The following is a 57,671-nucleotide window of genomic DNA, read 5'->3' on the forward strand; positions in this document are numbered from 1 at the left end:
GAGATGATCAGGTTGATAGGTCAGAGGTGGAAGCGTGGTGACACGTGGAGCTGACTGATACTAATCGGTCGAGGACTTAACTAACAAGTTTGATAATGACATTATCTAGTTTTGAGGGTGCAAAAAATCATTCAATCGTTAAAAAATATTAGCAAAAAGTTATTGACTTTAGTTGGTATTTTGATATAATGATTATTGTCCCAAGAAATTGAATCAAGTGATGATAGCGAAGAGGTCACACCCGTTCCCATACCGAACACGGCAGTTAAGCTCTTCAGCGTCGATGGTAGTTGGGGGTTTCCCCCTGTGAGAGTAGAACGTCGCTTGGTTTGATGGAGGATTAGCTCAGCTGGGAGAGCACCTGCCTTACAAGCAGGGGGTCGGCGGTTCGAGCCCGTCATCCTCCACCATATGCCGACTTAGCTCAATTGGTAGAGCAACTGACTTGTAATCAGTAGGTTGGGGGTTCAAGTCCTCTAGTCGGCACTCTTTTGAGCCATTAGCTCAGTAGGTAGAGCATCTGACTTTTAATCAGAGGGTCGAAGGTTCGAATCCTTCATGGCTCACCATTTTATAGTAAAATATGCGGGTGTGGCGGAATTGGCAGACGCACCAGACTTAGGATCTGGCGCCTATGGCGTGGGGGTTCGAGTCCCTTCACCCGCACCATTTACACTTGTTAAACAGTATATATGCGGAAGTAGTTCAGTGGTAGAATACAACCTTGCCAAGGTTGGGGTCGCGGGTTCGAGCCCCGTCTTCCGCTCCACATATGCTGCCGGGGTGGTGGAATGGCAGACACACAGGACTTAAAATCCTGCGGGGGTTGACCCCGTGCCGGTTCGAGTCCGGCCCTCGGTACCATTTTTAATATGCGCCCGTAGCTCAATTGGATAGAGCGTTTGACTACGGATCAAAAGGTTATGGGTTCGAGTCCTTTCGGGCGCGCCATATTATTTAAAAAGCAATAGATTACCTGTATTCTAAACGGGAAGTGGCTCAGCTTGGTAGAGCACCTGGTTTGGGACCAGGGGGTCGCAGGTTCAAATCCTGTCTTCCCGACCATTTAATTATGGGGCCTTAGCTCAGCTGGGAGAGCGCCTGCCTTGCACGCAGGAGGTCAGCGGTTCGATCCCGCTAGGCTCCACTTAAAAAGTTAAAATTATGGCGGTGTAGCTCAGCTGGCTAGAGCGTACGGTTCATACCCGTGAGGTCGTGGGTTCGACTCCCTCCGCCGCTACTTTTAAGGACCTTTAGCTCAGCTGGTTAGAGCAGACGGCTCATAACCGTCCGGTCGTAGGTTCGAGTCCTACAAGGTCCACCACTAAATATGGAGTAATACCCAAGTCTGGCTGAAGGGATCGGTCTTGAAAACCGACAGGGGTGTAACAGCCCGCGGGGGTTCGAATCCCTCTTACTCCTCCATCTATTTTATTAATTTAATATTCATGGATCTAAATTAATTAGTATCCACATTATCGCGGGGTGGAGCACGAACGAATATGCTTCGAAGGAATAACTTCAGCATACCAATCGAGCTGCTACTTGCAAAAACATCCTGAGATTGGGATGGTCTTAACACGTTAATATTCATGGAACTAAATTAATTAGTATCCACATTATCGCGGGGTGGAGCAGTCTGGTAGCTCGTCGGGCTCATAACCCGAAGGTCGCAGGTTCAAATCCTGTCCCCGCAACCAAATGGTCCCGTGGTGTAGCGGTTAACATGCCTGCCTGTCACGCAGGAGATCGCCGGTTCGATCCCGGTCGGGACCGCCATTTAAATTGGCTCGGTAGCTCAGTCGGTAGAGCAGAGGACTGAAAATCCTCGTGTCGGCGGTTCGATTCCGTCCCGAGCCACCATTTTAAATTTTATATTTAATAATGTAATGCCGACTTAGCTCAATTGGTAGAGCAACTGACTTGTAATCAGTAGGTTGGGGGTTCAAGTCCTCTAGTCGGCACCATTATGGCGATCGTGGCGAAGTGGTTAACGCACCGGATTGTGGTTCCGGCATTCGTGGGTTCGATTCCCATCGGTCGCCCCATTACGCGGGTGTAGTTTAATGGTAAAATAGAAGCCTTCCAAGCTTCGGTCGTGGGTTCGATTCCCATCACCCGCTTTTTTATATAATATTTATGGGCCTATAGCTCAGCTGGTTAGAGCGCACGCCTGATAAGCGTGAGGTCGATGGTTCGAGTCCATTTAGGCCCACCATATATATTATATTATATTATTTATTGTTCCGCAGTAGCTCAGTGGTAGAGCACTCGGCTGTTAACCGAGTGGTCGTAGGTTCGAATCCTACCTGCGGAGCCATTATAGAGAAGTACCCAAGTGGCTCAAGGGGCGCCCCTGCTAAGGGTGTAGATCGCTAACGCGGTGCGAGGGTTCGAATCCCTTCTTCTCTGCCATTTTAACGGCCCGTTGGTCAAGCGGTTAAGACACCGCCCTTTCACGGCGGTAACACGGGTTCGAATCCCGTACGGGTCATATCTAAAGCTCAGTTATTTGTGATAACACAGGTAACTGAGCTTTTTTATTTGTCTAAGAATATTTGTAATATATTTTATTTCTAATATGACAAGTAGAATATGAAATCAAATTTAAAGTTTCAATAAAAAAGTATGTTATAAGATATGAGTCCAAATCAAAATTACAAAGCAAGATATTGAAAGCAGAGTGTATTTTATAATGCTAAAATGTGATTAGGTTGAGTGAGGTGAGGATATGGTGTTACCAAGTGATCAAGATATGTGGGATGCAATTATTCAATGTAATGAAAAGTATGATGGATTGTTTATTTATGCTGTCAAGTCTACTGGTATTTGTTGTAAGCCTTCCTGTAAATCAAGAGCACCTTTAAGAGATAATATTTCATTTTATGCAACTACCACATTAGCAATAGAAGATGGATTCCGTCCTTGTAAAAGATGCCGTCCTGATTTAATCCAAACAAATGAAGAGGAGATTATATATTCTTCCAAACAATATATAGAAGAGCAATATCGCCATTCAATCACATTGGATCGACTTGCTCAACATGTCGGTGTAAGCAAATATCATCTTCAGCGTTTATTTAAAAGAAATACAGGATTGTCACCATTAGAATATGCAACACAATTAAGAATGTCTGACGCAATTGAACACCTGCTTCACACAGAAGTTCCTGTAACAGAATTAGCATTTCATCTTGGATTCAAGAGTACTTCCCATTTTTCGAATTTGTTTCGTCAGCATACAGGATACAGTCCGACGGAATATAGAAAGGAAGGAAAATGATGTCATTTAAAGAGTTAATCGCCTTAATTGGACTGGCTGCTCTGTGGGGAGCATCTTTCTTATTCATTCGAATTGCTGCACCGATATTTGGACCTATTCTTACAATAGAAGGAAGAGTCTCTATTGCTGCGCTGGCTTTGGTATTATATTTAGTAATTACGAGGAAGTCTTTAGGTTTTAGAAAGAGATGGAAACAATATATAATAATTGGTGCATTAAACGCAGCGATTCCCTTTACATTAATTGCAACATCAGCACTCTATTTAACGGCTTCAATGTCATCTATCCTTAATTCATTAACGCCGCTATTCACCGCTATCATTGTATGGGGATGGTTGAATGAAAGCCTTAGTATTAGAAAATGGTTTGGCATATTAGTAGGAGTGATAGGAGTAGTTCTGTTAGTTGGATGGAGTACAATTCCATTCACAAAAGAAATAATTATTGCAATCGGACTAGCGGTATTATCGACAATTTCATATGGGTTTGCAGGCGTATACGCTAAAAAGACTTTTGTAGATGTAGCACCAATATCACTTGCAGCAGGTCAGCAAATTGCCGCATCAATTCTTTTAATTCCGTTTACAATTTTTAATCTTCCTAATACAACAAGTAACTTTTCACTTATACCAATACTAGCTGTCCTAGCATTGGCTTTGTTTTGTACAGCCATTGCTTATCTTTTATATTTTTACTTAATAGAAAATGTAGGACCAACAAAAACACTAAGTGTTACTTTCTTAATTCCAGTTTTCGGAATGATCTGGGGTGTTCTAATACTTAATGAGAAGATTACAATGGGGATGCTAGTAGGGTTTATTGTCATTCTAGTGAGTGTATTTCTTATTTTAGATATTAAATTACCTACTAAATCAAAAGTTTTACAGCACAATGAATTGTAACATTTTTAGCCTACTTACAGTGCTCATAAGCGTGTATGGTAATTAAGATCCTCTTCAGGCTTCATGTCTCGAAAAACATACATTTTATAATAGTCTCTGAAAAACTAATTTTATATAAATTGTAGACCCCAAAAAAGATCTTCTTTATGAAGATCTTTTTTTTATGAGTACTAATTTTGTGGTTTATATTCCAAAAATAGATCATAAATATTTTCTTCCTTATAATCCGACAATCTTCAACATGATTTATTAAATTCATTATTTTCCTGTTTTAAATATGATAAATATGTATGAAATTTTATAGTAAATAACAATTTATCGAATTTTTTTAAGGTTTAACAGATTTATTATGAATATTTATTCCGTATTATTCATTCGACAAAAATTACATAAATACGACAAAGTCAATTATGACAACGTTTTCATGAACAATCATTCATTTTCCAATATTTGTTTATGAATTTTTTTTGCATAATTACAAGGGAAATATATATGTTTGTAGAATATTAAGAACAAGAAGAATATAGAAGATTGTAATGAGGTGAGGATGTTGCTTTTGACACGACCAACTGAATTTGATGTGCATTTATTCCATGAAGGAAATCTATTCAAAAGCTATGAATGCTTTGGCGCACATATAGGGAAGAAGGGGAATAAAAAAGGAACACATTTTACAGTATGGGCACCACATGCAAAGTGTGTTTCAGTTGTCGGAAATTTTAATGACTGGAATGGTTCGGATCATAAAATGGAGAAATTAAACAATGAAGGAATATGGACAATTTTTATTCCTGAAATTGGGCACGGAACAATTTATAAATATGAGATTGTTTCAAATAATGGAGAAGTTCTACTAAAAAGTGATCCATTTGCATTTTATAGTGAGCTTCGCCCTTACACAGCCTCAGTCGTATACGATCTTTCCGGATATAAGTGGAAGGATTCAAAATACCGTAAACAGAAATCAAAAAAAGTAGTTTATGAAGAAGCAGTTTTAATTTATGAAGTACATTTAGGTACTTGGAAAAAGAAAAGTAATGGGGATTTTTATACATATGCTGAATTAGCTAACGAGCTAGTACCTTATGTAAAAGAACATGGCTTTACTCATATAGAATTACTACCTGTTATTGAGCATCCATACGATCGTTCTTGGGGGTACCAAGGAGTCGGATATTACTCAGCGACAAGTCGCTATGGTAATCCACATGAATTAATGAACTTTATTGATGAATGTCATGGGCATGGTATAGGTGTCATTTTAGATTGGGTGCCTGGTCATTTTTGTAAGGATTCACATGGTTTATACATGTTTGATGGGGAACCCACATATGAATATGAAAGTTATGATGTAAGAGAGAACGAAGTTTGGGGTACAGCGAATTTTGACTTATCAAAACCAGAAGTAAGGTCTTTTTTATTGTCAAATGCATTATTTTGGCTAGAAAACTTCCATGTCGATGGTTTCCGAGTCGACGCTGTAGCTAATATTTTGTATTGGAAAGAAGGACATAAAAAAGAAGAGAATCCTTTTGCAGTGTCATTTTTAAGAAAACTAAATGAAGTAGTCTTTGAGTATGATCAGCAAGTTTTAATGATTGCAGAGGATTCCACAGATTGGCCTTTAGTAACAGCTCCTACATATGAAGGTGGCTTAGGATTTAATTTTAAATGGAATATGGGTTGGATGAATGATGTTTTAACCTATATGGAAACAGAACCGTCTGAGAGAAAACATCATCATAACAGAATGACCTTTTCATTCTTATATGCCTTCTCAGAAAATTTTGTTTTGCCATTTTCACATGATGAAGTAGTACATGGTAAGAAATCTTTACTAAATAAAATGCCAGGAAAATATGAGGATAAGTTTGCTCAACTAAGAGTTTTATTAGGTTATTACTTAGCTCATCCTGGAAAGAAGCTTTTGTTTATGGGAAGTGAATTTGGTCAATTCGATGAATGGAAGGATCTGGAGCAATTAGATTGGATGATTTCAGAGTACGAATACCATTCAAAAATGAACGATTATGTTAAGGAATTACTAGCAATCTATAAGAAAAATAAATCATTATACGAAGTTGATAACCATTGGGATGGATTTTCATGGATAGATGCAAATAACGCAGAACAAAGTGTTTTCTCGTTTATTCGAAAAGGTAAAAACAAGGATGATTATGTTATTATCATTTGCAATTTCAGAGAGATTTCTTATGAAACCTATCGAATCGGCGTACCATTTAAGCATCGTTACAAAGAAATTTTATCTAGTGATTATGTAAGATTTGGTGGAGAAAGCAAAATAAATCGTTCGGTTATTGAGACCGATTCAACTCCATTCCATGGTCAACCATATAGCATTGAAATCGCACTACCTGCTTTTAGTTTTACAATCATTCGTCCAGTTAAAATGCGAAAGGGGATTAGCAGCAATGGTTCAGAAAAAATGCGTAGCAATGTTACTAGCAGGAGGGAAGGGAAGTAGACTTAGTTCCCTTACTAAAGAATTAGCAAAACCAGCAGTAGCCTTTGGAGGAAAATACCGAATAATTGATTTTACATTGAGTAACTGTACAAATTCTGGAATTGATACTGTTGGTGTTTTAACGCAATATCAACCACTTGTACTGAATTCATATATTGGTATAGGTAGTGCATGGGACTTGGATCGTTTGAATGGGGGAGTTACTGTATTACCACCATATTCAGAAGCATCTGGTGTCAAATGGTATACAGGAACAGCAAGTGCCATATATCAAAACTTAAACTATATTAAGCAATATCAGCCTGAATACGTGTTAATTCTTTCAGGTGATCATATTTATAAAATGGATTACAGCAAAATGTTAGATTATCACATTGAAAAAGATGCTGATGTATCAATCTCAGTGATCGAAGTTCCAATTGAAGAAGCAAGTCGATTTGGAATTATGAATACGAATGAAGACTTGGACATTATTGAATTTGAAGAAAAGCCGCAATTTCCTAAAAGCAATTTAGCTTCAATGGGAATCTATATTTTCAAATGGAATGTATTAAAGGAATTTTTAGAAATGGATGATCGCAACCCAGAATCAAGCAATGATTTTGGTAAAGATGTCATTCCACTTTTATTAGAAGAAAAGAAGAAAATTGTTGCTTATCCATTCCAAGGATATTGGAAGGATGTAGGAACAGTAAAAAGCTTATGGGAAGCAAATATGGATTTATTAAATGAAGAGAGTGAACTGAATATTTATGACCGTGATTGGCGTATTTATTCTGTGAATCCAAATCAACCTCCACAATATATTGCACCTACTGCAATTGTTGAAGATTCGCTTATTAACGAAGGTTGTGTTGTAGAAGGCTATATTTCACATTCTGTACTATTCCAAGGAGTGACAATTGGTGAAGGCAGTTTTATAAAAGATTCAGTTGTCATGCCTGGGTGTGTAATAGGTAAAGATGTAAAAATAGAAAATGCGGTTGTCGCTCCGGGTATGGTAGTAGCTGATGGCTCAGTATTACGTCCAGAAAAAGAATATGAAGAAGTCATATTAGTGACAAACGAAGTATAAGAGGTGGCTCATTCCTCATAAAGAATAATAGATTGAGAGGGGTATTCGATGAAACAAACTATGCTGGGTATAATTGAGGCTTCTACACATTTTGAATCTTTAAAACCATTAACAAAGCATCGACCACTTGCAACGCTTCCTTACGCTGGTCGTTATCGCTTAATTGATTTTATGTTAAGTAATATGGTGAACTCTGGAATTACAAGTGTAGCTGTATTTCCTGATCAGCCTTATCGTTCAATTATTGATCATTTAGGTTCGGGTAAGCACTGGGATTTGAATAGAAAGCATGATGGCTTATTCATATTTACACCTGAACCAACTGATGGAGCATTTGGCACGTTTGATTTTATCGAAAAACATATTCAATTTTTACAGCGTTCTACGCAGAAGTATGTAGTTGTAGCAAATACATATACAATTTGTTCTGTTGATTTTAGACCAATTTTAAAACGACATATTGATACAGATGCAGCAATTACAGAGCTGACGCAATTTGGTAAATCTTTAAATATTTACTTCCTTGAAAAAGATCTATTGTTGAAACTATTTGAGAACTTCCATGAAAAAGGATACGAAACAATCATGGACGTTGTTCGTGATAAAAATAATGGAGTAATGTTAAGTGGATACGAAATTCCACAGCAAGTAGCAATCATTCAGACGATTGAGGACTATTTCGAGAACAGTATGAAATTATTAAATCCAGAAGTTTGGAATCAATTATTCTTAAAATCATATCCAGTCTTTACGAAAGTAAAAGATGAACCACCTACGAAATATTCAAAAGAAGCAGTCGTAAAAAATTCAATTGTTGCTAATGGATGTGTAATTGAAGGTACTGTAGAAAATAGTATTATCTCTCGAGCTGTGAAAATTGGAAAAAATACAATTATTCGTAATTGTGTTGTTATGCAAAAATCAATCATTGGAGATAACTGTATATTAGATGGAGTTATTTTAGATAAAGATGTACGGATCGAAGAAGGTGTCGAAATGAAAGGGAGTTTAAATGAGCCAATTGTTCTTCAGAAAGGCTCAGTTCAAGGAGCGTTGATTCAGTGGTAAATGTATTATATATTGTTTCGGAATGTGTACCATTTGTTAAATCAGGAGGGCTTGCAGATGTTGCAGGTGCCCTCCCTAAATATTTAAATAAACTAAATTTGAATGTACGTGTAATGCTTCCATTTTATTCTCAAATCCCCGCTAAATATCGCGAAGAAGCGAAATTAGTGAAAGAACTTGAGGTAAAACTAGGCTGGAGAAATCAATATTGTGGTCTATATGAATTACAGGTTGAAGGATTGACTTATTATTTTATTGATAATGAGTACTATTTTAATCGTGATAAATTATATGGACAATACGATGATGGAGAGCGCTTTGCGTTCTTTTCTATTGCAGCTATTGAATGTATTCGCGAGCTAGATTTTATACCTGATGTTGTTCATTGCCATGATTGGCATACAGCTATGATTCCATTTTTTATAAAGGAATATGGTGCACTAAAAGATTTAAATCCGGATTTAAAGTCAGTTTTTACGATTCACAATTTGCAATTCCAAGGTGTTTTCCCAAAAATGGTAATGGATGATATTTTGGGCATTGATGAAGTATATTTCAACAATGATTATTTGAAATTTTATGATTGTATCAACTTTATGAAGGCTGGCATTATTGCTAGTGATATAGTCACAACTGTAAGTCCAACTTATAAAGAAGAAATTAAACATGAGTTTTTTGGAGAGCAATTAGATGGTCTTCTAAGGTCTCAAGACCATAAATTATTTGGAATTGTAAATGGGATTGATGAAACGATTTATAATCCAGCAACAGATTCAAAAATTCATACGAATTATGATGAGTTTACAATTGAAAAGAAAGCTGAAAATAAAACGAAATTACAGGAATCATTAGCATTGCAAGTGGATGAAAATATTCCAATAATAGCTATGGTCTCTCGTTTAACGAGTCAAAAAGGAATTGACTTGATTCAGCATGTATTTCCACAACTAATGGATCACAATGTGCAAGTCATTATTTTGGGTACTGGTGAAGAGGAATTTGAACATTTCTTTAAAGCGATGGAACATAATTATTATGATAAAGTAAGGTCTTATATCGGTTTTGACGAAAATTTTGCTCATCAGATTTATGCAGGTGCTGATTTATTCCTTATGCCATCTTTATTTGAACCATGTGGATTAGGACAGTTGATCGCGATGAAATACGGCTGTGTGCCAATCGTTAGAGAAACTGGGGGCCTAAACGATACGGTCCAATCATATAATGAAAAGACGAAGAGCGGTAATGGTTTTTCTTTCAGTAACTATAATGCACACGATATGCTTTTTACAATCGAACGTGCGCTTACTATTTATAACCAAAAACAACATCGAAAAGCGGTTCTTAAAAATGCTATGAATCGAGACTCAAGCTGGTTGCAGTCTGCAAAAGAGTATACAAAACTATATTTGCAATCTACAAAGTAAATCATTTAAGGCGAGGTGGTTCCATGTTTTCTAGTGTGGAGGAGTTTGAATGGAATTATAAAGAAAAACTAGAAAGTATGCATGGAAAAAGTATTTCTGAAAGTTCTATTCAAGAACAATATGAAACGCTTGGAACAATGATTCGAGAATATATAAGCGAAGATTGGTTGGCTACAAGTGAACAGTATCGTTTGGAACGAAAAAAACAAGTGTACTACTTATCTATTGAGTTCCTTTTAGGAAAACTTTTGAAGAGTAATTTAATTCATCTAGGACTAAGAGAATTATGTGAATCTGGTCTGAATAAGCTTGGAATATCGCTAGCTACATTAGAGGAATTTGAAAGCGATGCAGGACTTGGAAATGGAGGACTAGGAAGATTAGCTGCCTGTTTCCTAGATTCATTAGCTTCTCAGAATTTACCAGGTCATGGATGTGGCATTCGCTACAAACATGGCCTATTCGACCAAAAAATAGTTGATGGGTATCAAGTTGAACTTCCTGAGCAGTGGCTGAAGTATGGGAATGTCTGGGAAGTTAGAAGAGATGATCAATCAATTGATGTGTTATTTGGAGGAGAAGTTGAAGCATATAAGAGTAAAGATCGTTTAGAGTTTCGTGTACATGGAGCTGAGGCAATAAAGGCTGTTCCTTATGACTTACCAATCATCGGCTATCATACAAATACTGTAAATACTTTAAGACTTTGGAGTGCTGAAGCTTCTTCTCATTCTTCTAATAAATCTTTGATGAAATATAAGCGGGAAGCAGAAGCAGTTTCGGAATTCTTATATCCTGATGATACGCATGACGAAGGGAAAATTTTACGATTAAAGCAGCAGTACTTTTTAGTTTCTGCAAGTATACAAAGAATAGTAGATTCATATAAAGAACAATATGGTGATATTCGTAAGTTTCATCATGAAATTGCTATTCATGTGAACGATACTCATCCTGTATTGGCTATTCCTGAGTTAATGAGAATTTTAATAGATATTGAAAAGCTCTCTTGGGAAGAAGCATGGGAGATTACTACACAAACAATCTCATACACGAACCATACCACATTATCAGAAGCACTTGAGAAGTGGAGAATTGATTTATTTCAGCCATTGCTTCCAAGAATTTATATGATTGTTGAAGAAATTAATGAGAGATATTGCAAAGAGTTGTGGAAGAAATATCCTGGTGATTGGCGTCGTATAGAAAATATGGCCATAATTGCTCATGGAGTTGTCAAAATGGCCCATTTAGCAATTGTGGGAAGTAAAAGTGTTAATGGCGTAGCCGAAATTCATACAGAAATTTTAAAGCAAAGAGAAATGAAGTTATTTTACGAATATGAACCAGCTAAATTTAATAATAAAACCAATGGAATCACTCATAGGCGATGGTTACTCCAATGTAACCCAGAGTTAAGTGGTCTAATTAGGGACTCGATTGGTGATGACTGGATCTATGAACCAACGCAATTAGATAATCTATTAAAATATGAAAATGATGAATCTTTTTTAAATGAATTGATGCTAGTTAAGAAAAAAAGAAAAGAAGTATTAGAAAACTATGTTCATTACACTAATGGAATTGCTTTAGATACGGATTCAATTTTTGATATTCAAGTGAAGCGAATGCATGCATATAAGCGTCAGTTATTGAATGTTTTTCACATAATGTATTTATATAATAGATTAAAAGAGGATTCGCATTTTAAAATGCATCCGAGGACATTCATATTTGGTGCAAAAGCGTCCCCAGGGTATTATTACGCGAAAAAAATAATAAAACTTATCCATTCTGTTGCTAATATTGTCAATAATGATCGTTATATTAATCAATTCATTAAAGTCATATTTGTTGAAAATTATCGAGTTTCATTAGGCGAAATGATTTTTCCAGCAGCAGATGTTAGTGAACAAATTTCAACTGCAAGTAAGGAAGCCTCAGGAACTGGCAATATGAAATTTATGATGAATGGCGCATTAACAATTGGAACATTAGATGGTGCGAATATTGAAATTTTAAGAGAAGTTGGTGAGAATAATATATTTACGTTTGGACTGACGGCTGATGAGGTGTTAAATTATTATCAGCATGGTGGGTACAAAAGTAGTGACTATTATCACCACGATTCTCGTATTAAAAAAGTTCTTGATCAGTTACTTTATGGACTATTTCCATTACCAAGAGTTGAATTTGAAGAAATATTTGATTCACTTATGTCATATAATGATGAATATTTCTTACTAAGAGATTTTTCATCATATGTAAAAGCGCATGATAAAATAAATCATTCTTACCAGAATAAACGAGAGTGGGCTACAAAAAGCCTATATAATGTAGCGAAATCAGGTTTCTTTACAAGTGATCGTACAATTCGTGAGTATGCATCTGATATTTGGAATATACAGCAAAGAAGTTTTCATCATTCCTAACCTCCTTTTTGTTTTAAGGAGGTTTTTCACATAATAGTGAAACAGAAAGGGGAGTTAAGTTGAAATTCCTTTCAGTTGATTACGATCTTGCTTTAGAATTAGTACAGTGTTGTATACAGACTTATAAACAGTGGGAAAATGATGGGAAATTTATGGTACCAGCAAATTACTCACTAGTTTGTGGATTTAAAGCTTGTGCAATTATTGAGATGGAGTGGTTTGGATATGTTATTGAAAATGAAAACTCACTCATTATTGCCTTTAGAGGAACAAAATCTGACTTAGATTGGCTAGCGGATTTAAAGGTTGAACAAGAATTATTTCCTTATGCAATGAACAGTGGTAGTGTACATTCTGGATTTCTATCTATTTATAAATCTTGTAGAGAAGTATTGTTAGAAATTGTAAAAGAAAGAGCAACCAATAAAAAAGTATATATAACAGGTCATAGCTTAGGTGGCTCTCTCGCTACTTTATTTGGGTTTGAGTTAGCAATGACCAACTTATGTACTCCGAATGTGTATAGTTTTGGAGCACCAAAGGTTGGAAATAAACAATTCAAAGAGAAATATGATGAATTTGTTCGACAAAGTATAAGATTCGTTAATATTTATGATGTTGTCCCACTCAGTCCACCATTTAAAGTTGAAATCAAGCCACTAAATCTATATTTAGAATATTTACACGTTCAGCAGGCTATAACATTCGCGATCAATAAGGGTTCGATTACAAAAAGTCACAATATCATGACATATGTAGATGGTGTTAATAAGATGAAGCTTAAATATGACTATACACCAACCTTTACGTTTAAATTCCGTGATGAAGAAGAACTATTGATAGAGCAAACAAAATGAACACAATCATATCTATTTTTAACTGAAAAAAAGAAGATCCACTTATAGTGGATCTTCTTTTTTATATTTAAAATTAATCATTACCGTCTAATAAGTTTCCAATTCCTCCAAGGATGCTTCCTTCACCGCTTGATGAAGAAGGTAAATACTGACCAATTCTTGATGCTAATCTTGCTAATGTTAATGATTGAACCCAAATCGTTCCAGGTCCTTGTAATGTAGCGAAGAATAATCCTTCACCGCCAAATAGTGCAGTTTTTACATTTCCAACATACTCGATTTCATAGTTTACATCACCAGTAAAGGCAACAATACAACCAGTATCAATTTTTACTTTTTCGCCAGGTTGAAGCGTTTTTTGATAAATTGAACCGCCTGCATGCAAGAAAGCAAGGCCATCACCTTCAACCTTTTGCATAATAAAACCTTCTCCACCAAAAAGACCTGTACTTAATTTTTTACGGAACTCAATACCAACTGAAACGCCTTTTGCAGCAGCTAAAAACGAGTCCTTCTGACAAATCACTTTATTTCCATACTCCTGTAAGTCTAATGGTATGATAGACCCTGGGTAGGGGGCAGAAAAGCTAACTGTTTTAAGACTATTAGCGTTATTTGTAAAGCTCGTCATGAACAAGCTTTCACCTGTTACTAAGCGTTTACCAGCACCTACTAATTTCCCAAAAAGACCACCTGATTGTGGAGATCCATCCCCAAAAATTGTTTCAAGATCGATGCCGTCATCCATCATCATCATTGCGCCAGCTTCAGCAACAACACTTTCTTTTGGATCTAGTTCAACTTGAACAAACTGCATATCATGTCCGTGGATTTTGTATGTAACTTCATGTGCTTTTCTCATTTTTACATTCCTCCTAAAGAATAAATATACAACTTTTTTAATACTAATTTCTAGGTTTTTATTAAAAAAATAACCAAAATTTTACATAGTTCTATGTTCTATTATGACTTAATATAACAGAAAAAAATCATAATAAAACCTTACAATATCTATCTATATTTTAAATGATAAATTGTATGAATTATATAAAAATTTTACCAGAAAATGAGATTTAGTATCATTGACGCTTATTTTTATATATGATATATTTAAATTACTATTAACTGCATATTCATTTGAAGGTAAGAAATTAACGATCCATTTGCACTACAAAATTTTTAGTACTGCTCATATTTTTCTTTGTCTTGGAAAGAAGTAATGACCACTTTCAATGTTGTAGCAATCTTAACTTGATTGACAATGACGTTCTTTTTCTTAATCCCTCTTTATGCACGTTTTAATAGTGTATAAATGTATTTCTAGGAGGTATTATCGATGGAATTCGGTAAAGTTAAATGGTTTAACAGCGAAAAAGGATTTGGATTCATCCAAACTGAAGGTGGAAACGACGTATTCGTACACTTCTCTGCTATTCAAGGCGAAGGTTTCAAAACTTTAGAAGAAGGTCAAGAAGTTAGCTTCGAAATCATCGAAGGTAACCGTGGACCACAAGCTGCTAACGTAAACAAAAAATAATTTTTGTTATGTCTAAGGCATCCTCTTGTAGGGTGCCTTTTTATTTATGAAACTAGTAATCTATTCATTTCCTCCAATCCACGAAAAGTGTAAAGATGACGTTTTCTAAATAAAAACACGCATTTTAAAAATGCGTGTTTTATGTGAATATTAATATTTGTCTATGTCCTTTGCATCGATGCTATCCAATTCTCCATTTAGTGCTTGTTCTTCATAATCATCTAGTTCTCTTTCATATTGTTCATGTTTTTTTGTTGGATAGACTGTTCGATTATTTCCATATATATCTGTTCCGATAAAATTCTCAAACTCTTCCACATAACCGACGTTTTCATAACTTTCAGTGTATGTGTCATCATATTCCTGAATATTGTTAAATTCAAAATCTGATGGCGTTTGAGAGCTTCCATATCGTTCTACAGCTTGTAATGAATCTTCAGCGTCGAACATCATTGATCGATCTTTTTTATCCCTAGCAAATGGTGGAGTTAGAACTTCTTCTTCAATTGGACGATCGTACTCTCTATTGGAACTAGAAATATGTTGATCATGAGCATGTTCAATCATTGTTTTAGCTGTTGGGAGTGCTTCTAGTCGGTCAAATGGAATTTCTTCACCACTTACTTCACAAATCCCATATGTCCCATTTTCAATTTTTTGTAAAGCAGCATCAACATCAACTAATTCATTTCTTAGGTGTTCGTGAAGTGCAATATCTTTTTCACGTTCAAATAATTCTGTACCTAAATCACCTGGGTGATTATCTGCAAGAGAAAGCTCATCAACAGAGTCTCTTAATGAGTAAGGTGTAAACGCAGGGTCTTCAAGTCTCTCTTGTATATGTTTTTTCTGCTCTAAAAGATTGGATTTTAATGTTTGAAGCTGTGTTTGTGAAAGCATCATGCTCCCCCTTTTCAATAAATGGATATGGCTATCCATATTTTGTTCAAAAAGGAGGAAAACATGAGTTAAGTTTTTTGAGGAATTGAATCGACTTACTTAGGAAAGAATATTTCCAATTATTAATCCGATTACGATTAGAAAGCCCATTATTGTATTTGTCTTTGCTGTAGCAGCCATTGCCGGCATCATTTCAATTGGTTCAGTTTTACCAATAAATCCTTTAGTTGCTTTAATTGCTAAAGGTATGCTTAGTAATGAAATAAGAACAAATGGCGTCATCAATTTTGCAATGACAAATGCTACAACTAAAGCATATGCAACTACAAACATTGAACCGATAAAAATAATTGAATTTTTTTTGCCTAATAAGATAACAAGTGTTTTTCGTCCATTTTCCTTGTCGTTATCTAAGTCACGAATATTGTTTGCTGTTAATATTGCACCGATTGTAATTGAAGTTGGTAATGATAGTAACAATATTTTTGTTGGTACACTACCAGCTTGGATATAGTAAGTAATTCCGATAATCACGACACCCATAAAAAATCCAGCAACTAACTCGCCAAATGGAGTGTAAGCAATTGGGTATGGCCCCCCAGTGTATAAATAAGCTGCTGTCATACAAATTATTCCAATTACTGCGATCCACCAGCTGCTTTGCATACAAATATAAATACCTAAAAGGACTGAAATACCAAAAAAAGTAAAAGCTAGCTGTAATACAGTTGAGGGCTTAATTCCATCTCTTACAATTGCTCCGCCAATACCGACTGAGCCTTCATGGTCTAAACCTCTCTTATAATCATAATACTCATTAATCATGTTAGCAGCTGCTTGAATTAATAAACTTGCTACAAGCATTGCAATAAATAAAAGTGTATGAAATGAATCATCAATATGTGCCAATATTGAACCTATCGCAACAGGAATGAAGGCTGCGGTTAATGTATGTGGTCTTAATAAATTCCACCATGTTCGAAAACCTGTTGAGGAGGTTGGAGATTGAATAGTTGGTTGCATATTTAACATCCTCCTTATTTATATTATTTGAAAATGTAGATCGTTTTAGTTTAAAAAAGTATGGACGAACTTCATAAAATTGACAGTCTACATTCATCGTTGTATCTTTAGTTATATCATGTATTTACGTATATTAAAGCTAGGGGGAACTGTTATGCTTAGAACAGGTCAACTGGAATCGATCGCTTACTTCGAGCAATCACTTCAGAAGGCAAAAGCTTGTTCAAAACGCTTTATTTGTAAAGTGGATAAAATAATGAATATTCATCCCCTAAGTGTTTACCATTTTTATCATAAATTGGGTTTTACTGAACGCTTTTATTGGTCAAACCAAGAAAATTCGTTAATTCTCACAGGAATCGGTACTTTAGTTCCTTTTCATCATAGTACAGAAGAACAGTATTCTGCAATAGAAAAAGAATGGAAACGCTTTGGAGAGGAAGTGTATATCGAGCAAGAGAATTGCTTTGGTACTGGACCTTTGGCTCTTGGGGGTTTCTCTTTTTTTGAAACTTACAAACATGACCATGATTGGAAGGAATTTGGTACATCACATTTCTTTGTTCCAAAGTTAATGATAACCGTTACACAAGAGGGGACATTTATTACATCTAATTATGAAATTAATGCACAAACTACTTTAGAGGATTTGTTAAGTCAATATAAACAATATGATGACTATTTAGAGCAATACGGCATGAAACAACCAACATTTACTCAATCTGAATGTATCCAAAAGGATGAGTTTGAACCAAATGAATGGATTCAAAGTGTGAAAACAGCCATCGGGCAAATGAAGGATGAACAATTGGAAAAAGTTGTTTTAAATCGTACATTAAATGCGACATTCTCATCTGAAGTAAATTCATCAAAAGTAATTTACGAACTTGAAGCAACAAGAAATGTTAATTATGTCATTACCTATCAACTAAAAGATACTGTATTTATCAGTGCAACGCCGGAAAGATTGATTGCAAAAAAGAAAAATACAGTTTCTTCAATGTGCCTTGCAGGATCTGCTGCTAAAGGAATAACAAAAGAAGAAAATAGCGAGGCAGCTAATTGGTTATTAAATAGTAAGAAGAATAATGACGAACATGCTTTTGTCGTAAATTATATAAAAGAAACACTTCGACTATATTGTGATCAGTTAACGATACCAAGCTCACCTAGAATTATGGCTACAAAAAGCTTATTGCATCTTTTTACGCCAGTCGAGGGCACTATTTTACAACACGTTTCGATCTTCAAATTAATTCAAGCATTACATCCAACACCAGCACTTGGGGGATTTCCAAAGGAGGTTGCTTGTAAACTAATTCGCGAGCTCGAGCCAATTGAACGAGGATGGTATGGAGCACCAATTGGTTGGATTGATTTAAATGGCAATGGTGATTTTGCTGTTGGAATACGAAGTGCATTAGTGAAAGCAAATAAAGCGAAATTATATGCTGGCTGTGGAATCGTACAAGATTCAAAACCGGAAGAGGAGTTTTACGAAACTGGTGTGAAGTTTCTACCGATGCTTAATGCATTAGGAGGGTTACGAAATGAAAGATAATGAAGCGCTATCAAAGTACATTGGTTCACTAGTGGATGAACTAAGTGCATTAAATATTCAAAACGTAGTAATCAGTCCAGGGTCACGATCTACACCGATTGCGATGCTAGTGAATGAGCACCCAAAATTAAAATCTTTTATCGCGATTGATGAAAGAGGCGCTGGATTTTTTGCATTAGGGATTGCTAAAAGCACGAAGCAACCTACAGTTCTTATTTGCACGTCTGGGACAGCTGCTTCAAATTATTTACCTGCGATATCAGAAGCAAAAGAATCTAGAATACCCTTAATTGTCATAACTGCTGATCGCCCTCATGAATTAAGGGATATCGGCGCACCACAGGCAATGAATCAAATAGGATTATATGGATCGTTTGTGAAAAAATTTATTGAGCTTGCTTTGCCTGAAGCTTCAGAAGCAATGTATCAATATGCACGTGCAAGTATGAATAGATTGTATCGTTCATGTATGACTGCTCCTAAGGGGCCAGTACATGTAAATATACCTTTAAGAGAACCATTGGTTCCAAATTTTGAAATTGAGGACCTTTTTTCAGCCGGAAAACGTCACCAGGACCGTGCTTATACAAATCTTTTTGAATCCTTTGCTACAATTTCAAAAGATACAATTGAGCAAATGCATGAGCTTTTTCAATCAAAAAGAAAAGGCTTATTAATCTGTGGACCCTATGTTGAAGAAAAAGCCCTTCATTCAATTTTAGAATTAGGCGAAAAATTAGGATATCCTGTGCTGTGTGATCCACTTTCGAATGGTCGAACTCTAATAAATGATAAAGCACTGACAATCGATACGTATGACACATTTCTACGTTTTGGAGAAAATGTTGATACCCTTGATTCAGAGGTCATTGTTCGTTTTGGAGCAATGCCTGTTTCAAAAACATTTAATCAGTATGTTCAAAAGCAGGAGAATTGCGAAATAATTGTTATTGATGAAGGGGATTTATGGAGAGATCCGACATTAAGAGCGACTCAAATGATTTCATGTAATGATACAGAATTTTGTCATGCGATTTTACATGATTTTCAATTGAACGAGTCAGTTGATCATGATTGGTTAATGAAATGGCAGACAATCAATCAAAAAACAAAATCAGGTTTGCAGAAATCTGAGCTTTTTGAAGAACTGTTTGAAGGGAAAATAGTTCAAGTACTTGCTAAAAATCTACCTGAAAATAGTACAATATTTGTTTCAAATAGCATGCCGATTCGTGACATTGATACTTTTTTACATACGCAAAACAAAAAACTTACCATTGCATGTAATAGAGGAGTAAATGGTATTGATGGTACGATTGCTACTGCATTAGGAATGGCTGCAGCGGGTGAGCATATTACGCTATTAATTGGTGATTTATCTTTTTATCATGATATAAACAGCTTAGTATTAGCTAAATTACACCAGCTTCCAATACAAATTGTACTAGTGAATAATGATGGCGGAGGAATTTTTTCATTTTTACCTCAATCTAAAGAAGAAAAGCATTTTGAGACATTATTTGGTACACCACTCGGTTTAGATTTTCAACATGCTACTGCACTGTTTGGTGGAGTACATACAAAAGTTTCAAGCTGGTTTGAGTTTGAAGATGCATTAGCGATTAAACATGAAAAACTACATGTAATTGAAGTTTTAACAAACCGTAAGGAAAATTATGAGCTACATCAAAAAGTATGGAGCATTGTAAAAAATGAATATGAGCAATGAAAACGGTGTTTCTAAAATTACTTTGAATGGAGTTCACTATTCGTATATAGAAGAAGGAGAAGGCCTAACGGTTCTTTTACTTCACGGTTTTACTGGGACGAAAAAAACATGGGCTGAACTCATCAAAAAACTGAAACAAAACTTTCGTGTAATCGCAATTGATTTATTAGGTCACGGAGAAACTGATTCTCCTGACGATCCTGATCGTTATGTAATGGAAAAAGCAGCTAAGGATTTAGATGATTTTTTAACTAAAAAACAAATTGATCGCATACATCTACTTGGTTATTCAATGGGAGGTAGACTTGCGCTATACTTTGCCTTGAATTTTCAACATAGAATTCAATCACTGTTATTAGAAAGCTGTACAGCGGGTCTTACTTCGGAAGATGAAAGATTATCGAGAATAAAAAAAGATCATCAGTTGGCATCAATGTTATTAAATAATGGGATTAAATCGTTTGTGGAGTATTGGGAGAACATCCCTTTGTTTTCATCTCAAAAGCAATTATCAAAAAGTCATCAAGAAAAGATTCGAGTAGGTAGATTATTGCAGTCACCAATCGGTTTAAGTAACAGTCTAAAGGGAATGGGGACAGGCAATCAGCCATCTCTTTGGGATCAACTAGGTACAATAGAAATTCGTTCATTATTGATTTGTGGTGAATATGATGAAAAGTTTTGTTTTATTATGGGGAAAATGAATGAGAAGTTTAAAAATAGTGAAATAAAAAAAATTCCACATGCAGGACATGCAATTCATGTGGAACAATCGGAAATATTTGCTACAATAGTAAGTGAGTTTTTTTTGAAAAGTGAAAAGGAGGAAATGTCATGACAATTGAATGGGTACAAGAAAGAAAGTATGAAGAAATTTTATATTCTACATATAATGGCATTGCAAAGATTTCAATCAATCGTCCACACGTACATAACGCATTTACACCATTAACTGTTTCAGAAATGATAGATGCATTTGCATGGGCAAGAGATGATGAAAAAATTGGTGTTATTATTTTAACTGGTGAAGGTGGAAAAGCATTCTGCTCAGGTGGAGACCAAAGTGTTCGCGGACATGGTGGATATGTTGGGCAAGATCGCATTCCTCGTCTAAACGTATTAGATTTACAACGTCTAATCCGCGTTATTCCAAAACCAGTAATCGCAATGGTTGCAGGTTATGCAATTGGTGGAGGAAATGTATTAAACGTAGTTTGTGATTTAACAATTGCTGCTGAAAATGCAAAATTTGGACAAACTGGTCCTAACGTAGGTAGCTTCGATGCTGGTTACGGTTCAGGTTACTTAGCTCGTATTGTTGGACACAAAAAGGCTCGTGAAATTTGGTACTTATGTCGTCAATATAACGCACAAGAAGCATTAGATATGGGCTTAGTAAATAAAGTTGTACCGTTAGAAGAACTAGAAACTGAAACAGTAAAATGGGCAGAAGAAATGCTTGAGAAGAGCCCAACTGCACTTCGTTTCTTAAAAGCAGCAATGAATGCTGATACAGATGGACTAGCTGGTCTTCAACAGTTAGCTGGGGATGCAACATTACTTTACTACACTACAGAAGAGGCAAAAGAAGGTCGTGACGCGTTTAAAGAAAAACGTAAGCCTGATTTTGGTCAATTCCCACGTTTCCCTTGATTCGTAGAAGATTTAAGCTTGATGAGCAATCATCAAGCTTTTTTTGAATGTTGTGAATTAAGTAAGATTATACTAGGAGGTGTTGAAATGAATCAAATTCCAAATTTTTTACTAGAACGAGTTAGATTAACACCTAATCGAATTGCAGTTGTATCGGATCAAGAAGAAATTACATTTAAAGAACTTCATGAAAGAGTCATACAGCTTGCAGGAAGGTTTCATAGTTGTGGTATTGAAAAAGGAAAGCATGTTTCAGTACTAATGAATAATTCCATAGAGTTTATCGTTACTGTCTATGCAATCCACTATATTGGAGCAATCGCTATATTATTAAATACTAGATTAAGTGAAGATGAAATTAGCTATCAAATACAAAATAGTGATTCAAATTTTTTAATTGTCGAAAATGAAAATTTCATAGCGCCTCCATCAACAGTCCGTGTACTTGAAATGAATAATATACAGCAATTTGAAGTAAAACCTGTAGTCATTCGTGAGTATTTTAATCATGATGAGATTGCAACTATGATGTATACATCTGGAACGACAGGATTTCCTAAGGCTGTATTGCAATCTTATGGGAATCATTGGAGTAGTGCGATTGCATCAGTCCTGAACTTAGGATTAGATCAAAGTGACGTATGGCTGGTGTGCTTACCAATGTTTCATGTAGGTGGACTTTCTACGGTATATAAAAGTGCCATATACGGAATGAAGATTGTCTTAGCGGAAAAAGCTGAAGCAGGGATAGTACTAAATTATATTAATCAATACAAAATAACAATTTTATCTGTTGTAACGAAGGTATTAAATGATTTGCTCAATTTTGAGGATATTAATAAAGGATTAAGTAGTATTAGAGCAGCTTTACTTGGAGGTGGACCTGCGCCATTACCACTTTTACAGAAAGCTCAAGAGCGAAATGTACCTGTATATCAGACTTATGGTATGACTGAAACATGTTCACAGATTGCAACTCTATCTCCAGAATTTATGCTTTCGAAAATCGGTTCAGCGGGTAAAGCACTTTTTGGTTGTTCACTAGAAATACGAGAAAATGACAAGAAGAGTTCTCCTGGAGTTGTCGGTGAAATTGTTGTAAAAGGTCCTAATGTAAGCAAAGGATATTATAAACTACAAACAAATGATACTTCGGAATTTTTTTATACAGGTGATTTAGGGTATGTCGATGAAGATGGTTTCTTATTTGTTGTTGACCGACGAAGTGACTTGATTATTTCTGGTGGAGAAAATATTTATCCAGCGGAAATTGAGTCAATCTTATTATCACACCCAGATTTAATTGAGGCTGGCGTTACTGGGAGAGAAGATCCAACCTGGGGAAAGGTGCCAATCGCGTTTGTGATAGCAAAATCAAAAAATCACCCTTCAGAGCAAGAAATGATTGAATTTTGCCAGAAAAAATTAGCTAAGTTTAAGATACCTAAAGAAATTCACTTTGTCTCGAGTCTACCAAGAAATGCTGCAAACAAGTTAGTAAGAAGAGAGCTTCATAAGCTACTATAAGGGGAACAAATTATGTTGATTCAGCAAGTAGAGTTATTTTTAATTGAACAGCAGCTTAGAATACCTTTTAAAACTAGTTATGGTCTTTATGAAAATCGAGAAACAATTATTGTCAAACTAACTGATGCAAGTGGAACAGTAGGGTTCGGTGAGGTAGTTGCGTTTTCTGAGCCATGGTATACAGCAGAAACGATTCAAACATCACTTCATATTTTGCAGGACTTTTTGATCCCAACCATTCTAAACAAAGTATTTACTCACCCTTCAGAGGTTGCAGAGACGTTAAATATCTTCAAAGGTAATCCGATGGCAAAAGCAGGGATAGAAGGTGCCTATTGGGATTTATTTTCCAAGAAAAAAGACATTTCATTAGCTAAAGCTTTAGGTGGAATGAAAGAAGAAATTCCTGTCGGAGTTGTTGTCAGCATGAATGAACCAGAAGTAATGCTTCAGCAAATAGAGAGATTTCAAATAGAAGGTTATGAACGATTTAAAATAAAAGTATCGAAGCAAAATGATTATGAAGTAATTTCGAAAATCCGTGATAAATTCCCAACGATTTCATTAATGATTGATGCAAATTCTGATTATACATTGAATGATATTGAACAACTAAAAAGATTAGATCAATTTAAATTATTGATGATCGAACAGCCTTTTGGCGATCGAGATTTTATGGATCATGCTATCCTTCAAAAAGAAATAGCGACACCTATATGTTTAGATGAAAGCATTTATTCACTAGAGGATGTTGAAATTGCATTTGCTCTTCAGGCTTGCAAGATTATTACAATAAAACCTGGCAGAGTTGGGGGCTTAACAGAGTCATTAAAAATCCACGATTATTGTGTTGAAAATAATATGCCAGTTTGGGTCGGTGGGATGATTGAGACAGGTATATCTAGAATACAAAACGTAGCACTTGCATCATTAGCTGGCTTTACAATACCAGGTGACATTTCAGCTTCATCAAGACATTGGGAACAAGACATTATCTATCCTGAAGTAAAATTGGAAAATGGAAAAGTTAAAGTTCCAAATGGGGTTGGGTTAGGAATAACTGTGAATGAAGAGAGAATAAAAAATCTAAGTAAAAAAGTATTCAAGTTTTGAAAGAATCTTGAGTAATAAAAATAAAAGAAAAAAGATGATATCAAAGGCTACTTGTCCAATTGCTCAAGTTTCTTTGATATCATCTTTTGTATACTTCTCCGGAACAGGATCATATCCCCCTGGATGCAACGGATGGCATTTAAGGATTCTTTTAGTCGTTAAATATGTCCCCTTGAGCGCTCCGTGCGTCTGAAGCGCTTCTAGACCATAATGTGAGCATGTTGGATAAAATCTACAAGTTGGAGGTGTAGCAGGGGAAATCCATTTTTGATAAAATTTTATAAAACCAATTAATATTGTTTTCATTTATGATGTTTATTCTTTTACATCTTCATCATGATTGTTTTTTACTTTAATATCATCAAGTTTGTCCACTTTATGCTGAACACCGTATCCTTTATTTACAGTCAAAACAAATGCACCAAAAACAACAACAATAATGATTGCACTAACGACATAAACTCCAGTCATTATATAACCTCCTAATGATTATACTATCATCATATAGTATACTGTCGAATATGCAAGTCAATCAAATATTTCATTTTGTTTTTCGAATAATGTCTCAATATAGATGAAACATTTTAATAGACATAGTACAATGGAAAACAAAGTATGAATGTAGGAAGGTTAAAATGTATACATTTAAAGATTTTTACCATAACACGGTTGAACTATCATTTGAAAAGCATCCATTCTCACCAAATCCAAAACATGTTTGGGTTATATGTAAATACAAAGATCAATGGCTACTGACCGACCACCAAAGAAGAGGATATGAATTTCCAGGTGGAAAAGTTGAGGAAGGTGAATCACCTGAACAAGCAGCTGTACGTGAAGTATTAGAAGAAACTGGTGGTAGTGTCTCCTCAATCAATTATCTTGGTCAATACCGTGTAACAGGTAAAGACAAAATAATTATTAAAAACATTTACTTTGCTAATATTGGAGAACTTTTAACGCAGCAGCACTATTTTGAAACAAATGGACCTGTTCTGTTTAAAGATTTTCCACCTAGCATAAAAAAAGACCGTCGCTTTAGCTTCATTATGCGTGATGAAGTATTTTCACACAGCTTAAGCTATTTGAACTCAATTGTTAAGGATGCAAAATAAAGAAATGCTCACTGAATTAGTGAGCATTTTTTTTATGAGGATTATATTCTCCAGGCGTTAGCCCTCTCGAGGTCATAAGCCAAAAACTATTAAAGATAAAAAGCAAAAGCACCTTTATCGGGTTTCGTCTTATGCTTGTCGGAGCTGACCAGTCGCCTCCACTTTTCTTATTGTCTAGTTCCGGCTCCTAGCTCCTCGAGGTCATAAGCCAAAACCCACTAAAGGTAAAAAGCACCTTTATCGGGTTTCGTCTTATGCTTGTCGGAGCTGACCAGTCGCCTCCACTTTTCTATTTTTTCACTGTCTTTCTTTCTATATATTCAACAATAATGTACATTAAACCGGCAGAGACGCTTATGATGAGTACGCTCATGAGAACTAAGGTGAAGTTAAATACTTGGAAGCCATAAACGATTAAGTAGCCGAGTCCGTTTTTGGAAACTAAAAATTCTCCGACAATCACTCCTACCCAAGCCAAGCCGACATTTACTTTTAATGTTGAAATGACAGTTGGTATACTAGCAGGAAAGATGACATTTTTAAAGACTTGTGATTTTGTAGCTCCAAAACTTTTAATGACTTTAATGTAATTTTCATCAACTTGTTGAAATGCTTGATAAATAACTAAAGCTGTAATAACAAAGCTAATAATAATCCCCATTGCAATAATAGAAGAATATGTTGGACCGAAAATAACGATGATAATAGGGCCAAGTGCTACTTTTGGCATTGCATTAAAAACTACTAAGAATGGATCGAGTACTTTTGAAGCAAAAGGATACCACCAAAGGACAATTGCAAGTATGATTCCAATGAGTGTTCCTAATACAAAGCCGATCAATGTTTCAGTAATTGTTGTGATGGCATCGTGATAAATTGTGCCATCAAGCAGTTTCGTAACAAATAGATCATATATTTTAGTTGGAGAACTAAACAATAATGGATCGATTATTTGTCTATGGCTTAATAGCTGCCAAGCAATAAAAAATAATACAATTAGTAGGAATTGAAAGAAGAATACGAATAACTTCTTTCTGCGATTTTTTTTCATAACGTATGCATGGTAGTCTTGTAACTCGTCTTTTACATTACTCACGCTTCTCCAGCTCCTTCCAAATCGAAGAAACATAAGAAGGAAATAGTGATTGCTGTCTTGCTTCAAATGGTGAATCATTCCGTAATTCTTCAGGTAAATGAAAAATATTTGATATTTTCGTTGGAACATTTGTTAGCGTTATGACGCGATCACACATTGCAACAGCTTCTTCAATATCATGAGTTACTAATAGAGCAGTCGTATTTAATTTTTTAAATAAGTGAAAAACCAACTCTTCAAGTTTTACTTTGTTTTGATAATCAAGAGCAGAAAAAGGTTCGTCAAGTAATACAATAGATGGGCTTGTGGCAAGTGTTCGCACTAATGCTACTCGTTGACGCATGCCCCCTGATAGTTCCCTTGGGTATGCATTTTCATAACCTTCTAAACCAACTTCTTTCAGTAATTCTAAAGCACGAAGTTTATTTTCATCAGAATCCTTCCCTAATATTTCTAGCCCTAGAAAAATATTCTCTTTTATTGATTTCCAAGGAAACAAATAATCGTGCTGAAGCATATAGCCAATTTCTCCAGTTTTAACGTCATAAGGATGACCTTTAAACTGAACTAAACCATCATAAGGTGTTAATAAAGATGAAATGATTGATAGAAGTGTACTTTTTCCACAACCACTAGGACCTAAAATAGATACAAATTCACCTTTATCTACTTTAAATGTCAAGCTATCTAATATTTTAATTGCTTTTTGTTTTGATAGAAAAACATGTGAAATTTCATTAACTGTAAGATAACTCATATGCATAACCTACTATTGCTTAGTAGATTTTTCAGCAAATTTTGTATCTACTAAAGTAGAATGTGGTACTTCTTTAGGTAGCTCTCCGGAATTTTTCATGATCTTTTGAAGATTGTTCCACTCATCTTCCTCTAAAATAGGGTTAGTAGAATATGAATTTTGAGATTTGTATCGATCGATTACTTTCGTAGCTATATCTAATGGAGTGTCTTGGAAAAATGGAGCAACGCTTTGTGCAATTTCTTCAGCCGAATGAGAGTCTACCCACGCCTGAGCTTCGTATAACGCGTCAGTAAATTTTTGAGCCGTTTTAGCATTCTTTTTCAAGAAGCTTTCTTTGGCGATAAATGCTGTATAAGGAACCTTACCAGATTCCAAACCAAACGACGCTACGATCTTTCCTTTTCCTTCTTTTTCAAAAATACTTGCAGTAGGTTCAAATAACTGAACATACTCCCCTGTACCTGATGCAAAAGCATTGGCAATATTAGCGAAATCAATATTTTGAATAAGTTTTAAGTCTTTATGAGGCTCGATACCATGATTGCTGAGAACATATTCTCCAACCATTTGTGGCATGCCACCCTTTCTTTGACCTAAGAATGTTGTACCTTTCAGCTGCTCCCAATTAAATGTACCTTTTGGATTTCTCGCAACTAAAAAAGTTCCATCTGTTTGCGTTAATTGAGCAAAGCTTTTTACTGGATCATTTGCACCTTGAGCATATACATATAAAGTTGTCTCTGGACCAACTAACCCGATATCAGCACCGTTAGACAAGACAGCAGTCATTGTTTTATCTCCACCAAAAGTAGTTGTTAATTCTACATCTAGACCATGTTTTTCAAAGATTCCCTCACTGATTGCAACATATTCTGGAGCATAAAACAGTGAACGAGTCACCTCAGCAACACGGACTTTTATCTTTCCGTCACTAGACTGTTCTTTTGAACAAGCTCCAAAAACAGAAGCAATTAATAAAAATAAGACTAATAGCCATTTAGTTTTCATGTAATCCCTCCTAGCATAAAATACTATACATTAGCCTATGCAATAGGAAAAAATGGGTGAATATGGAAATGTTTTATTTGAGAATAGTTCAATAGTGATGTTTAATTATACAAAGCATCAATTTTAGAAATGACCCTAAAAATAGAAATCACTATGATAAAATAAAGTACTGATAGATACTAGAAATTTTGAAACACCGGAATAGAATCTAAAAGAGTGGGAGTTTCTCTCTCTTTTATTAAAAGCCTTTAGTTAGAATGTTACACTACTCATACTAATCTCTTTTACAAGAAGTTGAATGGAACAGAAGGTGCTCGACTCCTATGGGAGATGCGGGAAAGGTGAGACCCCGCAGGAGGCCCACAGGATGTGGGTCATGCATGCGTTACGACAGAACGTCGTGGTTTTAGCATGCCTACCTTTTTCTAGGAGGCTCACCGCACGCCCCATGGAAAGCGAGCACCTGGAGTGGAATTCAACACTCTTCTCTTACCTAGAAATTAATGTTGTCCAATCTTTTACTTGTTAGTCAGCAAAAAAAAGGTCTTCGATTAGAAGACCTTTCAATGTTAATATTATTTTAAAGGACCGCCAAGCTCAGCAAGTTGAGCATCAAAGCCTTCGAATTTTTTAAAGTTTTCTTTGAACTTATTCACTAATTCAAGCGCTTTAACTTCATATGCTGATTTGTCTTCCCAAGTTAATGATGGAACTAATACTTGATCAGGCACTCCTGGAACATGTTGAGGAATTGCAAGACCGAAAAACTCATCTTGAGTAGTTTCAACGTAATTTAAATCTCCTTCAAGTGCAGCGTGTACCATTGCTCTTGTATATGAAAGATTCATACGTTTACCTACTCCGTACTCTCCACCAGTCCAGCCAGTGTTAACTAAGAATACATTTACATTATGTTTTTCAATCTTTTCACCAAGCATTTTTGCGTATTCTACAGCTGGAAGCGGTAAGAAAGGTGAACCGAAACAAGTTGAGAACGTTACTTGAGGTGATGTAACCCCGCGCTCAGTACCAGCTAATTTACTAGTAAATCCACTTAAGAAGTGGTACATTGCTTGTTCTTTCGTTAATTTACTGATTGGAGGTAATACTCCGAAAGCATCAGCAGTTAAAAAGATAATTGTATGTGGGTGTCCTGCAACGCTTGGCTCAACAATATTTTGAATTGCTTGCATTGGGTATGCTGCACGTGTATTTTCTGTTAATGATGTATCGTCATAATCTGCTAAGCGACCGTCAGGATTTACGACTACGTTTTCTAATACTGTTCCAAATTTAATCGCAGAGAAAATTTGTGGCTCTTTTTCAAATGTTAAATTAATACATTTTGCATAGCAGCCACCTTCGATATTGAAAACACCATTGTCTGACCAACCATGCTCATCATCACCGATTAATTTGCGGTCTGCGTCAGCTGATAATGTTGTTTTACCAGTACCAGAAAGGCCGAAGAATAATGCTACATCACCTTCATTACCAACATTTGCTGAGCAATGCATAGGTAATACATTGTTCTGAGGTAATAGGAAATTCATAATTGAGAAAATTGATTTTTTCATTTCTCCTGCATATTCAGTACCACCGATTAGAATAATACGTTTTTCAAATGAAATAATAACGAATGCTTCTGAGTTCGTACCGTCAACAACTGGATCAGCTTTAAAAGTTGGAGCTGAAACAATCGTAAATTCTGATTGATGTGTTAGTAATTCTTCCTCAGTAGGACGGATAAATAACTGGTGAGCAAATAAATTATGCCATGCAAATTCATTAATAACTTGGATTGGTAAACGGTATCCAGTATCAGCACCAGCAAATCCTTTAAATTGGAATAATTCGTTTCTATCTTTTAAGTAAGTAAGTACTTTACTATATAATTTTTCGAACACATCTGAAGAGATTGGCTGATTTACTGATCCCCAATCAATTAAGTTTTCAACAGATGCTTCATTTACAATAAATTTATCTTTTGGTGAACGGCCAGTATATTTTCCCGTTGATACACTAACTGCTCCCGTTGACGTTAGAATACCTTCTTGTCTTGTTAGAACTTTTTCAACTAGCTCAGAAACGCTAAGTTGGTTATACATGCGATTACTTGAAAGTAATTCATTCAATTCAATATTTACATCAACTGTCTTCATATACTAATACCATCCTTTAAATATAATTTGTCTGCCATGTAGGTATCTCGTTAATTAGTATAACACATTTATTTTAATAGTGTATACTATTAGTTGGAAAAATGTGTAACGAAATTATTAAAAATTTTAAAATGAGTAAAACGGTATACTTAAAGGTGTAAATTAGCTTGTATGAAAGATATTATTAGGTATTACCCATTTAATAGGAATGAATGTAAATCGTGTGATGATTTTTTATTTATGGTGAAATGTGTCTAAAGTATGATGAAAATTGTTGACAAGAAAGTTTATTTTTAATATGATACTTTTCATACGGATACTCTCTTATCCCGAGTAGGTGGAGGGATACAGGCCCTACGAAGCCCAGCAACCTCACTTTAAGTGAAAGGTGCTGAACCTGATGCAAGGCAATTTATTGTCTTGGACGATAAGAGCGAAAGGCAAATAACTAAACCTTTCCTCAAGCAATATGGATAAGAGGAAGGCTTTTTTTTTGCTCAAAACTTAAATACAGATGGCAATTTCGTAATTTACACTGAGTTATCTTTATCTTAAATGGGAAACATAAGATATAGGAAAACATTTTTCTAATCTTATGTTGAGAAAAAAGAGATCCGTCAATTCAATTTAGGAGGGGACTCAATGTCACAACGTCGTTTATTTACTTCAGAATCAGTTACAGAAGGACATCCAGATAAAATCTGTGACCAAATTTCAGATTCAATTCTTGATGCAATTTTAGCTAATGATCCAAATGCTCGTGTAGCAGCGGAAACTTCAGTTACAACAGGTTTAGTACTTGTTGCAGGTGAAATCACAACTTCTACTTATGTAGATATCCCAAAAATCGTTCGCGAAACAATTCGTGAAATCGGTTATGACCGAGCTAAATACGGATTTGATGCAGATACATGTGCAGTATTAACTTCTATTGATGAGCAATCAGCTGATATCGCTTTAGGTGTAGACCAAGCATTAGAAGCACGTGAAGGAAGCATGTCAGATGAAGAAATCGAAGCAATCGGAGCTGGAGACCAAGGTTTAATGTTCGGTTTTGCTGTAAACGAAACACCTGAATTAATGCCACTTCCAATTTCTTTATCTCATAAAATCGCACGTCGTCTAACTGAAGTAAGAAAGAATGAAACAGTTTCATACTTACGTCCAGATGGTAAAACTCAAGTAACAGTTGAGTATGATGAAAACAACAAACCAGTTCGTATTGATGCAATTGTTGTATCTACACAACATGGTCCAGAAGCAACTCAAGAACAAATCGAAAATGATATTAAAGAACTTGTTATTAAACCAGTTGTACCAGCTGAGTTAATCGATGAAAATACAAAATTCTTTATCAACCCAACAGGCCGTTTCGTAATCGGTGGACCTCAAGGGGATGCAGGATTAACTGGTCGTAAAATCATCGTTGATACTTACGGTGGATATGCTCGTCACGGTGGTGGAGCATTCTCTGGTAAAGATGCAACGAAAGTTGACCGTTCTGCTGCTTATGCTGCACGTTACGTTGCGAAAAACATCGTAGCTGCTGGATTAGCTGATAAAGCTGAAGTTCAATTAGCATACGCAATTGGTGTTGCAAAACCAGTATCTATTGCAATTGATACTTTTGGTACAGGTAAAGTTTCAGAAGAAAAACTTGTAGAAGTTATCCGCAATAACTTTGACTTACGTCCAGCAGGAATTATCAAAATGCTTGACCTACGTCGTCCAATTTACAAACAAACTGCTGCTTATGGTCACTTCGGCCGTACAGATATCGACCTTCCATGGGAGCGTACTGATAAAGCAGAAACTTTAAAAACTGAAGCTGGTCTTTAATGATTAAAAGAGACTGTATACAGCATTTGCTGTTACAGTCTCTTTTTTTATTTTAAGCCTAATTCGTCAATTAAAAGCTTTCAAAAAGTATAATTATGTAGGATGATATGATTGTGTATTGTTTTCAGAACTAGCCTGATAAAAATGAAGGACGGAGGTGAGTGTAATAGGGGGAAATATACTCCTTATTACAGTAAAATGAATGATCATACAGCATTATTAGTCGTAGATGTTCAAAATGCAATGTTTACTTATCCTGATTTTAAGCTACATAATGAAGAAAAGGTACTAGATAATATTACTAGCATGGTTGAAAAAGCAAGAGAAGTAAATATGCCGATTGTTTATATTCAGCATACTGAAGACGACTCTGAATATAAAGAAGGCTCATCAACTTGGGAAATACATCAGAGAATTGAACCCCGTTCAACTGATATCGTTGTGCAAAAAAGAACATGTGATTCTTTTTACCAGACGAATCTGCAGGAAGAGCTAAAGAGACTACATATAGAAAAATTAGTCATTGTCGGAATGCAAACTGAGTTTTGCATAGATACAACTGTAAGAAGTGCCTTTAGTAAAGGGTACAACAATATTTTAGTTAAAGATGCACATAGTACTTTTGATAATGGTAATCTAATAGCCTCTCAAATAATTAATCATCATAATGATATACTAGGTGGCGGGAGATTCGCTATTTTAAAAGAAACAAAGGATATATCGTTTGAATAAATAAAAAATGCCACCGTAATATGTACGGTGGTATTTCCTTTTATATATAACGTTCTTTTAGGATGTTTAAATGATGAAGCTCATGCCCAGCAATTACATATGCCATTGCTCGAGCAGTAGTTGGAGCATGATTAACCGAACCAATTTTTTGCAGAGATTCATTAGAAAGTGTTGAAAGTAAGGAAAGAGTAGATTGACGAACATTTGATAATTCAAATAGGATTTGGTGTAATTCTAGTTCATTGAATTGTGTATTAGAAGCATAGAGGTCTTGATCAAAAGAAGGTAAATTAGCAGTTTCGCCTCTAGCGATTGCTAATAAACGATAGCTCATTACACGTTCTGTATCAGCCATATGACCAAGTACTTCTTTAATCGTCCATTTATCTTCTGCATATTTATAATTCCCCTGTTCAGAAGTAAGTGTTTGGCAGAACTTTTTGGTTTCATCAATTTGGTTTAAAAGAATGTCAATTAAATTTCCTTCAGGTACAAGGTTGATATAACCTTTAAAGTTGGCATGATATTCTGTTGCCTCAGGTCTTTTCAGCATAGTGATCTCCTCCTATTTTTCCTTTTTATGTAAATTCAAACTTATAAGTCTCAGTATACATTATGGTAAAATTATGTAAATAGAATAATGAATTTTCAAAAAAGGACGAAGAAGATGTATGATGAATCAACATCGTTCTAACGTCTTGTCTAATTTTTTTAAATGATTATCAGAACAAAAAATAAAATAGAGGTCAAAATATGAAGAAATTTCAAGAGATAGAAAATTTTATCACACAGAACAAAAGTGCCATCATCTTTGTGAGCGGATTGAATTGCGCTGTTTGTGATGCAGTATTTCCACTTGTTGAAGAACTCATAAAAGAGTATCCGACCATCAAATTACTACATACAAAAGCAAATGAGGTTCCTGAGTTATCAGGTCAGTACCAAGTATTCACTGTACCAGCAATTTTGTTTTTCTTTAATGGAAAAGAAATTGCTAGAAAAGTACGGTTCATTCGAGAAGAGGAATTAATCAAAGAATTTGACAGACTTAGTGAATTCGCTGAACAAGGATCAATGTATGAAGATTAAAAGAGGGGGATTACAGTGGGGATAAAAGGTATTAATCATTTTCTATATTCGGTTTCAGATTTAGAGAAATCAATTGAATTTTATCAAAAGGTTTTTGATGCAAAACTACTAGTAAAAGGAAGAACAACTGCCTATTTTGATATGAATGGGATCTGGCTTGCTTTAAATGAAGAAAGATATATTCCAAGAAATGAAATTGCTCATTCATATACTCATATAGCCTTTTCGATAGACGAAGATGAATTTGACAGTATGTATGGGAAATTATTAAAGCTAAATGTAAACATACTGACTAGCCGCGAAAGAGATGAAAGAGACAAAAAATCTATCTACTTTACCGATCCTGACGGCCATAAGTTTGAATTTCATACTGGTACTTTACAGGACCGGATGTCGTATTATAAACAAACAAAAAGCCATATGACATTTTATAATGAACAATAAATTTTGTATGAAATCAAAAAGAGGATGAACAAGTCTTCTTTACCAAACAATAGTATTGGAATATGAAAAGAATGTGTTGGTTTTTAAAACAGGTATTAGTGAAAAACATATATTAGTGAAGTAACCTGTGTTTTTCAAAGCAGTTTATTTAGTATTATTAGATTGAAATGCTAATATTAATGAAGAACAATTAGAAACCGTAGTTGCCGCAAAGAGTATTGAAGAAAGCATTCAAAAATCTAAAGATTCTTCACATTATTTATTAATTGAATAGATAAAATAGCTCTTTTCTAAAAGATTGATGCTTTTTAGGTTTTAAAACGACAAAGACAGAAGTTGATTACAACGGAAGGTGCGAAATTCCTGTAGGAGATGCGGGAAGGGTGAGATCCCGCAGGGCACCGAGGAGGCTCAGCTCACGCCCCACTAAAAAGGGAGCATCCTGGAGTTGTAATCAACTAACGCATTCTAAAGTAGCAAGCTATATAAGAAAACAGTAAAATAATTGAGGATAGTATTAGATTTTATTTAACTGTAGAAAAAGGAGATTTGATCATGCACACAAGTATTAAATGGGATGGTAAATTAGCTTTTTCAGGAATAACGCCTTCGGGGCATGAATTAAAGATGGATACTGCTGAGTCTCTAGGTGGGGAAAATAGTGCACCAACACCAGTGGAACTTTTATTAAATGCAGTTGCGGGCTGTACAGCAATTGATATCGTACTAATAATAGAAAAAATGCGATTAAAATTAACTTCGTTTGAAGTTGAGGTTAGCGGTGATCGTGCAGATGAGCATCCGAAAAGATTTACAGACATACATCTTCACTATATTTTAGGTGGAGAATTAGATGTTGAAAAAGTTAGAAAAGCGATTAAACTTTCGAAAGATAAATATTGTTCAGTAGCCCATTCATTAAATGCCAATATTTCGGCAAGCTTTACGATCAATGGCACAAAGAGCGATGAGACACTTTAACGATAATTAATAAAAGAAAAAGCATCAATATAGATGCTTTTTTCTTTTTTATTTTGCATTATCTAATTGTTTTCTCACATATGTAGGTAACATAAAACAACCTACATGGAGATCAGTATTATAGTATTTTGTTTCGATACCTAGAGCATTCCATTCATCTACTTTTATGTCTTTAATCGGATCGTATTTTTTTGATGCGAATCCAAATAGCCAATGGCCAGATGGGTAAGTAGGCATATGAAATTGATATACTTTTGAAACTGGGAATGTTTCTTTTATTTTTGAATGTGCTCGTTTCATTTCATGTGCGTAGCTTTCGTAATACGGACTTTCATGTTGGTTAATTAGTATACCTTCTTCACTTAATACTCGTTTGCAGTTGTTATAGAAGGCTACCGTGAAGAGTCCTTCACCTGGTCCGATTGGATCTGTTGAATCTACTAATATTAAGTCATAGTATCCATCATCTGCTTCTTGTACGAATTTTAAACCATCTTCAAAGTATAGTGTTAATCGTTTATCTTGGTCTAATTGTGAAGCAGTCAGCGGAAGATACTGCTGACATAAACGAACAACTCTTTCGTCAATCTCAACCATGTCGACGACTTCTATTGAAGGATAACGTAATACTTCGCGTGCAGTACCACCATCTCCTCCACCGATAATTAATACTTTTTTGATTTTTGGATTCACTGCCATTGGAATGTGGGTAATCATGTCATGATAAATAAATTCATCTTTTTCGGTTACCATCATATAGCCATCTAGTGTGAAAAAAGTTCCAAATGTTTCACTTCTGAAAAAGTCTATTTGTTGAAAATCACTTTTTTCTGAGTGCATATGTTCTTGCACTTTAATTGAAAACTTTGTATCTTCCTGGTGATTTTCTGTATACCATAAATCCATTAAGTTTTCCTCCAAACTTCTATCTACAACTTTTATTACATATGGATCATCATCATCATTAATTGTGATGGTACCTTCATCTTTTAGGTATAAGTAATGCTGGATAAGCTCTGTGGAAATAAGCTCACCTGGTATACATAAAGGAATGCCAGGTGGGTAAATCATGATTGATTCACCACTAATTAAACCACTTGCATCATGAATTGAGATAATCCGTTTCGGATGATAATAGGCCTCTCGTGGTGTCATCACCATTTTTGGGTTCTTCAAGGCGACACTAATGTCAGTATCTAACTTTGGTAATTTTCCGTAAAACCTGTCACTAATGTCCCGTAAAGCATCTAACAGTTTTTGAATTGTTTCCTCATTATCGCCAAGGGAAATGATGGCTAAAATTACATTTGGTTCTGCGAGTTCAATTTGAATTTTATATTCATCTGCCAGCATATCGTAAACCTTGAAGCCAGACATGCCTAAGTCCGACACTTTTACAACAAGTTTTAATTCATCATAGTCGAAAACACCAACACCATTGCGATATGTTTCCCGGGTTATACATTGTAGGCCATTCATTTCATTTATTTCCTGTTTTGCTTTTCTAGTTAAGTTTAGGAGCTTTTCAAAACGCTCTTTTCCTTCTAAATATAGTTTCTTACGCGCTACGTCGATCGAACACATTAACAGATAAGAGGCAGATGTAGTTTGAAATAAATTAATTGTTGATCGAACTCTATTTTTCGTAATGAATCCATCGTTATGTAGTAAAACTGAAGCTTGAGTTAATGCTCCACCTGTTTTGTGTAAACTCAACGTAACGAGGTCCGCACCTAATAATGCAGCATTCTCTGGTAAATCTGGATGAAAAGAAAAGTGTGCACCATGTGCCTGGTCAACCAATACGGGAATACTTCTTGAATGTGCAACATCAATGATTTCTTTTAAATTAGACGTTGCACCGAAATATGTTGGATTGATAATTAAAATCGCTTTTACATCAGAATTTAAGTCAAGGGCATGCATAACTGCTTTAACTGAAATGCCATTTGCAATACCGTAGTCATAATCGATTTCAGGCTCAATAAAAACCGGCTTAGCACCTGCTAGAATTAAGGCATTAATTGCAGATTTATGAACATTTCTAGGTAATAAGATCTTGTCACCTTGTTCAAGGGCACTCATAATCATGTATTGAACGCCAGAAGTTGACCCATTAACTAACATATATGCATGATCTGAATGAAATGCGTCAGCAAGAAGCGCTTCAGCTTCTTGAATAATACCTGTTGGGTGCGATAAATTATCCACACGCTTAGAAGAATTTACATCCATTTTAAGAGCCATATCACTCCAAAGTTCTCTTAACTCTTCAAGTGAGTTTCCTCTTTTATGCCCAGGTACATCAAAGCTAGTGATATCCTCCTTAGCATAGCGGACTAATTCTGTTAAAAGCGGTGTTTTATTGTGATCCATCAATTTCCTCCACATCAGGACCATTCCAAAGGTTTTTCCCGTAAAAGATTTCATCCATTTCATATTTTACTTTTTCTTCTATTTCTAGAATTTCATTTTGGTCTAATTTTTCTTTTGTATAGCCAAAAAGATAATTATCTAAATCAAATTGCTTTAATTTACATTTTGTATGGAAGATATTTTCTTGGAACACATTCACATCGATCATTTGGTACATGTCTTTGATTTTCTGTGGAATATAATTTTGAATTGAATTAATATCATGATCAATAAATAATTTATATCCACTAACATCTCTTGTAAAACCACGAACTCGATAATCAATTGTCATAATATCCGCATCAAATTGATGAATTAAATAGTTTAATGCTTTTAGTGGGGAAATTTCTCCACATGTAGATACATCAATATCAGCTCTAAATGTACTAATGCCATCATCAGGGTGGTATTCAGGATATGTATGGACTGTGATATGGCTCTTATCTAAAGCTGCTACAACTAGCTCAGGTAAAGGACCAGGTGATTCAGAATAAGTTTCAGAGGAAGGGTTATCAACCGGACCTTCTGATACTAGAATCGTAACACTAGCACCTTGAGGATCATAATCTTGTTTAGCAATGTTTAAGATATGTGCACCAATAATATGAGTAACCTCGGTTAATATTTTTGTTAAACGGTCCGCATTGTACTGATCATCAATATATTGGATATAAGCTTCTCGCTCTTCTTTTGTCTTTGTAAAACAAATATCATACATATTGAAACTTAATGATTTTGTTAAATTATTAAAACCATGAAGTTGAATATGATTATTGTTTGATGATGACTTCATTTATGAGTCCTCCTAGTAACGAAGATAATTAGTTCCTATGTATTGTTTGTTTATGAATTATGCATTATTCACATAAGTTATCTTTTTCAGACGTTCCGCTTTAATCAACTATTATATCCAAAGGAATGCGTTAGTTGATTGATGCTCCCTTTTTAGTAGGGGAAATCTGTGCCTCCTCGGCTGGCCTGTGGGGTATTTAGCCTTCCCGCATCTCCCACTGGAGTCTTACATATCGGTTGTAATCAACTTTTGTCTTCAAAATTTTAAATTCTAAAAACAACAATCTTTTGAAAAGAGCCTCTAATATAGAGCATGAGCTAGTTACTTTTTTAGAGTGAAAAATAAAAAGCCCGAGAAACTCAGGCTTTTTGAGTGAAAAGCATAGGAGAGAGGGGAGGAGTGACAATTTCCTCGTATTCCAATATTAAAGCGCTTAATATGCTGTTCCAGTCTTGTGTTAATGCATAGTCTCTTGCTTTTTTTGACATACGATTTAACATATTGGTTTGTTGTAGACAATCTTCAATTGCTCTGCAAAATGACAATGTATTTTTCGGTTCACAAAGTATACCGGTTGAATAATCTCTAATGATATTTTTTACGCCGCCAGCATTTGCACCAATTACAGGTGTGCCACATGCCATTGATTCAAGTACAACATTACCAAAGGTTTCTGTATCTGATGGAAATACCATTACATCGCTTACACTATAAATTTCAGCTAATTCATTTTTTTGTAAATACCCGGTATAGATGATTTGGTTTGTTCCTGTTTTTTTCATCATTTCTTCTTTTTTAGGCCCATCTCCTACAATGACCCAAGTAAGCTGATTTCCAAATCGTTGTTTAGAATATTTCATAATATTTGTTAGTGTATCTAAGTCCTTTTCTGGTGCAATTCTTCCAACGAAGCAAATTGTATATTTTGAGGTAATATTATATTTTTGTTTTATTTTTTCTTGATCTTCAGCAGGCTTAAATAATGAACAATCTACTCCGTGAGTCCAAACTGAAAGATTGTTGAAGCCCTTTGTATTTAAGTGATGTAAAGTATCTTTTGATGGTACAAATATTTTTTTTGTTGGTCGATGAAACCAATCTAAATATTTCCATAAAAAGCTTTCTAAATAGGTTAATTTATAATAATGAAGATAATGATCAAAATTTGTATGGTATGAAGCAACTAATGGAATATTCAGTTTTTTTGCGATTTGAAGACCACATAATCCAATCGTAAAAGGTGTAGCAACATGGATGATGTCAGGGTTAAATTCTTTTAATTTGTTCTTTATTTTAGAGAAATTAGGAAGTGATATTTTACATTCGGGATAAATTTTAAAAGGAACACTTTTTAATCTTGTTACATTCTCGGTAGAACCGGCTCCACAATCTTCAGGAGAAAATACATGAAAAGAATGGCCGTTTTCGTTTAAATAGTTTGTGAAACGATTTAATGTTTTTGCCACACCATTCACTTGAGGAACATAGGTGTCGGTAAAAATTGCGATTTTCATGTTTCTCCCCCTCATAAGTTATAAAACAAAAAATGTGAGATAAATGCGGTAGAAGTACCTAATACAAGACCGCAAAAAACATCAGTAGGATAATGGAGACCTAAATAAATTCTTGAGAAAGCAACACACCCGATAATAGGTAGTATGATAATTGCAGTAATTGGTATATAAATCATAATTGGCAATGCAACCGAAACAATTGCTGTTGTATGACCAGAAGGGAATGAATAATCAGTTAAAGGTTGTTTTGGAACAAACGCTCCTTCCAACTTTAAATAAGGTCGTTTACGTGGATAAAATTTTTTAAAAAAGTGTACAGGTATATGACTAAGTGTTAACGTACATGCACTCAAAATAGAGGCGTGATGTAAATCATTACGGGAGAAGATTAATAGGATCAACGTTGACACAATACAAAAAGTTGCACCGCCAAGATGAGTAATTGTACTAAAAAATAAATTCAAGTAACGCTTTTGGAATAATGAATTAACGCGATAAAACAATCGGCATTCGAATGTATAAATCTTTTGAAGAATTGCGCTCATTTTTCATCCCTCATTATAAGTGTTATTTGTAAATTAATTATAAAAAAGGAATATGGATTTAATTAGAACCTTTTGTAAATGAACAATGTAAAAGTGTAAAAAAATGTTAAGAAAACCCGATTTGCTTTTTGTACAGACCTTATAATAGCGTATGGTGAATTTCCTCACTGGATTGGACGAGCTATGAAATAAAAAGCGATAAAAAAAGAGACTTATCAAAAAGTCTCTTAGCTTTGCGGTGAATGATTCGACTCAACGCTTTTATAATATTGTCCTTTTTCCACATACTCTCTTCGAATACGGTTCATATCATCAATGTCTTCTTTAGTTAGTTCTCGTACGACTTTAGCAGGTCTACCAAATGCTAATGAATTTGGAGGAATGACTTTGCCACCTGGAACTAAACTGCCAGCACCAATCATTGCACCTTCACCAATTTCTGCTCCATCTAAAATAATTGATCCCATTCCAATCAATGCATTTTTACGAACAGTACAACTATGTAAGATTACACTATGCCCTACAGTAACGCCATCTTCCAAAATTAGTGGAAAGCTAGGACTTTGATGTAGTACACATAAATCTTGTACATTCACACCATTTCCAATGATTGTGTCGTTAACATCTCCACGAATAACTGCTCCAAAGAATACACTACTTTTTGCGCCAATTGTGACAGAACCAGTAACTGTTGCATTTGAAGCGATAAAAGCAGTTGAATCAATTTGGGGTTGCTTCCCGTTATATGGTAATATCATACTTATACTATGCCTCCATAATTAATATTCTATATACTGAGTATAAACTTATTTAACTAACTTGTAATTAATGAAAAATAGGGAGGAGTGAAAAAATGTCACTACCTAAAAATCCAGTTCAATTAATGCCAAAGGTTTATAAAAATGTATTCCCTTTAGTGCACCAAGAATTAGATTATTGGAAAAAATTTGCGAGTAGAATTCCAGATCCAGAACTAAGAAAACAAGCATTAATGAGTATTGATACAAAAACGTTCCATTGTGAGGGTGGGGCAATTTTAGCATTACTTTCTGAAAAAAACATACAACCAATTATTGAATTTATAGTTGCCTATCAAACTATTAGTGATTACTTAGATAATTTATGTGACCGAAGTACTTCACTTGACCCTAAGGATTTTGAAGCATTGCACGAATCGATGATCGATGCCGTTACCTGTCAGAAGTCAGAGCAACAATATTATCGATTTAGAGATGAGCAGGAGGATGGTGGCTATTTAAATGCGCTAGTAGAAAAATGCCATCAAAGCTTGAAACAGTCACAGTATTACGGTGATATTAAAGATTATTTAATACAATTAGCAGATTATTACTGTAAATTGCAAATACATAAGCATGTTAAGATGGACGAACGAGTTCCAAGACTTACAAATTGGTTTGAAAATTACCAAGCGGATCTTCCAGATTTAGAATGGTATGAGTTCTCTGCATGTGCTGGTTCAACGCTAGGTATTTTTTGTTTAGTTTCGTATTCATTTAATGAAAAAATTTCTAAAGATTTATTTGAACAAGTTTACAACAGCTACTTTCCATATGTTCAAGGGTTACATATTTTACTTGATTATGTAATCGATCAGAAAGAAGATGAAGATGGTGGTGATTTAAACTTCTGTAGTTATTATCCATCCAAGGACGTCATGTTAAATCGAATCGAATATTTTTCAACGAAAAGTGATGAATCATTAAAAAACTTAAGAGATTATCGTTTTCACCGCATGATTTATCAAGGATTGCTTGGGATTTATTTAGCAGATAAAAAAATGGCAGGTCCTGATGAAATGAAAAAGATTAGAAGAGGGATTGTTAAAAACGGTGGATTCACTTCATTCTTTTTCTACGGAAATGCAAAATTATACTTTAAATTAAAAGAACTAAAATCAAACAGTAAAAAAGTGAAGCATTCGGTGTAATGCTTCACTTTTCTTTATGCAGAAATTTCTAGGTCAGTGCTTTTTTCTGTGAAAAATATTTTCATCAGTAGAGGTGTAATGATTGTCGTAATGAGTACAACGATCACAATGATGGAAAACATTTTATCAGTTAATAAATGGTTTGCTAATCCCGTTGATGCGATAATCAGAGCAACTTCACCTCTGGATACCATTGCTGAACCGATTCCTAAAGAACTTTTACGATTAAAGCCAGCTAGCTTAGCACCAAGCGCACCTCCTATTAGTTTCGTTGCGATCGCAATTAGACTTAATAGTATGATCATCGGAATTGAAGTAGTGATTCCAGCAAACTGAACTGATACACCGATTAACGTAAAAAATACAGGTACAAATATTGAGTAAGATATCGTTTCAACCTTCTGAACAACTGCATGTTTAAAATCAGTAACTGAGATAGAAACGCCAGCGATATATGCTCCGATAATGGCAGCTACCCCAGTTTTTTCTGCAAATATAGCAAAGACAAAGCAAATAATTAATGCAGCTGAAATTAATGTTTCAGATACATTTAATTTTGTAAATCTTACTAAAATCCAAGGAACGACTTTCCAACCTACTAAAATGGCAATGATAAAAAATGCGAATTTCTTTAATAGCATAAGTGATAAATTTACATCACCGCCACTAAAACTCATAACAAAGGCCAAAGCAACAATGACAAGAACATCATCTATTACTGCAGCTCCTAGTATTGTGGCACCTTCTTTAGAATTTAATTGCCCCATTTCCTTTAGTGTGGCAACTGAGATACTGACACTAGTAGCAGAAAGTAATAGCCCTAGAAAAATAGCTTCAAAGTTAGATAGATGAATCATCATTCCATATAAATAACCAATACAAAGTGGAAGTAAAATTCCTAGAATTCCTACATAGGTTGATGCCTTCCATGATCTTTTAAATTCTTTCACATCAGTCTCTAATCCCGCTATAAACATAAGAAGGATGACCCCGATTTCACTGATTTGATGAAGAGTATCAGTTTCTGTAACAAGACCAAGTACTGCTGGTCCAATCAGAATCCCAACTAGTAGTTTCCCTAAAACAGCGGGCTGACCAAATTTTGTACTAACATCACCTGCCAATTTAGAAGCGATTAATATGATAGCTAATTGAACATAAAGCATTAAAGTTTCCTCCAATCTAATTTCGGTACGTAAAAAGAGCCTGCCACATTAAGATAAGTAAAAGACATACTTATCCCAATGTGACAGGCTCCTCCAAGGTTTGCATTCAATTAATATATTATATGTATAGTATAAACGAAGGTTGAATAGTAATACAAGATAGAATTGCAAAAGAGAAAGGAGGGCTATAGGACGGTTTAACGTAAATCATTATATAGCCTTTGAAATAATAGATTGATAGAACCTAGTAGTTAAATGTATAAACAGTTGGTATGTAAGAGATTTGTAAATAATTTGCCACATATTAATAAAAATAAACTGAAGATTTATGGTAGTGTTAAAAATAGGACTGTTTTAAAAGTTAATAAGTATTTTCAGTAGGTTCAATCAGGGGGAGATTGTATGCTAAAATCACCAATAGGAAAGTTTAGATTGATGGGGTTAATAGAGGGCTTATCGTTACTCGTATTATTATTTATTGCCATGCCGCTTAAGTACTTCGCAGATTTACCTGAAATTGTGACTTTAGTCGGCTCACTTCACGGTTTCTTTTTTGTTTTATATGTCATAACAATAACATATGTTACCTTTAAAATTAGATGGTCTTTCATGTGGGCAATTTCAGCGTTTGTTGTCGCATTTATTCCTTTTGGTAATCTTATACTTGATGCGAAACTGCGCCGTTCACAATATAGTTAATGAAGATGGTTTTATACATTTTTTATCGGTTTAATGTAAATAGAAAAGGATAGTAAAGCAGATATTATTTCTGCATTACTATCCTTTTTTTCTTATTCTGAAAGGGTTACGTTATGCTCCACTACTTGAGTATGTGATTTGTTCGTTGTAAATAATTTAGACGAGAAAATTGGATATAGAACAGGGATCACCAAGAATGTAAGTCCAATAAATCCAATTAAGGAAGCAAGAGCGGATTGAACAAATAGGTAACTACTACTAAATAACAATCCTGCAAAAATTGCACTACCTACAACTCCAACAGCAAACATACTTGCGATATTACCTGCTAATAAAGCTTCTTTTTCTTCTGTGTCAGTAGAAGAATTAACATATAAGTGAGCTAATAAAGTACAAGCAAGAGCAAAGACTAAGTAGATTGCAAAAATTGGAACTAGGAATTTCAGACCTAATTGATCGTAATGTCGGATAAATACTTGTTCTGCAAAAGCATTACCAGCGATATAAACAATCGCCGCTGCACCAATTGAAATAATAGAATAGAAAATATTTCTATATGCAATCGTTAATAATAAAACAGTTGCAATTAATGAATAAGTAATTAACCATTTTAAATCATCAGTAATAATTGGTTTTAAACTATATACTGTTGAAGGATCTTCAGCTAAAGCTAAATTAGCGGCTTCTAAGCCTTGATCTTTCAATGATTTAAGAGCAGTTTTTCTAGCTTGATCTACTAAATTAGTGCCTTCAGTAGAGATTGGAGTTGTTTCAAATGTAACATCAAGCGTTGTTACTAATGAATCTTTTGACATATAGTTATCAAAGATTTTTTGGAATTCTGGTTTACTTAATGCTTCTTCAGGTAAGTACCAACCAGTTAAACTTGGATTAAAGCTTGTTGTTAAACCACCTAAATAGCCTTGTGCACTATTTAAGCCATCATAAATTTGATTTAACCCACCGACAGTTTGACCTAAACCATCTTTCAGTTCTCCAACTTTATCAACGAATAGACCAATACCATCACCTAATTGAACTTGACCATCCTTTAGTTGACCTAAACCATTTGTAACTTGAGGAACATTTTTAAGTACCAATGATTGACCGTCAGCAGCTCTTTCAATACCATTTTCTAATTCACCCATACCAGCGTACAGTTTTTCTAAACCAGCAACTAATTTTGTTTGGCCATCTACTACTTGACCCATACCTGCATTAGCTTTTTCAAGACCAGCTAAAAGTAATCCCGCTCCGTGTTCAGCGGTACCTACTTTTGTAATGAATTCTGTTAAACTATCATCTAACAGTTTAAGCGTGCCTTGTAGTTCTTTGTAATATGTATCTGAAGTAATTTCAGGATACTTTTTACCTAGACCTGCAGCTAATTGTTGGGAACCTTGAATACCGGCTTGGATTTTAGCAAGGTTCATTTTAATATCACTAACACCGTTATAAAGAGTTTTAAAATTCTTCTCAATTGTTTTGTATCCTGTTAATAATTCTTTACTTCCTGCTATTAATTTCTTTGTACTATCTTTTGCAGTTCCTAAGCCGTCATGTAGCTGACCAGCACCAACAGAACCTTTTCTTAAACCATTTTCAATTTGTGATAAACCATCTTCTAATTTACCAACACCTGTTTCTAGTTTTGTTGTACCAGTAACTAATTGATCAATACCATCAGTTGCTTCTTTTAATTTAGGAGAAGAACTTTCTAATTCATCCTTTGCTCCTTGAAGTCCTTCACGAATTTGATTAACTCCATCATTTCCTTTACCAATACCATCCTTTAAAGTAGCAGCTTGTGTAACAAGCATCAATGGGTCTAATTCACTGCTAAATGGACGAGAAGCACTTCTTACCGATTCTACTCCATCCATTTGTGAAAGACTGCGAGATAACGCTTCGATAGTAGTCATTCCTGTTACTGTATTCCATGGGACAGTATTTTCGATAACAAGTTTCAGTGGTGTAGATTTACCTTGACCAAATTCTTTTGCAACTAATCTTGATCCTTTAGCGGCATCTTCATTTGGAAGACCATCTACTGTACTATAAGCAATCTTTTGTTGGTATAGTCCGACAATCGGAGCAATGATGATTAAAGCTACTAAAGTAAAAATACCACCTCTTCTTACCACTAAACTATTCCATTTTTGCCAACCTACAAATCCTGTTGTTTTGCCATTTGGAATAGAGAGTGTTTTTCCAAATACAGCAAATAAGCTAGGTAAAAATGAGATTGAAGCAAGGTAAGATACGACACCTAAAACAATTAATGCACTTAAAGATTTTGTGATTTGAAATGTTGTATTTAGTAATCCAATACTTAATAATGTAAAAACTGCATGTGAAACTAGTAAACTATATTGTTTATTTGATAATGCAAAAATGAGTGAGTGTTCATTCGATTTTTGGGTAGACAAAATTCCAGCATAACGATAATACAAACTAAAGGTAGCAATTATACTCAGTAAAAATGAGAATAAGCCTAAAGCAAGTGGGGCAATATTCGTAATCGGTAGTTGACCATTATCTACTAATAAGCTATATATTGAAGCGCTTACTAAATAGTTAACTAAAGTTAGAACAACAGCAGATACTACGACAAGTGGTTTACGTGTGATCAGTACCGAAGCAACTAATGCAAGGATACCAGCAATGATAATCCCTTTTTTTAGCCCTTCTTCGTTTTGTAAGTTAGCTTGTTCATCAACGAAAATCTTACCTGTTACAATTCTTTCTAGCCCATCAACTTTTGACAATGACTGTAATTCTTTGTACAGAGTTGTTAAATTTTTATCTTTAATATTTAACGTACCTGATAATAAGATTGCTTTTCCATCTTTAGATTCTAATGTATTTTTTAAAGCGGGTTCGTCAATTGAATTAGATACAGAAACAAGACCAATTGAATCTTTATTATCTTCAAGATTACTTGCAACATCTTTTACAGCCTCTTTATCTGAGTCGGATAATGTTTCATTACTGTAAAAAACAATAGCAAAACTCTTTTTGTTCTTCGGATCCATGTCATGATCGAGTTGAATTTGTTCGGCTTTCATAACTTGCGTACTCAATGGTAACTTTAATGTTCCTTTTTCTTCAACTAAAGAAGATAGGGAAGGGGATAAGAAACTTAGTGCGATCGCAAGTACTAACCAGATAGCAACAACTAAGTATTTTCGTTTTACGAAAAATGATGACATTGATACACCTCCGTTTAATTTAATTAATACAAAATTTTGTACAGTTACAGAATTTTAGATTGAAAATTCTGAATTTATTTAAAATAAATAAATAGAGCTAAAACCTGTACAAAAAGACTGTATGTATATCATTTTAATTCAGACTTATTTTAAAAATTAGACAAAAAATTAGACAAAGTTTTTAAAAAATATTTCGATTTACAACTCGAAGCTTGTCTAATGTTCATTTTTTCGTATTGTGAAATAATGAAAAGAGATAATCAATTTGTCATAAGGGGTTTGTTGTGTATAATGCAAATAGACTACGCGTAGAAAACGTTTTCATTACAATCAAACTATTATTACGGTATTTTATTTTAAAGTAATAATTGAGTTTTAATGGGTTGTGTCGAAAAAAGTCGAAAAAAACTTAAAGTTTACTTGGTTAAATGAAGTGGCTAAATAAATAAAAATTCGAGGCAATTATATTGAAGATTGTTATATATAGGGGGAGTTAAACAATTAATATTTCTACGATGCTTTTATTAATTTTTGTTGGTAGCATATCAAGTCTTTTCAAAATTACAAGAAAAGCATATCTTCAAAACAAAATTGAAGATATGCTTTATGTTTAGTTTTTTGGTGCAATTCTAGTAAAAAGATCTCCATGAACTCTTTTCATTTCATTATGAAATTGTTCATGATCAATATTATATTTACTCAATAAATCTTTAAATGATTTATTTTCCTTTTTAGCTGCGATAATATTTTCCATTGGTTGTTTTGACAGTTTAGAAACAACAGCTACAAAGATCAGTTTTTTCATTTCAATCTTTTGTTCATTTACAAGTTTATTCACATTTGCTTCTGGTTGATTTACATAATTAGAGATATACTTAACAACTTCTTTTTTATGCTTGTTTAACAGTTCATGATGCTTATTGTCATGATGATGGGGGTGTCCATGATGTTGTGGTTCATTATGTTTAGGATTGAATTTAGACCAATCAACCTCTTGTGCACCTACTGAAATTGTACCAAAAGTTAAAGCACTTACCATTGCACTAGCTAGAATCAATTTTTTCATTCTAAAAACTCCTTTTCAAATTATTATTTTCTTATAGTGCCCAACATTTTAAGAAAAATTTACCAAAAATAAATATTACATAAAAAAACTGTCTAGTAATAAAACTAGACAGTTTAAGACGTTAACCTCTTTTTTCTATTGCAACGATAAAAGGTGGATTGTTTGCTTGGTTTAAAAATCGATATGTTAATACATGTGCTTGATCCTGTGGAATATTTTGTACATATTCCATCAATGCATCTTTTTCAATTTCTCCACCTTCATGACCATGATAGATCACTACAACGATTATTCCTTCAGGTGCCAGTATTTCAAGAATTTGTTCAATCGCAGAAATTGTTGATGAGGGAACAGTGACAATTGTTTTATCACTACCAGGTAAATAACCTAAGTTAAAAATTGCGCCCTTTACTTTTCCGTGTAAATGATCTGGCACCTCATTTAGTACATGGGAATGACTTTTCTGAATGAGTGTTACTTGATTAGACAAATTGTCTTTTTGAATACGTTCAGTCGTATTTAGTATCGCTAACTCTTGGATATCAAATCCATAAACATGTCCGGTTTCTCCAACTAATTTAGCTAAAAAAGTTGTATCATGACCATTACCGATTGTTGCATCTATGGCGATATCTCCTTCTTTTACAGCTAATTGAAGAAGTTTTCGAGCATAGGGTAGAATTCGTTCTAAAATCATGTTAATTGCACTCGATTTTTTGCAAATTTACCTTGCCAGCTATTACGACGCTCAAATTCACGATCAATCGCATTTAATACTTCCCATTTTTTTAAGCTCCACATTGGTCCAATTAATAAATCAGGTGGGCCGTCACCAGTAATTCGATGAACAATTACATCACTTGGGATGATCTCCAATTGGTCAACGACTAACTTGATATAATCATCAAAGTTCATAAATTCAACTAGACCTTTTTCATATTGCTTCATCATAGCTGTTCCTTTTAAAAGATGAAGTAAATGAATTTTAATTCCTTGAATATCAAGTTTTGCTACTTCAAGAGCAGTTTCCATCATCATTTCAGGTGTTTCAAGAGGTAAGCCATTAATAATATGTGAACAAATACGGATATTATGCTTTCTTAATTTCTCGACACCTTCAACATAAGTTTTGTAGTCATGAGCTCGGTTGATAATATTTGCTGTTTTTTCATGAACTGTTTGTAATCCAAGCTCAACCCATAAATACGTACGTTTATTTAAATCTGCTAAATATTCCACAACGTCATCTGGTAAGCAATCAGGTCTTGTTGCAATGGATAAACCTACAACGCCTTCTTGTTCTAGGATTGGTTCGAATTTTTGTTTTAAAACTTCTACTGGGGCATGCGTATTTGTATAGGCTTGGAAATATCCTAAATACTTTCCATTTTGCCATTTTTCATGCATTCTATCTTTGATTTTATGGAACTGGGTAACAACGTCTTCCGCACGGTTACCTGCGAAATCACCTGACCCAGAAGCACTGCAAAAAGTACAACCACCGAACGCAACAGTACCATCTCTGTTTGGGCAATCAAAGCCAGCATCGATGGAAACTTTAAATACTTTTTCGCCGAATTGCTGTCTTAAATGATAATTCCACGAATGATATCTTTTATGATCTATTGTATATGGAAAAGGATTATTATTTGTCATTTCCTCATCCCTCCCTTAATTTAAGTCACTATTCTCGATTTTATCATGCTCTCATTAGAAAACCAAATGGAAAAACCTCTCTATATTGTAAACAAATTTTTGTACTTTGTTTGCTTGCTTGTGGAGACACTATCCTTGAGGTAGCCCAAAAGCCGCCCATATATATTACTTTGTAAAGTCTGAAGGAGGAAATATCTTGCCAATAACAGATCGTGCATTCGGACAAGAACAAGTGAAGCAGGCAAAAGCAGCCTATGACTATGCAGTACAACAATTAGAAGAGGGTATGAAACAGGAACATTATAATGATATAGAGTACTCAGACGCACAGTTGCAACTTGAACAAGCTATTCAACAGCTTGAGCAAGTAGAGCGATTAGCAAATCAAGAGAATCGAGACGAGTTTAATCGTTTACGCAGACAACTAGTCCAATTGCAGCATCAAATGATCATAACTCCGCACTAAGTAGAGGGTGAAAAACAAATGCAAGAATACACTCGTGAATATATGTATCTTGGGAGGAACTATAATTTGGCAAAGAACCGTTCAAAAAGTAATAATCCAGAACAAAAAACAAAAAACGCTACAATTACTGAGTTCTCTGGAGAACTTTCAGCAGTAGATAAAGTAAAACAAAGTAATGCTAAAAAAGGTCAGCCGCAAAGATCGAAACAGTAACTACCATGCATCAAATAACAAAAGAAACTGCCTAATTAAGGCAGTTTCTTTTATTTATTATTGAATTGCTTTATTATCAAATGTTTTTGCTAAAATATAGCTTGTGTCACCAACTTTGATAAATGAAATCTTTACTGGGTCACCGATTTTCGTAAGTGCAATTTCACGGGAAATTTCTGTTGAAACAGAGAAAATCCTTCCATCTTTCTCAAGCATTAAATCGTAAATACTTTCACCTTGTTTTAAGGTTAATCCGATTCGGCTGACTTTTCCTTCAATCTCTTGATACATATCAGAATCCTTTAAGTTTGCAGAGGATCCTTTCATAGCTAATCCTTCAATATAATTATTTAGTGTTGATTGGAGGGTATTTCCCGTACCTACAATATTGTAGTTTCTTACATTTACCATACTATACATTTTAATAAGGCCTTTTTTGTCTTTTAAAGCCATAAAATAAGTAGGTTCATTTTGTATATTAATTAAGGTTGGATAGGTTGCATTGTATCTAAATTGTTGGACTTTACCTTCTGCAGATGTCATGCCTGCCTTTTCAGTTGCTCCAGAAATTTTGTAGATTGTTGTGTGTCCAGTTCTTGTATCGATTAACGTAAAACCACTTAAGCTCTCATCTCTACCAACTGATGAAACGCCTGTATAGTAATACATCTTTCCATTGTTTGTAATTGCTTTAATTCCTTCTGTAGTTGCAATTTTATCCCTGTCACTCCAATTAAAATAACCATGAATCAATGTTCCCCAATCATCAAAATGTTCGACTGCCGTATCAGCAGGGTACATGCGCTCAATCCAACTTGGTGCATTTTTTAAAGAGTACTCTTTTGTATTACCCGTTTGAACATCAATTACCATGACACCTGAAATTTCTTCTGCGCCACCGATTTTATGATAATCAAATTTTGAAATAACCCAATAAGGCTTCCCATTATCATCAATTTCAAATGTATAGTCTTTTAAACCAGTATTTTTATTATGACGGAATGCATATCTCATTAAATCGTCACCAAAATAGGCACTATCTAAATAACGTAAATGGATTTTCTTTCCATCCAAATTTGTTACTAATTTTACATCATCTGGATTACTGGCATTCACCATTAAATATCCTTTTGTACCAATTTTATTTTTATAGTACTTAAAGAATCCCGTATGCTCTAATGGACCAACATAGTACATGACGCCGTTTACTTCTTGAAGTGTTAAGCGGTTAATGTCTGATTGTGATCCTAGTGATGGAACTTCACCTAATTTTTTATCTGCCATGTTTAATGCTAATGAATGATCAACGATTGGAATTTGATCTAAATCAGCAACCTTCATATCCTTCACAAATTCTTTTTTATCGACTTGACCAATCATATTTCGATAAACGCTTGCATCACCAAGTCTTGAGTTCAAAACAATGATAACGATGAATAGGAGAATGGTGATTAGAACTGCTCCGATCACGCTAACTTGCGCCGTGAAATTTTTAAAATCAGTAAATAACATTACTGCTAATGCTGCAAATGGAATAATACTCATTAAGCCAAATCCGATAAAACTAATCGTAGTATCATGTGGCAATAAATTAAAATACTGCATGATAAAATAATAGATTACCGTCAAAATAATAAATGTAATATATTTAGTAATTTTAAAAGATGATGCCATTCTAAGACCTCTTTTCTTTCATTCTGATTATAATCTTAACAGAATTTTTAAATCTTGAATTAAGTATATTTTAAAAGGAAAAATATTCCCCAGTTTTTTTAGTTGAAAGGTTACATTTTCTCCTCTACAATAAATAAGTTATATAGAGAAAAAGGGTCGGCTTAAAGGGGAGTACAGAATGCCAAAAAAACTCTGGTTTTTATTAATAGGTATGATTTTAAACGTAACAGGAAATTCTTTTTTGTGGCCATTCAATGCGATATATATACATGAACATTTAGGAAAGTCCTTGTCAGTAGCAGGGCTTATTTTAATGTTTAACTCATTGGCTGGCGTTTTTGGTAATATGCTCGGCGGTTGGCTTTTTGATAAATTTGGGGGATACAAGTCAATTCTAACAGGGATCATTATTACTTTTCTTTCAATATTAGGTTTAGTCATAAATCATTCTTGGTCATTTTATAGTTTTTTCTTAATCACATTAGGTTTCGGTGTAGGAATTGTCTTTCCATCTATGTATGCAATGGTCGGGGCTGCTTGGCCAGAGGGTGGACGTAAAGCGTTTAATGCACTATATGTTGCTCAAAACTTAGGTGTTGCAATTGGTACTGCTTTAGGCGGGATCGTAGCGGATTTCGATATCAATTATATTTTCACAGCTAATTTGATCTTATATATTATTTTCTTTTTCGTAGCTGCTATTGGTTTTAGAAATATGGAAATAACAAAGGATGAAAAGGTAGAGGATAGTGTAGGGAAAGATAAGCCAAAGTTTTCTCTAACTCCATCAATGAAGGCTTTATTAATTGTTTGTTGTTCTTATGTTCTATGTTGGCTAGTGTATGTTCAATGGCAGACGACAATTGCTTCTGAAATGTCTAACTTGAAAATTGGATTAACAAATTATAGTCTTCTTTGGACAGTAAATGGAGCGTTGATTGTTTTAGCTCAACCAATTGTATCAACAATTATTCGAAAATATGTTACAAGTATGAGAAAGCAAATGTTATTTGGGATTGGATTTTTTATTGCTTCCACAATTCTCGTCAGTACAGCAGAGCAGTTTTCAATGTTTATGATTGGAATGATTATTTTAACAATTGGCGAAATGTTTGTATGGCCAGCAGTTCCAACAATTGCAAATATGCTAGCTCCAAAGGATAAGTTAGGAATGTATCAAGGAATCGTAAATAGCGCTGGTACAGTCGGGCGAATGATTGGTCCTTTACTTGGAGGAGCAGTAGTAGATACATTTAGTATGAAAATATTATTTATTGTATTGGTTTTCTTCTTAGTAATCAGTATGATTTTTTCTGTACTGTATGAAAAATTTGCAAAAAAGGTTATGAATGCACAAGAACAAACTGTTGCTTCATAAAATAGGCAATGTATAATTGACCTTTTTCCTTGGTTATAATAAAATGGTATAAATTAAATCTAAATGATCGGCAATGATTGGGAATAGTAATGAAAGTGAAGAGGTTTAGAGAGTTGACGGCTGGTGAAAGTCAATCCCTTCTTTTCATGAACTCGCCCATAAGCCACATTTGTGAACGGTTTTTTACCAAGTAATGAATGTCGTGTTCCACGTTACGGAAACAAGTGAATGTATTTATACATTAATTTGGGTGGTACCGCGGGAAATCCTCTCGTCCCTTTTTGGGACGGGAGGATTTTTTTATTTTTATAAAAATACCTGTGATACCGCCAGCCGAGCCATTTAATCATTAAAAAGGAGGCAATAATATGAGTTTTAATCATCGCAATATTGAACAAAAATGGCAATCGTATTGGTTAGATAATAAAACATTTAAAACAACTGACGATACAAGCAAGCCAAAATTTTATGCACTTGATATGTTCCCATATCCATCTGGTGCGGGTCTTCACGTAGGTCATCCAGAAGGCTATACTGCAACGGATATTTTATCAAGAATGAAAAGAATGCAAGGGTATAATGTACTTCATCCAATGGGATGGGATGCATTCGGATTACCTGCTGAGCAATATGCACTTGATACTGGGAATGATCCAGCAGAGTTTACTGAAAAAAACATCAATACATTTAGAAATCAAATTCAAGCTCTAGGTTTCTCTTATGATTGGGATCGAGAAGTAAATACAACTGATCCTAGTTACTATAAGTGGACACAATGGATTTTCTCAAGAATGGTTGAAAAAGGATTAGCGTATGTTGATGAAGTTCCGGTAAACTGGTGTCCAGCACTTGGAACAGTTTTAGCAAATGAAGAAGTTATCGATGGGAAGAGTGAACGTGGAGGACATCCAGTTGAACGTCGTCCTATGAAACAATGGATTTTAAAAATAACTGCTTATGCAGACAGACTATTAGAAGATCTAGAAGAACTTGATTGGCCAGAAAGCTTAAAAGAAATGCAACGTAACTGGATAGGTCGTTCTGAAGGTGCTGAAGTTTACTTCAAAGTTGATGGATACGATGAAAAAGTTACTGTATTTACTACTCGTCCAGACACTTTATTCGGTGCAAGCTATTTAGTATTAGCTCCTGAACATGATCTAGTAAATAAAATTACGACTGCGGAGCAAAAAGAAGTAGTTGAAGCATATATCGATTCAATCAAATCAAAAAGTGATTTAGAGCGTACAGATTTAGCTAAAGATAAAACTGGCGTATTTACAGGAGCATATGCAGTTAATCCTGTAAACAATGAAAAGCTTCCAATTTGGATTGCTGACTATGTACTTGCAAGCTATGGTACTGGTGCAATTATGGCAGTACCTGGACATGACGAACGTGACCACGAGTTTGCAGTTAAATTTAACCTACCAATCGTTGAAGTAGTTGAAGGTGGAGATGTTCAAAAAGAAGCTTACACTGGCGATGGTAAACATGTTAACTCTGATTTCTTAAATGGTTTAAATAAAGAAGATGCAATCGGAAAAATGTTAGCGTGGTTAGACTCTTCAAAATCTGGAGAGAAAAAAGTTACGTATCGTTTAAGAGATTGGTTGTTCTCTCGTCAAAGATATTGGGGTGAACCAATTCCAGTTATTTTCTGGGAAGACGGTACAATGACAGTTGTTCCTGATGAAGAATTACCACTAATTCTACCAAAAACTGAAGATATTCGCCCAAGTGGAACTGGAGAATCACCATTAGCAAATATTACAGAGTGGGTAAATGTAGTTGATCCTGTTACAGGTAAAAAAGGACGTCGTGAAACAAATACAATGCCACAATGGGGTGGAAGCTGTTGGTATTACTTACGTTACATCGATCCTACAAATAGTGAAGCGATTGCAGATGCAGATTTATTAAAACACTGGTTACCAGTTGATGTTTATATCGGTGGAGCAGAGCACGCAGTACTTCACTTACTTTACGCTCGTTTCTGGCATAAATTCCTATATGATTTAGGAGTAGTTCCTACTAAAGAGCCTTTCCAAAAGCTATTTAACCAAGGAATGATCTTAGGTGAAAATAATGAAAAAATGTCTAAATCAAAAGGAAATGTCGTAAACCCAGATGATATCGTAGCAAGTCATGGTGCAGATACATTACGTTTATATGAAATGTTTATGGGACCGTTAGATGCTTCGATTGCTTGGTCAGAAAATGGATTAGATGGTTCACGTCGTTTCTTAGACCGTGTATGGCGTTTATTTGTTTCTGATAACGAACAAATTTCAGATAAAATTGTTGAAGGCATAACAGTAAGTAATCTTGAAAAAACTTATCACCAAACAGTGAAAAAAGTAACAGAAGACTTTGAAGGACTTCGTTTCAATACTGCTATTTCACAAATGATGGTATTCATAAATGAAGCTTACAAAGCAGAACAATTACCAAAAGATATGGTAGAAGGATTCATTAAATTGTTAGCTCCAGTTGCACCTCATATTGGTGAAGAAATTTGGAGTAAACTTGGTCACACTGACTCAATCGCATATGCAACATGGCCAGCTTATGACGAAGCGAAATTAGTAGAAGATGAAATCGAAATCGTCGTACAAATCAATGGTAAAGTAAGAGCAAAATTACTAGTTGCCAAAGATGCTTCTCGCGAACAAATGGAGCAAATTGCACTTTCTGATGAGGCTGTGAAAGAGCAAGTTGAAGGGAAAACAGTACGAAAAATTATTGCTGTTCCTGGTAAGTTAGTAAATATCGTAGCTAATTAATATTAAAAGGACTGATCTTAATTGATCAGTCCTTCAGACTGCCCGCCAAACGCTCGCTTTCTTCGTTGCTTCGCCTGCTTGCGGTGCTCATTACCGTCAAAGGTAACTCCGCTCCTCATTCGGCTTTGCGCCTCGAAAGACAAGCGTTTTCAGGCAGTCTGTATCTCTTAGTTTTTCTACTTTGTCTACAAACTGGAGGACTGATCTTAATTGATCAGTCCTTTTTTCTCTGTTGATGTTTACTGCGTTTACTGCTTTCTCGCATAAAAAAATATTATATCGAAATAAACTGTTGACAGAATAGTAGAGTAACATCTATAATTCAAAACATACTTAATAAGG

At 34.7% G+C, this 57,671-nt stretch carries 48 protein-coding genes, 22 tRNA genes, 2 rRNA genes, 1 riboswitch and 1 other annotated feature; of the genes, 51 read left to right on the plus strand and 21 right to left on the minus strand.

What is annotated here, in order from left to right; translation table 11 throughout:
* The 32 genes from CAB05_RS17930 to CAB05_RS18085 form a co-directional block, all read left to right on the plus strand.
* Window positions 1-84, plus strand: a 23S ribosomal RNA gene (locus tag CAB05_RS17930); the annotation flags it as partial.
* Between the two features lie 129 nt (window positions 85-213).
* Window positions 214-329 (plus strand): 5S ribosomal RNA (rrf, locus tag CAB05_RS17935).
* Window positions 330-334: 5 nt separating this feature from the next.
* Window positions 335-410, plus strand: a tRNA-Val gene (locus tag CAB05_RS17940).
* 3 nt (window positions 411-413) lie between these two features.
* A tRNA-Thr gene (locus CAB05_RS17945) sits at window positions 414-486 on the plus strand.
* Window positions 487-493: 7 nt separating this feature from the next.
* Window positions 494-569: transfer RNA gene (locus tag CAB05_RS17950), tRNA-Lys, on the plus strand.
* 16 nt (window positions 570-585) lie between these two features.
* Window positions 586-669, plus strand: a tRNA-Leu gene (locus tag CAB05_RS17955).
* A gap of 25 nt (window positions 670-694) precedes the next feature.
* A tRNA-Gly gene (locus CAB05_RS17960) sits at window positions 695-769 on the plus strand.
* 8 nt (window positions 770-777) lie between these two features.
* A tRNA-Leu gene (locus tag CAB05_RS17965) sits at window positions 778-864 on the plus strand.
* Between the two features lie 10 nt (window positions 865-874).
* Window positions 875-951, plus strand: a tRNA-Arg gene (locus tag CAB05_RS17970).
* 37 nt (window positions 952-988) lie between these two features.
* Window positions 989-1,065 (plus strand) — tRNA-Pro (locus CAB05_RS17975).
* A gap of 9 nt (window positions 1,066-1,074) precedes the next feature.
* A tRNA-Ala gene (locus tag CAB05_RS17980) sits at window positions 1,075-1,147 on the plus strand.
* Between the two features lie 19 nt (window positions 1,148-1,166).
* Window positions 1,167-1,240, plus strand: a tRNA-Met gene (locus CAB05_RS17985).
* A gap of 7 nt (window positions 1,241-1,247) precedes the next feature.
* Window positions 1,248-1,324 (plus strand) — tRNA-Ile (locus tag CAB05_RS17990).
* Between the two features lie 8 nt (window positions 1,325-1,332).
* Window positions 1,333-1,425: transfer RNA gene (locus CAB05_RS17995), tRNA-Ser, on the plus strand.
* Window positions 1,426-1,623: 198 nt separating this feature from the next.
* A tRNA-Met gene (locus tag CAB05_RS18000) sits at window positions 1,624-1,700 on the plus strand.
* A 3-nt stretch (window positions 1,701-1,703) separates the two neighbouring features.
* Window positions 1,704-1,779: transfer RNA gene (locus tag CAB05_RS18005), tRNA-Asp, on the plus strand.
* Between the two features lie 8 nt (window positions 1,780-1,787).
* A tRNA-Phe gene (locus CAB05_RS18010) sits at window positions 1,788-1,863 on the plus strand.
* A 28-nt stretch (window positions 1,864-1,891) separates the two neighbouring features.
* Window positions 1,892-1,967, plus strand: a tRNA-Thr gene (locus CAB05_RS18015).
* Between the two features lie 5 nt (window positions 1,968-1,972).
* A tRNA-His gene (locus CAB05_RS18020) sits at window positions 1,973-2,048 on the plus strand.
* 4 nt (window positions 2,049-2,052) lie between these two features.
* Window positions 2,053-2,123: transfer RNA gene (locus CAB05_RS18025), tRNA-Gly, on the plus strand.
* 18 nt (window positions 2,124-2,141) lie between these two features.
* Window positions 2,142-2,218: transfer RNA gene (locus CAB05_RS18030), tRNA-Ile, on the plus strand.
* A 27-nt stretch (window positions 2,219-2,245) separates the two neighbouring features.
* Window positions 2,246-2,320 (plus strand) — tRNA-Asn (locus CAB05_RS18035).
* 4 nt (window positions 2,321-2,324) lie between these two features.
* Window positions 2,325-2,415, plus strand: a tRNA-Ser gene (locus CAB05_RS18040).
* A 7-nt stretch (window positions 2,416-2,422) separates the two neighbouring features.
* Window positions 2,423-2,494: transfer RNA gene (locus CAB05_RS18045), tRNA-Glu, on the plus strand.
* A gap of 237 nt (window positions 2,495-2,731) precedes the next feature.
* On the plus strand, window positions 2,732-3,283 hold the full coding sequence (locus CAB05_RS18050) for a bifunctional transcriptional activator/DNA repair enzyme AdaA (RefSeq protein ID WP_088002431.1): 552 nt from the start codon (window positions 2,732-2,734) through the stop codon (window positions 3,281-3,283).
* Window positions 3,283-4,185: a DMT family transporter gene (locus CAB05_RS18055; RefSeq protein ID WP_088002434.1), complete on the plus strand. Its 903-nt coding sequence runs from the start codon at window positions 3,283-3,285 to the stop codon at window positions 4,183-4,185. Before CAB05_RS18050 ends, CAB05_RS18055 begins: the two co-directional genes overlap by 1 nt.
* A 547-nt stretch (window positions 4,186-4,732) precedes the next feature.
* Entirely contained in the window at window positions 4,733-6,670 is a 1,938-nt protein-coding gene (glgB, locus tag CAB05_RS18060) for a 1,4-alpha-glucan branching protein GlgB (RefSeq protein ID WP_142283129.1), read from the plus strand.
* Entirely contained in the window at window positions 6,618-7,745 is a 1,128-nt protein-coding gene (locus CAB05_RS18065; protein ID WP_088002437.1) for a glucose-1-phosphate adenylyltransferase, read from the plus strand. The genes glgB and CAB05_RS18065 overlap by 53 nt, the downstream gene beginning before the upstream one ends.
* Window positions 7,746-7,793: 48 nt before the next feature.
* Entirely contained in the window at window positions 7,794-8,813 is a 1,020-nt protein-coding gene (locus tag CAB05_RS18070) for a GlgC family sugar phosphate nucleotidyltransferase (RefSeq protein ID WP_088002440.1), read from the plus strand.
* A complete protein-coding gene (gene glgA, locus CAB05_RS18075) occupies window positions 8,807-10,240 on the plus strand; it encodes a glycogen synthase GlgA (RefSeq protein WP_088002443.1) in 1,434 nt (477 codons plus the stop codon). The genes CAB05_RS18070 and glgA overlap by 7 nt, the downstream gene beginning before the upstream one ends.
* Before the next feature lie 23 nt (window positions 10,241-10,263).
* Window positions 10,264-12,672, plus strand: coding sequence for a glycogen/starch/alpha-glucan phosphorylase (locus CAB05_RS18080; protein WP_088002446.1), 2,409 nt, complete (start codon window positions 10,264-10,266; stop codon window positions 12,670-12,672).
* Between the two features lie 59 nt (window positions 12,673-12,731).
* Entirely contained in the window at window positions 12,732-13,529 is a 798-nt protein-coding gene (locus CAB05_RS18085; protein ID WP_088002448.1) for a lipase family protein, read from the plus strand.
* Window positions 13,530-13,602: 73 nt separating this feature from the next.
* On the opposite strand, the gene CAB05_RS18090 is transcribed toward CAB05_RS18085, so the two are convergent.
* Window positions 13,603-14,391, minus strand: a complete 789-nt coding sequence (locus CAB05_RS18090; protein WP_088002452.1) for a TIGR00266 family protein — start codon at window positions 14,389-14,391, stop codon at window positions 13,603-13,605.
* 474 nt (window positions 14,392-14,865) lie between these two features.
* Here CAB05_RS18090 and CAB05_RS18095 point away from each other — a divergent pair, with 474 nt between their 5' ends.
* Window positions 14,866-15,066: a cold-shock protein gene (locus tag CAB05_RS18095; RefSeq protein ID WP_088002455.1), complete on the plus strand. Its 201-nt coding sequence runs from the start codon at window positions 14,866-14,868 to the stop codon at window positions 15,064-15,066.
* Window positions 15,067-15,216: 150 nt separating this feature from the next.
* On the opposite strand, the gene CAB05_RS18100 is transcribed toward CAB05_RS18095, so the two are convergent.
* Window positions 15,217-15,966: a TraR/DksA C4-type zinc finger protein gene (locus tag CAB05_RS18100; protein WP_088002458.1), complete on the minus strand. Its 750-nt coding sequence runs from the start codon at window positions 15,964-15,966 to the stop codon at window positions 15,217-15,219.
* A gap of 99 nt (window positions 15,967-16,065) precedes the next feature.
* A complete protein-coding gene (locus tag CAB05_RS18105) occupies window positions 16,066-16,998 on the minus strand; it encodes a 1,4-dihydroxy-2-naphthoate polyprenyltransferase (RefSeq protein WP_371870363.1) in 933 nt (310 codons plus the stop codon).
* 145 nt (window positions 16,999-17,143) lie between these two features.
* Between CAB05_RS18105 and CAB05_RS18110 the strand changes: the two genes are divergently transcribed.
* The 6 genes from CAB05_RS18110 (at window position 17,144) to menC (ending at window position 24,572) form a co-directional block, all read left to right on the plus strand.
* Complete coding sequence (locus CAB05_RS18110) at window positions 17,144-18,550, plus strand: isochorismate synthase (RefSeq protein WP_158093306.1); 1,407 nt, start codon at window positions 17,144-17,146, stop codon at window positions 18,548-18,550.
* Window positions 18,540-20,279 carry a 2-succinyl-5-enolpyruvyl-6-hydroxy-3-cyclohexene-1-carboxylic-acid synthase gene (gene menD, locus CAB05_RS18115; protein ID WP_088002467.1) on the plus strand — a complete coding sequence of 580 codons (1,740 nt, stop codon included), beginning with the start codon at window positions 18,540-18,542 and terminating at the stop codon, window positions 20,277-20,279. The genes CAB05_RS18110 and menD overlap by 11 nt, the downstream gene beginning before the upstream one ends.
* A complete protein-coding gene (gene menH / locus CAB05_RS18120) occupies window positions 20,263-21,117 on the plus strand; it encodes a 2-succinyl-6-hydroxy-2,4-cyclohexadiene-1-carboxylate synthase (RefSeq protein WP_235821558.1) in 855 nt (284 codons plus the stop codon). The genes menD and menH overlap by 17 nt, the downstream gene beginning before the upstream one ends.
* Complete coding sequence (gene menB / locus CAB05_RS18125) at window positions 21,114-21,932, plus strand: 1,4-dihydroxy-2-naphthoyl-CoA synthase (RefSeq protein WP_088002470.1); 819 nt, start codon at window positions 21,114-21,116, stop codon at window positions 21,930-21,932. Before menH ends, menB begins: the two co-directional genes overlap by 4 nt.
* 87 nt (window positions 21,933-22,019) lie before the next feature.
* Window positions 22,020-23,459 (plus strand): o-succinylbenzoate--CoA ligase, encoded by a 1,440-nt coding sequence (locus CAB05_RS18130; protein WP_088002472.1) that lies wholly within the window; start codon window positions 22,020-22,022, stop codon window positions 23,457-23,459.
* A gap of 12 nt (window positions 23,460-23,471) precedes the next feature.
* On the plus strand, window positions 23,472-24,572 hold the full coding sequence (gene menC / locus CAB05_RS18135) for an o-succinylbenzoate synthase (protein WP_088002474.1): 1,101 nt from the start codon (window positions 23,472-23,474) through the stop codon (window positions 24,570-24,572).
* 63 nt (window positions 24,573-24,635) lie between these two features.
* On the opposite strand, the gene yidD is transcribed toward menC, so the two are convergent.
* Window positions 24,636-24,878 carry a membrane protein insertion efficiency factor YidD gene (gene yidD / locus CAB05_RS18140; RefSeq protein ID WP_088002477.1) on the minus strand — a complete coding sequence of 81 codons (243 nt, stop codon included), beginning with the start codon at window positions 24,876-24,878 and terminating at the stop codon, window positions 24,636-24,638.
* A 9-nt stretch (window positions 24,879-24,887) separates the two neighbouring features.
* Window positions 24,888-25,043 (minus strand): YtzI protein, encoded by a 156-nt coding sequence (gene ytzI, locus CAB05_RS18145; protein WP_088002481.1) that lies wholly within the window; start codon window positions 25,041-25,043, stop codon window positions 24,888-24,890.
* Window positions 25,044-25,207: 164 nt separating this feature from the next.
* Here ytzI and ytkD point away from each other — a divergent pair, with 164 nt between their 5' ends.
* Window positions 25,208-25,687, plus strand: coding sequence for an RNA deprotection pyrophosphohydrolase (gene ytkD, locus CAB05_RS18150; RefSeq protein ID WP_088002484.1), 480 nt, complete (start codon window positions 25,208-25,210; stop codon window positions 25,685-25,687).
* A gap of 289 nt (window positions 25,688-25,976) precedes the next feature.
* Here ytkD and CAB05_RS18155 read toward each other — a convergent pair whose 3' ends face one another.
* The 4 genes from CAB05_RS18155 to pckA all read right to left on the minus strand — a co-directional run bounded on the left by CAB05_RS18155 (window position 25,977) and on the right by pckA (window position 30,713).
* Entirely contained in the window at window positions 25,977-26,816 is an 840-nt protein-coding gene (locus CAB05_RS18155; RefSeq protein WP_371870364.1) for an ABC transporter permease, read from the minus strand.
* The gene (locus tag CAB05_RS18160) at window positions 26,776-27,540 is read right to left on the minus strand and encodes an ABC transporter ATP-binding protein (RefSeq protein WP_088002487.1); all 765 of its coding nucleotides are present in this window, start codon (window positions 27,538-27,540) and stop codon (window positions 26,776-26,778) included. Before CAB05_RS18160 ends, CAB05_RS18155 begins: the two co-directional genes overlap by 41 nt.
* A 12-nt stretch (window positions 27,541-27,552) precedes the next feature.
* Complete coding sequence (locus CAB05_RS18165) at window positions 27,553-28,551, minus strand: ABC transporter substrate-binding protein (RefSeq protein ID WP_088002490.1); 999 nt, start codon at window positions 28,549-28,551, stop codon at window positions 27,553-27,555.
* A 575-nt stretch (window positions 28,552-29,126) separates the two neighbouring features.
* A complete protein-coding gene (pckA, locus tag CAB05_RS18170) occupies window positions 29,127-30,713 on the minus strand; it encodes a phosphoenolpyruvate carboxykinase (ATP) (RefSeq protein WP_088002493.1) in 1,587 nt (528 codons plus the stop codon).
* Window positions 30,714-31,034: 321 nt separating this feature from the next.
* Window positions 31,035-31,147, plus strand: a riboswitch (SAM riboswitch).
* 208 nt (window positions 31,148-31,355) lie between these two features.
* Here pckA and metK point away from each other — a divergent pair.
* The gene (metK, locus tag CAB05_RS18175; RefSeq protein ID WP_088002496.1) at window positions 31,356-32,552 is read left to right on the plus strand and encodes a methionine adenosyltransferase; all 1,197 of its coding nucleotides are present in this window, start codon (window positions 31,356-31,358) and stop codon (window positions 32,550-32,552) included.
* A 198-nt stretch (window positions 32,553-32,750) separates the two neighbouring features.
* Window positions 32,751-33,284: a cysteine hydrolase family protein gene (locus tag CAB05_RS18180; protein WP_088002989.1), complete on the plus strand. Its 534-nt coding sequence runs from the start codon at window positions 32,751-32,753 to the stop codon at window positions 33,282-33,284.
* Window positions 33,285-33,324: 40 nt separating this feature from the next.
* Here the strand turns inward: CAB05_RS18180 and CAB05_RS18185 are convergent, their stop codons facing one another.
* Window positions 33,325-33,837 carry a DinB family protein gene (locus tag CAB05_RS18185; RefSeq protein WP_088002499.1) on the minus strand — a complete coding sequence of 171 codons (513 nt, stop codon included), beginning with the start codon at window positions 33,835-33,837 and terminating at the stop codon, window positions 33,325-33,327.
* A gap of 200 nt (window positions 33,838-34,037) precedes the next feature.
* Between CAB05_RS18185 and CAB05_RS18190 the strand changes: the two genes are divergently transcribed.
* The 3 genes from CAB05_RS18190 (at window position 34,038) to CAB05_RS18200 (ending at window position 35,798) form a co-directional block, all read left to right on the plus strand.
* Window positions 34,038-34,373: a thioredoxin family protein gene (locus CAB05_RS18190; protein ID WP_088002502.1), complete on the plus strand. Its 336-nt coding sequence runs from the start codon at window positions 34,038-34,040 to the stop codon at window positions 34,371-34,373.
* Between the two features lie 15 nt (window positions 34,374-34,388).
* Window positions 34,389-34,817 carry a FosM family fosfomycin resistance protein gene (fosM, locus tag CAB05_RS18195; RefSeq protein ID WP_088002505.1) on the plus strand — a complete coding sequence of 143 codons (429 nt, stop codon included), beginning with the start codon at window positions 34,389-34,391 and terminating at the stop codon, window positions 34,815-34,817.
* Between the two features lie 555 nt (window positions 34,818-35,372).
* Window positions 35,373-35,798, plus strand: coding sequence for an OsmC family protein (locus CAB05_RS18200; protein WP_088002508.1), 426 nt, complete (start codon window positions 35,373-35,375; stop codon window positions 35,796-35,798).
* A gap of 48 nt (window positions 35,799-35,846) precedes the next feature.
* Here the strand turns inward: CAB05_RS18200 and speE are convergent, their stop codons facing one another.
* The 5 genes from speE to CAB05_RS18230 form a co-directional block, all read right to left on the minus strand.
* On the minus strand, window positions 35,847-38,174 hold the full coding sequence (gene speE / locus CAB05_RS22355; RefSeq protein ID WP_213087716.1) for a polyamine aminopropyltransferase: 2,328 nt from the start codon (window positions 38,172-38,174) through the stop codon (window positions 35,847-35,849).
* Window positions 38,161-39,006: an adenosylmethionine decarboxylase gene (gene speD, locus CAB05_RS18215; RefSeq protein WP_088002511.1), complete on the minus strand. Its 846-nt coding sequence runs from the start codon at window positions 39,004-39,006 to the stop codon at window positions 38,161-38,163. The genes speE and speD overlap by 14 nt, the downstream gene beginning before the upstream one ends.
* 359 nt (window positions 39,007-39,365) lie before the next feature.
* On the minus strand, window positions 39,366-40,520 hold the full coding sequence (locus CAB05_RS18220) for a glycosyltransferase family 4 protein (protein ID WP_088002514.1): 1,155 nt from the start codon (window positions 40,518-40,520) through the stop codon (window positions 39,366-39,368).
* Window positions 40,521-40,531: 11 nt separating this feature from the next.
* Window positions 40,532-41,065, minus strand: a complete 534-nt coding sequence (locus CAB05_RS18225; RefSeq protein WP_088002517.1) for a phosphatase PAP2 family protein — start codon at window positions 41,063-41,065, stop codon at window positions 40,532-40,534.
* A gap of 227 nt (window positions 41,066-41,292) precedes the next feature.
* On the minus strand, window positions 41,293-41,823 hold the full coding sequence (locus CAB05_RS18230) for a gamma carbonic anhydrase (RefSeq protein WP_088002520.1): 531 nt from the start codon (window positions 41,821-41,823) through the stop codon (window positions 41,293-41,295).
* A gap of 95 nt (window positions 41,824-41,918) precedes the next feature.
* On the opposite strand from CAB05_RS18230, the gene tbcS reads away from it, so the two are divergent.
* Window positions 41,919-43,013 carry a tetraprenyl-beta-curcumene synthase gene (gene tbcS / locus CAB05_RS18235; RefSeq protein ID WP_088002523.1) on the plus strand — a complete coding sequence of 365 codons (1,095 nt, stop codon included), beginning with the start codon at window positions 41,919-41,921 and terminating at the stop codon, window positions 43,011-43,013.
* A 14-nt stretch (window positions 43,014-43,027) separates the two neighbouring features.
* On the opposite strand, the gene CAB05_RS18240 is transcribed toward tbcS, so the two are convergent.
* The gene (locus CAB05_RS18240) at window positions 43,028-44,179 is read right to left on the minus strand and encodes a cation:proton antiporter (RefSeq protein WP_088002526.1); all 1,152 of its coding nucleotides are present in this window, start codon (window positions 44,177-44,179) and stop codon (window positions 43,028-43,030) included.
* Between the two features lie 402 nt (window positions 44,180-44,581).
* On the opposite strand from CAB05_RS18240, the gene CAB05_RS18245 reads away from it, so the two are divergent.
* Entirely contained in the window at window positions 44,582-44,878 is a 297-nt protein-coding gene (locus CAB05_RS18245; RefSeq protein WP_088002529.1) for a DUF3817 domain-containing protein, read from the plus strand.
* 92 nt (window positions 44,879-44,970) lie between these two features.
* Here CAB05_RS18245 and CAB05_RS18250 read toward each other — a convergent pair whose 3' ends face one another.
* The 4 genes from CAB05_RS18250 to mnmL all read right to left on the minus strand — a co-directional run bounded on the left by CAB05_RS18250 (window position 44,971) and on the right by mnmL (window position 50,812).
* Window positions 44,971-48,090: an MMPL family transporter gene (locus CAB05_RS18250; protein ID WP_088002533.1), complete on the minus strand. Its 3,120-nt coding sequence runs from the start codon at window positions 48,088-48,090 to the stop codon at window positions 44,971-44,973.
* Window positions 48,091-48,700: 610 nt separating this feature from the next.
* A complete protein-coding gene (locus tag CAB05_RS18255) occupies window positions 48,701-49,156 on the minus strand; it encodes a hypothetical protein (protein ID WP_088002536.1) in 456 nt (151 codons plus the stop codon).
* Window positions 49,157-49,277: 121 nt separating this feature from the next.
* Complete coding sequence (mnmM, locus tag CAB05_RS18260) at window positions 49,278-49,853, minus strand: tRNA 5-(aminomethyl)-2-thiouridylate-methyltransferase MnmM (protein WP_088002540.1); 576 nt, start codon at window positions 49,851-49,853, stop codon at window positions 49,278-49,280.
* Complete coding sequence (gene mnmL / locus CAB05_RS18265) at window positions 49,850-50,812, minus strand: tRNA modification radical SAM protein MnmL/YtqA (RefSeq protein WP_088002543.1); 963 nt, start codon at window positions 50,810-50,812, stop codon at window positions 49,850-49,852. Before mnmL ends, mnmM begins: the two co-directional genes overlap by 4 nt.
* Window positions 50,813-51,014: 202 nt before the next feature.
* On the opposite strand from mnmL, the gene CAB05_RS18270 reads away from it, so the two are divergent.
* Both CAB05_RS18270 and CAB05_RS18275 read left to right on the plus strand, forming a co-directional pair.
* Entirely contained in the window at window positions 51,015-51,278 is a 264-nt protein-coding gene (locus tag CAB05_RS18270) for a DUF2524 family protein (RefSeq protein ID WP_088002995.1), read from the plus strand.
* Between the two features lie 42 nt (window positions 51,279-51,320).
* Window positions 51,321-51,491, plus strand: coding sequence for a glycogen biosynthesis protein GlgD (locus tag CAB05_RS18275; protein ID WP_088002998.1), 171 nt, complete (start codon window positions 51,321-51,323; stop codon window positions 51,489-51,491).
* 57 nt (window positions 51,492-51,548) lie between these two features.
* On the opposite strand, the gene CAB05_RS18280 is transcribed toward CAB05_RS18275, so the two are convergent.
* Window positions 51,549-53,165, minus strand: coding sequence for an ABC transporter permease family protein (locus tag CAB05_RS18280; protein ID WP_088002546.1), 1,617 nt, complete (start codon window positions 53,163-53,165; stop codon window positions 51,549-51,551).
* Window positions 53,166-53,343: 178 nt separating this feature from the next.
* On the opposite strand from CAB05_RS18280, the gene CAB05_RS18285 reads away from it, so the two are divergent.
* On the plus strand, window positions 53,344-54,543 hold the full coding sequence (locus CAB05_RS18285) for an MDR family MFS transporter (protein WP_088002549.1): 1,200 nt from the start codon (window positions 53,344-53,346) through the stop codon (window positions 54,541-54,543).
* Window positions 54,544-54,607: 64 nt separating this feature from the next.
* Window positions 54,608-54,825: a binding site (T-box leader), on the plus strand.
* A gap of 86 nt (window positions 54,826-54,911) precedes the next feature.
* Window positions 54,912-57,329, plus strand: coding sequence for a leucine--tRNA ligase (gene leuS, locus CAB05_RS18290; protein WP_088002552.1), 2,418 nt, complete (start codon window positions 54,912-54,914; stop codon window positions 57,327-57,329).
* Window positions 57,330-57,671 lie beyond the last annotated feature (342 nt).

This window comes from Gottfriedia solisilvae, assembly GCF_002128405.1.
Taxonomy (GTDB): domain Bacteria; phylum Bacillota; class Bacilli; order Bacillales; family Bacillaceae_G; genus Gottfriedia; species Gottfriedia solisilvae.

Excerpts from the sequence above, each read along its gene's own strand:
- CAB05_RS18050 (WP_088002431.1), top strand. The coding sequence starts at position 2,732 with ATGGTGTTACCAAGTGATCAAGATATGTGGGATGCAATTATTCAATGT.
- CAB05_RS18055 (WP_088002434.1), top strand. The coding sequence starts at position 3,283 with ATGTCATTTAAAGAGTTAATCGCCTTAATTGGACTGGCTGCTCTGTGG.
- glgB (WP_142283129.1), top strand. The coding sequence starts at position 4,733 with ATGTTGCTTTTGACACGACCAACTGAATTTGATGTGCATTTATTCCAT.
- CAB05_RS18065 (WP_088002437.1), top strand. The coding sequence starts at position 6,618 with ATGGTTCAGAAAAAATGCGTAGCAATGTTACTAGCAGGAGGGAAGGGA.
- CAB05_RS18070 (WP_088002440.1), top strand. The coding sequence starts at position 7,794 with ATGAAACAAACTATGCTGGGTATAATTGAGGCTTCTACACATTTTGAA.
- CAB05_RS18080 (WP_088002446.1), top strand. The coding sequence starts at position 10,264 with ATGTTTTCTAGTGTGGAGGAGTTTGAATGGAATTATAAAGAAAAACTA.
- CAB05_RS18090 (WP_088002452.1), bottom strand. The coding sequence starts at position 14,391 with ATGAGAAAAGCACATGAAGTTACATACAAAATCCACGGACATGATATG.
- CAB05_RS18095 (WP_088002455.1), top strand. The coding sequence starts at position 14,866 with ATGGAATTCGGTAAAGTTAAATGGTTTAACAGCGAAAAAGGATTTGGA.
- CAB05_RS18100 (WP_088002458.1), bottom strand. The coding sequence starts at position 15,966 with ATGCTTTCACAAACACAGCTTCAAACATTAAAATCCAATCTTTTAGAG.
- CAB05_RS18105 (WP_371870363.1), bottom strand. The coding sequence starts at position 16,998 with ATGTTAAATATGCAACCAACTATTCAATCTCCAACCTCCTCAACAGGT.
- CAB05_RS18110 (WP_158093306.1), top strand. The coding sequence starts at position 17,144 with ATGCTTAGAACAGGTCAACTGGAATCGATCGCTTACTTCGAGCAATCA.
- menD (WP_088002467.1), top strand. The coding sequence starts at position 18,540 with ATGAAAGATAATGAAGCGCTATCAAAGTACATTGGTTCACTAGTGGAT.
- menH (WP_235821558.1), top strand. The coding sequence starts at position 20,263 with ATGAATATGAGCAATGAAAACGGTGTTTCTAAAATTACTTTGAATGGA.
- menB (WP_088002470.1), top strand. The coding sequence starts at position 21,114 with ATGACAATTGAATGGGTACAAGAAAGAAAGTATGAAGAAATTTTATAT.
- CAB05_RS18130 (WP_088002472.1), top strand. The coding sequence starts at position 22,020 with ATGAATCAAATTCCAAATTTTTTACTAGAACGAGTTAGATTAACACCT.
- menC (WP_088002474.1), top strand. The coding sequence starts at position 23,472 with ATGTTGATTCAGCAAGTAGAGTTATTTTTAATTGAACAGCAGCTTAGA.
- yidD (WP_088002477.1), bottom strand. The coding sequence starts at position 24,878 with ATGAAAACAATATTAATTGGTTTTATAAAATTTTATCAAAAATGGATT.
- ytzI (WP_088002481.1), bottom strand. The coding sequence starts at position 25,043 with ATGACTGGAGTTTATGTCGTTAGTGCAATCATTATTGTTGTTGTTTTT.
- ytkD (WP_088002484.1), top strand. The coding sequence starts at position 25,208 with ATGTATACATTTAAAGATTTTTACCATAACACGGTTGAACTATCATTT.
- CAB05_RS18155 (WP_371870364.1), bottom strand. The coding sequence starts at position 26,816 with ATGTTTCTTCGATTTGGAAGGAGCTGGAGAAGCGTGAGTAATGTAAAA.
- CAB05_RS18160 (WP_088002487.1), bottom strand. The coding sequence starts at position 27,540 with ATGAGTTATCTTACAGTTAATGAAATTTCACATGTTTTTCTATCAAAA.
- CAB05_RS18165 (WP_088002490.1), bottom strand. The coding sequence starts at position 28,551 with ATGAAAACTAAATGGCTATTAGTCTTATTTTTATTAATTGCTTCTGTT.
- pckA (WP_088002493.1), bottom strand. The coding sequence starts at position 30,713 with ATGAAGACAGTTGATGTAAATATTGAATTGAATGAATTACTTTCAAGT.
- metK (WP_088002496.1), top strand. The coding sequence starts at position 31,356 with ATGTCACAACGTCGTTTATTTACTTCAGAATCAGTTACAGAAGGACAT.
- CAB05_RS18180 (WP_088002989.1), top strand. The coding sequence starts at position 32,751 with ATGAATGATCATACAGCATTATTAGTCGTAGATGTTCAAAATGCAATG.
- CAB05_RS18185 (WP_088002499.1), bottom strand. The coding sequence starts at position 33,837 with ATGCTGAAAAGACCTGAGGCAACAGAATATCATGCCAACTTTAAAGGT.
- CAB05_RS18190 (WP_088002502.1), top strand. The coding sequence starts at position 34,038 with ATGAAGAAATTTCAAGAGATAGAAAATTTTATCACACAGAACAAAAGT.
- CAB05_RS18200 (WP_088002508.1), top strand. The coding sequence starts at position 35,373 with ATGCACACAAGTATTAAATGGGATGGTAAATTAGCTTTTTCAGGAATA.
- speE (WP_213087716.1), bottom strand. The coding sequence starts at position 38,174 with ATGGATCACAATAAAACACCGCTTTTAACAGAATTAGTCCGCTATGCT.
- speD (WP_088002511.1), bottom strand. The coding sequence starts at position 39,006 with ATGAAGTCATCATCAAACAATAATCATATTCAACTTCATGGTTTTAAT.
- CAB05_RS18220 (WP_088002514.1), bottom strand. The coding sequence starts at position 40,520 with ATGAAAATCGCAATTTTTACCGACACCTATGTTCCTCAAGTGAATGGT.
- CAB05_RS18225 (WP_088002517.1), bottom strand. The coding sequence starts at position 41,065 with ATGAGCGCAATTCTTCAAAAGATTTATACATTCGAATGCCGATTGTTT.
- CAB05_RS18230 (WP_088002520.1), bottom strand. The coding sequence starts at position 41,823 with ATGATATTACCATATAACGGGAAGCAACCCCAAATTGATTCAACTGCT.
- tbcS (WP_088002523.1), top strand. The coding sequence starts at position 41,919 with ATGTCACTACCTAAAAATCCAGTTCAATTAATGCCAAAGGTTTATAAA.
- CAB05_RS18240 (WP_088002526.1), bottom strand. The coding sequence starts at position 44,179 with ATGCTTTATGTTCAATTAGCTATCATATTAATCGCTTCTAAATTGGCA.
- CAB05_RS18245 (WP_088002529.1), top strand. The coding sequence starts at position 44,582 with ATGCTAAAATCACCAATAGGAAAGTTTAGATTGATGGGGTTAATAGAG.
- CAB05_RS18250 (WP_088002533.1), bottom strand. The coding sequence starts at position 48,090 with ATGTCATCATTTTTCGTAAAACGAAAATACTTAGTTGTTGCTATCTGG.
- CAB05_RS18255 (WP_088002536.1), bottom strand. The coding sequence starts at position 49,156 with ATGAAAAAATTGATTCTAGCTAGTGCAATGGTAAGTGCTTTAACTTTT.
- mnmM (WP_088002540.1), bottom strand. The coding sequence starts at position 49,853 with ATGATTTTAGAACGAATTCTACCCTATGCTCGAAAACTTCTTCAATTA.
- mnmL (WP_088002543.1), bottom strand. The coding sequence starts at position 50,812 with ATGACAAATAATAATCCTTTTCCATATACAATAGATCATAAAAGATAT.
- CAB05_RS18275 (WP_088002998.1), top strand. The coding sequence starts at position 51,321 with ATGTATCTTGGGAGGAACTATAATTTGGCAAAGAACCGTTCAAAAAGT.
- CAB05_RS18280 (WP_088002546.1), bottom strand. The coding sequence starts at position 53,165 with ATGGCATCATCTTTTAAAATTACTAAATATATTACATTTATTATTTTG.
- CAB05_RS18285 (WP_088002549.1), top strand. The coding sequence starts at position 53,344 with ATGCCAAAAAAACTCTGGTTTTTATTAATAGGTATGATTTTAAACGTA.
- leuS (WP_088002552.1), top strand. The coding sequence starts at position 54,912 with ATGAGTTTTAATCATCGCAATATTGAACAAAAATGGCAATCGTATTGG.